The sequence below is a fragment of the Myxococcus sp. SDU36 genome (assembly GCF_030168875.1).
GTDB classification, from domain to species: domain Bacteria; phylum Myxococcota; class Myxococcia; order Myxococcales; family Myxococcaceae; genus Myxococcus; species Myxococcus vastator.
Genome location: NZ_CP077414.1, coordinates 627706 through 683759, shown reverse-complemented (window position 1 = coordinate 683759; position 56054 = coordinate 627706). Strand labels below are relative to the sequence as shown.

Below are 56054 nucleotides of genomic sequence, written 5' to 3'. Positions count from 1 at the left end.
CACGGCCCACATCGACGAGCAGAACCTCACGAAGTCGAAGGTGGAGGCGACCATCGACGCCACCACTGTCAACACGAACGACGCCAAGCGCGACGAGCACCTGCGCGCCCCGGACTTCTTCGACACCGCGAAGTACCCCACCATCACCTTCAAGTCGACGAAGGTGGAGAAGGCCCGGGCGGGGCTGAAGGTGACGGGCAACCTCACCCTCCACGGCGTGACGAAGCCCGTGGTGCTGGACGTGGAGGGCTTCAACACGGTGTCGAAGGACCCCTACGGCAACACCAAGCGGGGCGGGTCGGCCACCACGAAAATCAACCGCAAGGACTTCGGCCTGAGCTGGAACGACGTGCTGGAGACGGGCGGCGTGGCGGTGGGCGAGGAGGTCACCATCACCCTCGACATCCAACTGAACCAGAAGAAGCCCGCGCCGGCGGCCACGAACGGCGCGCCGTAGCCCCGCCGTCACCCCACCCTCCCCGCACGCGGTCCCACCGGCGCCCGTCCCTGACGGCGCTGCCTTCACGAGATGGTCAGCGCCATGGCCCGCACCACCGGACATCCCCCCGCGAGCAGACAGGTGACGCTTGAGAACCGGCGCAGGCACTGCGCCGCGTGTGGCGGCAAGGTGTCCGCGGACTACCGGGCACGCCGCAACGTGGTGACGCTGTCCGGCGTCGTCGCGCTCAAGGTGCAGGTGCGCGTCTGCCACAAAGAGGGCTGCGCGCTGCACCTGCGGGCCATCCGCGCCGAGGAAGAAGGCCTGTGGGTCCTGCCGGAGCAGGAGCTCGGCCTGGACGTCATGGCCCTCGTCGGGGCGCTGCGCCACCAGGAGCAGCGCAGCGTCCCCTTCATCCACGCCGCCCTGCGGGCGCGGGGCGTTCCCATCTCCGAGCGGAGCGTCACGAACCTCATCGACCGGTACGAGGACCTGCTGGCCCTGCGCGTCGCGGACAGCCCCCACATCCAGGCGGTGACCCACAAGCTGGGCCGGGTGGTGTTGGGCATCGGCGGCTTGTGCCCCGGCCTTGGGGACGACAGGCTCTGGGTCCTCCGCGACTGTCTTTCAGGTGAGGTCCTGGCGGCACGAAGTCTGCCGGAGGGCCGCGCGGCGGAGCTGGGGTCGCTCATCAAGGACGTGGCGCGCTCACTGAGCGTGCCCATCACCGGCGTCATCTCCTGTGGCCAGGGCGAGCTGCCGAGCGTGGTGGCCGCGGCGCTGCCGGGCCTCCCTCACGAATTCCGGCCAGCGCACGAGGGCGGCGGCAAGGAACCCGCCCTCCCCCCGGGTGCCCACCGGCATCCGGGGACCTCCGCTCCTGCGCAGTGCCCGCCGCCACGCGCGCCCGATACCCGCCTTCCCCCGCCGTCCCTCCGAATGAAAACGCTCTTCGTCACCCTCAGCACCGCCATGCTCCTGCTCGCGGCGCCCAGCGCCCGGAGCGCCGAGCCCCGGCGACCGCCGCTCGCCCTGGCCTACGAGACGTATGCCTACTCCGGGACGCTCGACGGGCAGGCCACCACGGTGCTCGCCCCCGCGCTCTTCGCCAGCGTCCCGCTCACCGAGCGATGGACGCTCAGCGCGGCCTGGCTGTTCGCCTATGCCCCCGCGCGCGCCGGAGGCCGCACCGCCTTCCAGGCCGGCAACCCCTCCGTCGGGCTGGGCACCGTCCTGTGGGACGACGACATCAAGGTGCGCACGGGGGCGGGGCTGGTGCTCCCCTTCACCCTCATCACCGACCCGGACGCCGCCGGCTCGGCCCTGCTCAGGCGCGCCGCCACGCTCCGGGGCAACAGCGCCTTCAGCCTGGTGGCGCCTGGCCTGCTGGGGCTCACGCCCTGGGCGGACGCGAGCTGGCGGACGGGCCGCCTGCGCCTGGGCCTGGACGGCCGCCTGCCCATGTCCGTGCAGCTCTCCGAGGCACGCGGCCGGCGCGCGGACGCCGTGGTGCAGCTCTCTGGCGCCGCGAACGTGGACGTCTCCTCGAACGTCATCGTCGGCGCCACGCTCCAGGCCATCTACATCGCGACGGCGACGCCGCAGATGGACCCCACCCACTTCGCGCTCATCCCCCACGTCCGCCTGACGGGCGCGGCGGGCTTCGCCGAGGCCCGGCTCGTCATCAACCTGGACGCGCCCCTGGGCTTCAGCTTCTCGCGCGGGGGCCTCTGGGCCGCGGCGCTCGCGCTGGGCACCACGCTTTGACGGCCCCCATGCAGCCCCCCACCGCCTCCGCGTCACGGCTCCGCCAACTGGGTGACGCGCCGCTCCTGCTGCTCATCGTCACGGGCATGCTGCTGGGAAGCATGCTGCCCATGTCACGCGTGGCCCGCGAGGAGGGCTGGTCCCCCCTGGCCTTCGCCTTCTGGCCCGCGCTGGGCAGCGGGCTGGCGCTGGTCGCCGCCGCGGGCCGCGCCGCCGGTACCGGGGCGGCCACGACGTGGCCGGTGCTTCGCTACAGCCTGATTGCGGGCGTGCTCAGCGTGGCCATCCCCAACACCGTGACGTTCATCGTCATGCAGCGCATGGGGACCAGCCTGACGTCGCTGGTGTACACCCTGCCGCCGCTCTTCACGTACACCTTCGCCTGGGGCCTGGGCATCGAGCGCTACCGGCCGCTCCGCCTGGCCGGAATCCTGGTCGGGCTGGTGGGCGCCGCCCTCCTGGTGCTGAGCCGCGAGGCCTCGGGCGGCTTGGGCGCCTCCGCGTGGCTGGCCCTGGCCCTCTGCACCCCCATCAGCATCGCCGCGGGGAACGTGTACCGGAAGCTCCACATGCCACAGGGCGTGGAGTCCACCCTCCTGGCCGGAGGCATGCTGCTGGGCGGCTCGCTCGCGCTGCTCCCGCTGCAACTGGCGAGCGGCGGCCCCCTGGCGGCCGGCCCCTCCGCGTGGCGGGTCATCCTGGCGCAGTGTGTCTTCACCAGCCTTGGCTACCGCGTCTACTTCCACTTCCAGCGCGTCGCCGACCCGGTGTACTTCAGCCAGTTCGGCTACGTGCTGTCGGCGACGGGCGTGCTCTCCGGCCTGCTCTTCTTCAACGAGCAACTGAGCCTGCCCACGCTGCTCGCCATCGGCGTCATCATGGTGGGCATCGCCCTGGTCAACCTGCGCGCGGGCGCGGCGCGCGCCTGAGCCGTCCGCCCGGGGCGCCCGCGCCAAGGCGGCGCGGTGCCTTGGGCGTCCTTCAGTCCGGGTAGCTGAACGTCAGCGGCAGCTTCACGTCCGGGTGGAGGCTGCGGGCCACCGGGCACTCGCGGCCCACCTTCTCCAGCGTGGCCCGGTGCTCGGCGGACAGGCCGGCCGGCATCTGGATGTCCAGCACCAGTTCGGCGATGCGGCGCGGCGGCGGCGTCATCCGCTTCTCCACGCGGGCGCTCACCTCGCCCAGGGCAATGCCTTCACGCGAGGCGAACAGGTGCATCGTCGTCACCGCGCATGACATCAGCGCCGCGCCCACCAGGTCCGTGGGCGAGAAGCTGCCACCGGTGCCCCCGTTGTCGCGCGGCGCCTCCGTCTGGTTCACCCTGCCCGACGGGCCATGGGTGAGCTGCGTCTTGAACTGGGGCTGGCTGACCAGCGTCATCACCACGCCCGTGGCGGGCGTCTGCGGCAGGCTCATGTCGGCGCTCCTCGAAGCAAAAGGGCGCAGCCGGCATACCACCCGAACGGCACCCGGGGCCGCTACTTGTTGCGCTTCCGGGCCGCGCCGCCGGAGACCTTTGAAGGCGCCTCCGGGACACGCTCGGGCGCGCCGAGCACCTGGGCCCGCACCTGCTCGGCGGGCAGATGCGAAGTGTCCGCCATCACACAGGACACGAAGGCCAGCTCCGCCAGGGCCCGGCGCGCGCGTTGCCGCACCGCGGGGTCCTCCGAGGACAAGACCTCGGTGGCGGACGCCACGTAGCTGCTCGCCAGTGACTCGAAGAGGTAGACCCGGTTCTCGATGGTCGTATCGGACTTCTTGCCCATAGGGCTCGGACAGTAGCCACACTCCGGGTGGCGGCGGCACCCCCCATGCCGCAAGTTTGGTGTGAAACCCGGCACAGGTCGCGTATGGGAAACATTCACCCCACACCCCGGAGCCCGCCGTGATTGACCTGCACTCGCACACCACCGCCAGCGACGGTCAATATGCGCCCACGGAGCTGCTGGCGCGGGCGGCCGCCGCTGGGGTGACGGTGTTGGCGATTACGGACCATGACACCGTCGCGGGCCTGGCCGAGGCCGAGGTGGCGGCGCGCGCCCACGGCGTGGAGCTGGTGCCGGGCATCGAAATCTCCGCGTTCATCCATGGACGCGAGTGCCACATCCTGGGGCACTTCCTGCGGCCAGACGACGAGGACATCGCCCGCTTCGCCGACCGGCTCCGCCTGGAGCGCGAGCAGCGCATGGAGGCCCTGCTGGAGCGCATGCGGCAATTGGGCTACCCGGTGCGCATGGAGCACGTCCGGGCGGTGGCCGGCGACGCGCAGCTGGGCCGCCCCCACCTGGCCCGCGTGCTGGTGGACCGGGGCTGGGTGGTGGACGTGAAGGAGGCCTTCGACCGCTTCCTGGGAACGCGCGGCGCCGCCTGGGTGGAGCGCGTCAAGCTGGCTGGCGAGGACGCCATCCGCCTCATCCGCAACGCGGGCGGCACGGCCACCCTCGCCCACCCGGGCTCGTCGCGCATGGAGCGGCTCGAAATCCGCGCGCTCGCCCAGATGGGCCTGGCCGGCCTCGAGGTGCTCCACGAGGACCACAACCCCAGCGTGCGCCAGAAGTACCTCGGCCTGGCCCGGGAGCTGGACCTGGTCCCCACCGCGGGCAGCGACTTCCACGGCGAGGCCATCTCCGCCGACCACAGGCTGGGCACCGCCTCCATGCCTCCCGAGCTCTTCGCCCGGCTCAAATCCCGCGCCCAGGCCTGAGCCGTCACAGGCGGGCAAAAGTGAAAATTCCCGGAATTTGATAGTCTCCAGGCCTCCATGGGGTGCCCGAGCGAGACGACACTGAGCGACTTCCTCGAAGGGGCGCTCCCGGACGCGCACCGCACGCGCGTCCTGGCCCACGTGGAAGGCTGTGAGCGCTGCCAGGAGCACCTGGCCCTGGGCGCGAGTGCGTCGGAGGCCGTGCCCCCGCCCGTCGCTGGGCCCCTGGTGATTCCGGGCACCCGGCTCTCACGCTACGTGGTGCAGGAGCGCATTGGCCGGGGCGCCATGGGCGAGGTGTACGCGGCCCATGACCCGGAGCTGGACCGAAGGGTCGCGCTGAAGCTGCTGCGCCCCGAGGGCCGGCACCTGGAGGAGCTGCGGCTGCGGCTGCTGCGCGAGGCCCAGGCCCTGGCCCGGCTGGCCCATCCGCACGTCGTCACCGTCCATGACGTGGGCGTCTGCGGCGACTGCGTCTTCCTGGCGCTGGAGCTGGTGGAGGGCGCGTCGCTGGCGGAGTGGCTGGAGTCGCCGCGTCCCTGGCAGGACGTGGTGCGCGTGTTCGTGGACGCGGGCCGGGGACTGGCGGCCGCCCACGCCGCCGGGCTGGTCCACCGCGACTTCAAGCCGGGCAACGTGCTCGTTGGAAAGGAGGGTCGCGTGCGGGTGACGGACTTCGGTCTGGCCCGCCCGTCCCACCGGCGAGTCCTCGGCCACGCCGCGCCTGTGAGCCTGGAGCTGGCGACGGCGCCGGCCTCGTGGGTGGACTCGCCGCTGACCCATTCGGGCGCGCTGCTGGGCACCCCCGCGTACATGGCGCCTGAGCAGCTTCAGGGCCACGGCGTGGACGCGCGCTCGGACCAGTTCAGCTTCTGCGTGGCGCTGTACGAAGCGCTCCACGGCGTGCGCCCCTTCGAGGGCCGGACGCTGGAAGCACTGGGTCAGGCCGCGCGGGAAGGACGCATCCGCGCGCCGGAGCGCGAAGCGAAAATCCCGGCCCGTGTGCGGCGCGCGGTGCTGCGGGGCCTGCGAGCCCAGCCGGAGGAACGCTTCCCGACGATGGAGGCGCTGCTGGCCGAGCTGGCCCCTCGCACCGGGAGGCGCCTGGCCTGGGTGGGCGCCGCCGCCGTGGCCTGTGCGCTGGGACTCACCGTGGGCTACGTGGCGGCGCACCGGAGGCAGGCCGGCTGCGAGCGGGAGGCGGAGCGCCTCACCACCATCTGGGGGCCGGAGCGCCGCGAGCGAATCCACGCGGCCTTCCTGGCCACGGGAAAGCCCTTCGCCGCCGCCGCGTGGGAAGCCGTCGCCAGCACGCTGGACGGACACGCGGACACGTGGCGCGCGCTGCGCACCGACGCGTGCACGGCCTCGCGAGATGACGCCAACGCCTCATGGCAGACGGCCGCGTGCCTGGACACGCGACTGTGGCACCTGGCCGCCGTCGTCGACGTGCTGGAGAAGGCGGACGCGCGGACGGTGCAGAACGCGCCGCAGCTGGTGGCGTCACTGGAGGGCGTCTCCGGCTGCCGGGACGCTCCGGAGCTGGCGAACCGGCCCCAGCCTCCGGATGCCCTGCGGCCTCGCGTGGACGCGGCGCGACGCAAGCTGGCCGAGGCGCGGGCCCACATGGACGCGGGCAACCACCCCGGCGCGTTGAAGGAGACGACGGCCCTGCTCCAGGACATCCAGGGGCTGGACTACCGCCCGCTGGAGGCAGAGGTCCTCACGTTGCACGGCTATGCCCATGGGCTCGCGGGCAAGCCCAAGGAAGCCGAGGAGCACCTCTACAAGGCGCTCTGGGCCGCCGAGGCGGGCCGCGACGACGAGACAGTGGCCCGCGTCTGGAACCTCCTCCTGTGGGTGGTGGGCGACCAGATGGCGCGCATGGACGAGGCGAACCGGCTGGTGCACCACGCCCGCGCCGCGGTGGAGCGCCTGGGCCGCGAGCGCTTCCCGCACATCGCCACCGACCTGCACCTGCGCATGGGCGGCCTGCTCCTGGTGCAGGGCAAGCTGGACGAAGCGGACGCGGAGTTCACCCAGGGCCTGGAGCTGGCGCGGCGGACCGCGGGCCCCTCGCGGCCTCGCGTGACGTACTTCCTCACCGGCCTGGGACGCGTCCGCTCCCGGCAGCTCCGCGCGGAGGAAGCCCTGGGGCTCTACCGGGAGGCCCAGGCCTACGCGTTCCAGGAGCGCCAGTGGAGCCCCGAGCACCCGGTGCTCGCGCTCAACCTCAACAACATCGCCACCGAGCTGCTCTCCCTGGGCCGCACGCAGGAAGCGCTCGAGACGTTCCAACGCTCGCTGAGGCTGCTGGAGGCGGCGCGCTCCAAGGAGCACGCGAGCCTGGCCGCGCCACTCAACAACCTGGCGGGCCTGCTGCGCCGCGAGGGACGCCTGGAGGAAGCCCGGAGCCACTACGCGCGGGCCCTGGCCATCTTCGAGCGCAGCAAGGGGCCGGACCATCCCAGCACCGTCACCGCGCTCGGCGGACTCGGCATGGTGGCCTATGACTCCGACCGGCTCGACGAGGCGCTCGCCCACAACCAGCAGGCGCTGGAGCGCATCCAACGCAGCGTGGGACAGGACTCGCCGCGCCTGGAGATGTCGCTGCGCAACCTGGGCCTCATCCACCTGCGCGCGGGCCGGCCAGCGGTGGCGCGGCGCAACCTGACGCAGGCGTTGAGCATCCTCCAGAAGGAGAACGGCACCGACAGTGTGGTGGCGTGCGGCGTGGAGCGGGACCTGGCCCGGGTGGACCTGGAGACGGGCGCGTTCAAAGCGGCGCTCACCCGCTGCCAGCGCGCCCTGGCCCTGGACGAAGCCGCGCAGGGTGACGACAGCCCGGACGCCGCGCTCGACCTCGCCTGCCTCGGCGAGGCGCACCTGGGCCTGCGCGCGCCGGAGCGGGCCGTCCCGCTGCTCGAGCGCGCACGGCGCATCCATGCGCGCGTGTGGCTGGACCGGAAGGAGGCCGCGCGAGTGTCCTTCCTCCTCGCGAGGGCCCTGTGGGAGCGGCCCGACCCGGACGGGCGCGAGCAGGCCACGGCCCTCATCCACGAGGCGAAAGCGTGGCTGGAAGCCCAGGGGCTGCGCGCGCGGCGCGAGCACGATGAGCTCGTGGCCTGGCAGGCGCGTCACCTGCCCCGCGTGAGCAAGGTCAACCGATGAGCCAGGCGCCGGAAACGCTGACGTCGCTGCTGCTCGCGGGGGCTCCCGAGTCACTGCACGACGCGCTGCGCTCCGCGCCCGCGCCCGCGCTGGAGGCCCTGCTCACGGAGCTGCTCGATACAGGCCGTGCGGCGTGGCCCACCGTGCCCCTGGCGCCCGCGGCCCTGTTTCGCCACGTGGGCCGGCACCTGCGCACGGAAGGCACGTCCCTGGACGCGCTCCACCAGCTCCACGCCGCGGACGTCTACCTGGCGTGTGCCTGCGCCCAGGGAGAGCCCCAGGCGTTGCAGCTCTTCGAGAAGCACGTCCTCCAGAAGGTCGCCGCGCGGCTGTCACGGCACCTCACGGCGATGGTGGACGAGGTGCTCCAGGTGACGCGCCAGCGGCTCCTGCTGGGCGTCCACGGCGGCGCGCCGAAAATCGCGGAGTACTCGGGGCGTGGCTCGCTGGGCGGCTGGGTGCGAATCGTCGCCTCGCGCGTCGGCGGCGAGCTGCTGGAGCAGGCCGGCCGCCACGAGCAGACCTCCACGCCCCCGGAGGCCTTGGAGCAACTGCTGTCCCGGGACGACCCCGAGCGCGACGTGCTCCAGGCCCACTCCCGGCAGGCCCTGTCCGAATCCCTCCAGGCCGCGCTGGCGACGCTGTCCGAACGGGAGCGCGCGCTCTTGCGCCTGCACCATCTCCACGGCCTCACCATGGACCGCATCGCCACGCTGTACGCGGAGCCCCGCTCCAGTGTGGCGCGCCACGTGGCCCAGGCCCGTGAGCGGCTCCTGAAAGGGACTCACCGAGAGCTGGCCACCCGGCTGAAGCTGGACGGGCGCGAGGTGGAGAGCCTCCTGGGGCTGGTCCAGAGCCGCCTGGACCTCAGCCTCCACCGGCTGATGGGCTGACGCGCGCCTCGAACGCGGCGCGGATTCGGGCTGCGCGCTCAACGCGGGCGATGCCATCATTCAGGGAAACCCTGGACGAAAGAGCCCTCAACGATGGCGCAGAAGAAGGCGAAGGAGAAGCGAGCGGACCGAGACCTGGAGAAGACGTACCCGCGCAAGGACTTCGTCGCGAAACTGCGGCGGCTGGCGGACGCCATCGAGGCGGGCAAGGCCTTCAGCATCCAGGTCGCTGGCGAGCGCCTGCGCATCCCCGCCGACGCGCTCTTCAACATCGAGCACGAGCGCGAGGATGGCGTGGACGAGGTGGAGTTCCAACTGCGCTGGCAGCGGGAGTGAGCCTCAGCTCCGCGTCGTCTTGAAGCGGCTGGTGACGGCGGTGAGCCCCTCGGCCACCGCCTGCAGGTCCTGGGCGATGCGCGTGGTGCGGCCCGTCGCGTCCACGCCCTGCTTCACCAGCTCCGCGACGTTGCGGGCGCCCTGCACGGCCTGCTCGCTGGACTGGCGCTGCTGCCGGGTGGCGATGGTGATTTGCCGCGCCGCCTCGCTGGTGCCGCGCGCCAGCTCGACGATGCGCTGGAACACGGAGGAGGCCTGCTCGGCCACCTCCACGCCCCGGTCGCTGGTGGCCATGCCCACGCGGGCCTTGGCCGCCGCCTCCTCGCCGGAGTCCTGCACCTTCTCCACGATGCGGGCGATGTCACGCGCGGAGGCGGACACGTTCTCCGCCAGCTTGCGCATCTCCGCGGCCACCAGCGAGAAGCCCCGCCCCACCTCGCCCGCCTTGGTGCCCTCCAGCGCCGCGTTCAGCGCCAGCAGGTCGGAGCGCTCCGCCACCTGGTTGATGACCTGGGCAATCTTCGACACCTGCTGCAGGTCCTGGTTGAGGCCGACAATCGCGTCCGCCACGCCCTTGGACTCGGTGCGGATGTCGTTGATGCCCGCCACCACCTGCGCCACCACCGCCATGGCCTCCGCCACGGCCTCGTGGGTGCGCCGCGCGCTCGACTCCACCACCTCCGTGGAGCTGGAGATCTGCTCGGCAGTGCGGCTCAGCTCCTCGAACGTGGCGGCGATCTGCTGCGCGTAGGCCGCCTGCTGGCTGATGACGTGCTCCTGGTCCGCGGACGCCCCCAGCAGGCCGCGCGACGCGCCGGAGAGCTGCTCCGTGCGCGACACCATCTCCATCACCGAGCTGCGCAGCGTGCCCAGCATCTTGTTGAAGGACTGCGCCATGAGGCGCACCTCGCCCGTGGCCGGCACGTCCAGCTCCCCGCGCGACATGTCGCCCCGGGCCACGTCCCGCACCACCTCCGTCACCCGCGCCACCGGTTCGGCGATGGCGCGGCTGATGAACAGCGACAAGGCCAGCCCCAGCACCAGCGCGCCCGCCAGTCCGGCGAGCACCGCGCCCCGCAAGTCATCCACCGAGCTGAGCGCCTCCTGGACGCCGAAGCTCGCCACGTAGAGGCGCTCACCACTGGCGCAGCGGACCGATACCTCTTCGCGTCGGGTGGACGTGATGCAGCCCTCCAGCCCCTCCACGCCGAGCGAGCGGACCGCCGCGGGAATGGAGCCGCGCTCATGGAGCACGGCGCCGTCCGCCAACACCAGCCCCTGGTAGCGCAGGGTGAAGCCGCTGCGCTCGTTCAGCGCCTCGGGGGCCTCCAGCATCGACAACACGTCCCGCACCCGGGCCATGGACTCCGGCGTGCCGTCCGCGGCCAGGAGCGCGGGGTGCTGTGACATCAGCCGCGCCACCACCCGCACCCGCTTCTGGAGCAACTCCAGGGTGACTTCCCGCTGGTGCATGGGGAAGTACACGACGCAGAAGCTCACCACCGCCAGGCAGGGCACGAGCACCGCGATGGCCACCTGCGTCCGCAAGCCGAGCCGGCCCCACATGCTTGCCATCTCCCCGGTGAGAAAGTTCCACGCCGGATGGAGGCCGGCGGTTCTCGGACGGTAGGCGTCCCTTCGCGGAGCGTCAAACCGGCCGATTGGACGGGGCCCATGCGGGCGGCTGATCCTCGCCGGGCGCGCCCTGGGGCGTCATGAACACCGCTTTTCGCCGTTATCTCAAGGGGTTGGCGCGCCGCCCCCTGGACTTTCCCTTTGACATGGCGAGCGCGGTGTCATTAGGTTCCGCGCGCGATGACTCCGACTCCCCTCACGCCATACCTGCCGCTGGCCGTCGTCCTGCTGCTGGCGGGTGGCATGGCGATGCTCATTCCCCAGATCACCACGCGGCTGGGTCCTCGCCGCCCGAGCGCCATCAAGGCGACCAGTTTCGAGGCTGGCTCCGAGTCGAGCGGCCCGGCGCGGCAGCGGTTCGCGGTGAAGTTCTACGTCGTGGCCCTGCTGTTCATCGTGTTCGACGTGGAAGCGGTGTTCCTGTACCCCTGGGCGGTGAACTTCCAGGCGCTCGGCTGGTTCGGGTACGTGGAGATGCTCGTTTTCGCGGCGACGCTGCTGGTCGGCCTTATCTACATCTGGAAGAAGGGCGCCCTGGACTGGGAGAGCTGAGACATCATGGCTGACGCAGACCTCGCAAACATCGTTACCACGCGCCGTGACGACTCCATGGGCTGGCTCCAGTCCATCGTCTCCAAGGGCCTGGGCTGGGCGCGCAAGTACTCGCTCTTCACCTATCCGTACGCCACGGCCTGCTGCGGCATGGAGTACATGTCCGTGGCCGCCAGCCGGCACGACATCTCCCGCTTCGGCGCGGAGTTCCCCCGCTTCTCGCCGCGCCAGGCGGACCTGCTGATGGTGGTGGGCACCATCAACCTGAAGCAGGCCCCCATCCTCAAGCGCGTCTACGAGCAGATGGCCGAGCCCAAGTGGGTCGTGGCCTTCGGCGTGTGCGCGTCCTCGGGCGGCTTCTACGACAACTACGCGGTGCTGCAGGGCATCGACCGCATCATCCCGGTGGACGTGTACATCCCCGGCTGCCCGCCGCGCCCGGAGCAGGTGCTCGACGGCCTGATGCTGCTGCAGGACAAGATTGGCAACCAGGTCCACCGCATCGCGGACCGCGAGGAGGCCAACCCCACGGCCGCGCGGCACAACCTGCTGCTGTCCATGAACAAGTAACGCGCCCCACGCGCGGTACCGCCAGGGCCCCGCCCGCTTCCCTCCTCAGTCAGTGGAAGCGCCGGGGCCCTGGTATTTCTGGCCGACGTCACCCGCCACGCGGTTGTGGATGCGCGGCCCCAGGGCGTTGGCCGGCCACCTTTCGCCAGCCTCCCGCCGCCGTCCGGCCCTGTACGCCGTCGAACCACGCCTCCAGCGCGTGGGCGTCCGGCCCTTCACAGTCGCCCTGGCAGGCGCGCAGCACCGTGCCGTTGGCCTGGGGCCGGTCCACCCACCAGCGCTGGCCGTCGAAGGCGCCCACGTCCTTCTCCTGGAGGATGCGGACGTGGGCCGCGGGCCCCATCTCCACCACGCCATCCGGACGGATGCGGTACGCGTCGAAGGAGCGAGGCGCCCCCGGCCAGTGCCCCGGGTCGAACACCTCCGGCAGCACGTGGGTGAAGCCCGTCTCCGCGTACAGCGCCAGCGGCGCCAGGTCCTCGCCGCGCAGCAGCGGCGCCAGTGACACGCCGTCCACGTCCGACAGGCGCGGCAGCCCGGACAGCTCCAGCAGCGTGGGCCCCACGTCCACCAGCCGCACCAGCGAGTCCACCAGGGCCGGCGCCGCGCCTCGTCCCTTGGGCGGCTTCACCGCCAGGAGGATGCGGTTCTCCTCCTCCGACAGCCGAGCGCCATGCACCGGCGTGGCGCCCGCGAGGTCGTCGCGGTCCGCGTGGAAGCTCTCGCCATGGTCCGACATCAGGAGGATGAGCGCGTCGTCGTAGCGCCCCGAGCGGCGCAGCGCGTCCAGCAGCGTCCCCACCTGCGCGTCCGCCTGGGCAATCAGCTCGTCGTAGAGCGCCTCCGCGCCCGCGCGGTTCCAGCCGCCCTTCGCGCCCGGGGACACCGGCGCGAAGTGCATGCGCAGCCGGCGCTCCAGCGGCTCCGAGGCCGGCACGAAGCGGCGGTAGAAGGGATGCACCGGGTCGCCCGGGAAGTGCGCCGCCGTCGCGTGGAAGGCGAACAGCGTGGGGCCCTGGCTCGACTCGTCCACCAGCCGCGCGGCCAGCCGCTCCGCGTAGCCCATGGGGTCATGGATGCCCGCCAGCGCGCGGTTGTCGATGAACTCGGGCAGCCAAGCGGCGCCGGGCGCGTGGTCGGCGAACATGCCCAGCGCGCGGTAGCGCAGCTTCTCCAGGAGGAAGTTCACCGCCCCGCGCGGCGGCTGCAGGCGCGTCTCGAAGCCGGACGCGGGCCCCTCCGCGTGGAAGCGCGAGCAGTCGGTGGCGAACACCGTGCGCCACCCCGCCTGGGCGAAGGACTCCGCGAAGGTGCGCTGGAGCTGCATCCGCGAGTCGGACGTCAGCGAGTAGCGCACGCCCGTCTCGTGCGGCCACCGCGCGGTGAGCAGCGAACGCCACGCGGGCTCCGTCTGGGCGATGGGCGTGTACGCGCGGGTGAAGAGCGTGCCGTCCTCCAGCAGGCGCTCCACATGGGGCGCCACCTCGCCCGACCCGCCCTGAGACTTCAATCGGTCCGGCCGGAACGCGTCGATGCCGATGACGACCACCAGCGGATGCCCAGGCGCGCCGCGTCCAGCCAGCCCCTTCCCCACCACCAGCAGCCCCGCCACGCCCGCCAGCGCCGCGCCGCCCCACAGCGCGCGCCGCCATTGCCCAGAGCGCCTCACCCACACCGCGGCGTGCGCCACCAGCCAGGCCGCCAACACCGCGCGCGGATGCCAGGGCTCGCCATGTTCCACCAGCCAGGCCAGCAGCGGCCGGAGCGCGGGCAGGTCATCAAAGAGGGCCGGACGCGCGATGGCCCGGTCCCACGCCAGCAGCGCGAACAGCAGCAGCCCCTGCCCCAGCGTCGCCCACGCCCCGCCTCGGCCCCAGGCACGCGCCAGCAGCGTCCCCGCGGCGGTCAGCACCATGCCGGCCACGGCGTAGACGGCCGCCACGCGCAACAGCAGGCCTGGGATGACGGGCCGCACGGCCGCCATCAACGCGGCGTAGGGGCCATCCACCGGGATGTCCATGCCCACGACACCCGAGCGCAGCAGCAACCACGACTCGGCGACGAACAGCAACACACCCAGCGCGGCCCCCACGAGGAGGCGCGGCCACCAGGAATGGAGAATGCCGGAAGGGGGGGATTCGGGCATGACCTCCTCTTCTATACCCGATTGAAACAGGCGTGTGCCGGCCGGACGACCGCCCCCGCCAAGGTGCGCTCCGCGCGAGGTCATTGCAGAATGGAGGGCCTTGACTCCGCCTCGAATGGCAGCCAGCGAGGGCCCTGCGTCACCGCACGGTGCCCATCCCGACGACAGCCAGGACCTGGTGAGCCAGGCGCTGGATGCCGAGCGCCATCACAACGCACGGCAGATGGCGCGGCTGCGACTGGTGGCAGTCCCCCTGCTGCTGGGCGTCGCGCTGTACCAAGGTGTCGCGCGGGGCATGGCGGACTGGGCGGTCTACGTCGCGCCCCTGGGCATCTACTGGCTGTGCACCGTGGCTGGACGGGTGGCGGTGTCACGCTGGCCGCGAAGCGCCTCGTGGGCCGGGCTGACGCTGGCCTTCGTGGACGCGCCCGTCATCTATTGGATGCAGCACCTGGCGATTCCAGTATCCCCCTCTCCAGGCGGCGTGGCCGGCTTCACGCTGGGCATCTACACCGTGCTGGTGCTGCTGGCGGCCCTGTCGCTGCGCCGCTCCGTCACCGTGGTGGCCATGACGGTCGCCGCCGTCGGCGTGGTCCGGCTCCAGGACGAGGCGGCCATCGGCGTGGGCGCCCAGGTGGCCGCGGTCGTCCTCCTGGGCATCATGGCGGCCGGCGCCCACCACCTGCTGGGCCGCATCCGCGCCCTCACCGCCGCCGTCTCCCGGGAGGAGTTGAAGCGCGCCCGCCCGGGCCGCTACTTCTCGCCCTCAGTAGCAGAGCGACTGCAGCGGCAGAACTCGCTGGCCCCGGAGCTCCGGGAAGTCACGGTGCTGTTCGCTGACCTCCGGGACTTCACCGCGCTGAGCGAGCGCATGCCGCCCGGACAGGTGGTGGAGGTCCTCAACGCGTACTACGGCCGCATGGTGGAGGTGGTGTTCCGCCATGGAGGAACGCTCGACAAGTTCATCGGGGACGCGCTCATGGTGTACTTCGGCGCGCCGCTGGACGACGCGGAGCACTCCCTCCGCGCGGTGCGCTGCGCGCTGGACATGGTGGTGGAGCTGGAGGGCGTCAACGCCGCCCGGACCGCCCGAGGCGACCCCGTCCTGCGCATGGGGGTGGGCGTCCGCACCGGCCCCGTCATTGTGGGACAAGCCCCGGCCGGGCTCGCGACCGGTTGATCCACCCCCTGTCCGGACCGCCGCCCACCCACCCGCCCGGTTTCGCGCAACGCCCGCTTCTGGGCCTCCTAAGTGGGCTACATGGTTGAGGGTTTACGTTGACGCACCCGCCGAGGGCTCCTTATAAAGCCGCGGATTCTTCTCCCTTAGTCATTGGGGCCCCCTTGAGCACTTTCGCGTTGGACAGGGTCTCCGCCCAGCTCCCAGAGGCGGTGGCGGATCGCTACGTGGACCGGACCGGAGGCGCCTGGGCCGTCATCCATGCAGACTCGCTCCCGAAGGTCGCCGCGTTCCTGAAGAACGACCCGGAGCTGGAGTTCAAGCTGTTCGGCTCCATCGACGCCGTGGATCGGCTGCACCTGGCGGAGAACGACCCGCGCTTCGAGGTCGTCTACTTCCTCTACTCCCTCAAGCGGCACGAGCACGTGCGGCTCAAGGTGCGGGTGAGCGAAGCCAACCCGGTGGTCCCCACCCTGGTGCCGCTCTTCCGCGGCGCCAACTGGTGGGAGCGGCTGACCTTCGACTTCTACGGCATCCGCTTCGACGGGCACCCGGACCTGCGCCGCATCCTCCTCTACGACGAGTTCGAGGGGCATCCGCTGCGCAAGGACTACGCGCTGAGAGACCGGCAGCCGCTCATCCCCGAGCGCCCCATCAAGGACATCTTCCGCGGCCCCGGCACCAGCGGGCTCTCCTGAGCGAGGACATCCATGGCTGACACCCTCAAGCCCGAAGCGCCGAACCCCGACACCGACGCGTACGCCCACGAGTCGGAGCTGGAAGCCCATCTGCAGACCAAGCGGATGGTCATCAACATGGGCCCCTCCCACCCGGCCACGCACGGCACCGTGCGGCTGAAGGTGGAGCTCGAGGGCGAGACGATCGTCAAGATCGACCCTGAGATCGGCTTCCTGCACCGCGGCTTCCAGAAGAGCTGCGAGAACGTCACGTGGACGCAGTGCCTGCCCTACACGGACCGGCTCAACTACCTGTCCGCGATGATGAACAACTTCGGGTTCCTCAACGCCGTGGAGAAGCTCATCGGCCTGGAGATTCCCGAGCGCGCCCAGTACATCCGCGTCATCGGCTCCGAGCTGCACCGGCTGACGGACCACCTGACGTGCGTGGGCGCCACCGGCCTGGAGATGGGCGGCTTCGCGCCGTTCCTCCTCGCCATGGAGTTCCGCGAGCTGCTCCATGACCGCACCGCCGAGCTGACGGGCGCGCGCCTCACCACCAGCTTCGGCCGCGTGGGCGGCAGCAACCGTGACCTGCCCGAGGGCTGGATTGCCCGCGTCCACAAGTCGCTGGACCAGGGCCAGGCGCTGCTCGACGAGATGGAAGGCCTGCTGACGAACAACCGCATCTTCGTGGACCGCACGAAGGGCACGGGGGTCATCAGCGCCGAGGACGCCATCGAGTTCGGCTACACCGGCCCCGCCCTGCGCGCGTGCGGCGTGGACTACGACATCCGCAAGACGAAGCCGTACTGGGTCTACGACCGGCTCGACTTCGACATCCCGCTGGGCGAGCACGGCGACAACTACGACCGCTACCTCGTCCGGCTCGAGGAGATGCGCCAGTCCATCCGCATCCTGCGCCAGGCAATGGACACCATCCCCGCGGGCCCCATCATCGTAGATGACTGGCGCATCGCGCTGCCGCCCAAGCCCGAGGTCTACGGCACCATCGAAGGCGTGATGTCGCACTTCAAGCTGGTGATGGAGGGCATCCAAGTGCCCCCCGGTGAAGTCTACGACGCCACCGAGGCCTCCAACGGCGAGCTGGGCTGGTACCTGGTGAGCGACGGCCGCGGCCGTCCGTACAAGGTCCACGTGCGCGCGCCGGGCTTCCCCGTGCTCGCGGCCGTCCCCCACATCATCGAAGGCAAGATGCTGGCGGACCTCATCCCCACGTTTGACACCATCAACATGATCGGCGGCGAGGTCGAGCAGTGAGCGACAACGACACGAAGAAGCCCACCGGTGATGCGCAGCCGCCTCCGAAGGGGGCGCCCACGGACACGCCCGCGGCCAAGATTGGCCCGGAGCCGTCCAACCCGCCCGCCGGCGCGAAGCTGGACACCCCGCCCGCCGCCGCCAGCGGCCCCACGGGGACGCCGCCGCCCAAGCCGCCTTCCGGCCCGCCGCCCAAGCCGGCGCCGAAGAACCCGGGGTTCATCACCGCCACCATCGACGGCAGGGAAGTCGTGGTGAAGCCGGGGACGAACATGATCGAGGCGGCCAAGGCGGTCGGCTCGGACATCCCCTACTACTGCTACCACCCGCGCCTCTCCATCGCGGCCAACTGCCGCATCTGCCTCATTGAAGCGTCCAACGCGCCCAAGATGGTGCCCGCGTGCCAGACGCCCATGGCCGAAGGCCAGGTCGTCAAGACGACCACGCCGAAGGTGAAGGAGCAGCAGCGCGCGGTGATGGAGTTCCTGCTGCTCAACCACCCTGTCGACTGCTCCATCTGCGACCAGGCCGGTGAGTGCAAGCTGCAGGACTACTACATGAAGTACGACTACCGGCCCTCGCGCCTGGAGGGCACCAAGGCCCTCAAGAACAAGCGCAAGGTGCTGGGGCCCCGCGTCGTGCTGGACCAGGAGCGCTGCATCATGTGCACCCGCTGCGTGCGCGTGATGAACGAGGTGGCCCAGGAGCCGCAGCTGGGCGTGTTCGGCCGCGGCAGCCACGAGCGCATCGACGTGTTCCCGGGCAGCGAGCTGGACAGCAACTACTCGCTCAACACCGTGGACGTGTGCCCGGTGGGCGCGCTGCTCAGCCGCGACTTCCGCTTCAAGGCGCGCGCGTGGTTCCTGTCCGCCACCCCGTCGGTGTGCACCGGCTGCTCGCGCGGCTGCACCACCTACGTGGACTGGATGTCGCAGGACTCGTACCGCTACCGCCCGCGGGAGAACGAGGCCATCAACAAGAGCTGGATGTGCGACGAAGGCCGGCTCACCTACAAGTACCTGAACCTGGGCCGCGTGCTGCAGGCGCAGGTGGGCCGCCGCGCCAGCCGCGCCGGTGAGGCGGTACCCGTCACCACGCGCAAGGAAGCGGTCCAGGCCGCGGCCAAGGCGCTGCGCTCGGTGCAGGGCGGCAGGCAGTTGGCGGTGCTGGCCTCGCCCCTGGCCTCCAACGAGGACCTGCTGGCCGGGCTGAGCTTCGCCAAGGGCACGCTGGGTGTGTCCACCGTGTACGTGGGCGGCCGTGCCTCGGGCCCCGCCGACCACTTCCTGATGACGGCGGACAAGAACCCCAACCGCAAGGGCCTGGAGCTCATCGCGAAGGGGCTGGGCCTCAAGCTGGAGACCTTCGACGCGCTCACCACCGCGCTGAAGGCGGGCACGGTGAAGGCGCTCTACGCCATCGGCACCGAGGTGCCGGGCAACGTGGACGCCTTCGCGGAGGCCGCCGGTCAGCTGGACGTGTTCGTGGCGCAGGCCTTCACCGAGTCCGCCATCACCGCGCAGGCCACGGTGCTGCTGCCGGCCTCCGTCCCCGTGGAGGACGAGGGCTCGTTCGTCCAGCAGGACGGCATCATCCAGCGCTTCCGCAAGGCGTACCCGCCCAAGGGCGACGTCGTCCCGGGCTGGGAGTGGGTCCGGGAGCTGACGCGTGAGCTGGGTGGCGAGTCCACCTGGAAGCGCGCGGTCGACGTGTGGCGCGAGCTGGCGGGCCAGGTGGCCGAGTTCGCGGAGTTCAACTGGGAGAAGGCGTCTCCGGCGGACCGGGAGAAGCCGGGCATCAATCCGCTGCCGGCAGGTGCCGACGGTCGCCCCGCGGGGTACCGTGAGTTCGGCACGCCTCGGGTGAGGGGTATCTAGTCATGAGCCGCGTACTGACGATTCTCGTCGCCATGTTCACCATCGTCTTCCTGATGGCGGGTGGCATGGCGTCGGCCTACCTGGTGGGTGGCCTGGTGGAGGAGCACTGGTTCACGGGCGCGAGCCGGCTGACCAACGTGCTGTTCCTCGTCCTCATCTTCGTGATGGTCATCGCCACGCTGCTGACCATGGCGGAGCGCAAGTGGAGCGCGTTCATCCAGGACCGCATGGGTCCCAACCGCGCCCGCATCGCCCTGCCCGGCCTGAAGAACCGCTCGCTGGGCGGCCTCCCGCACATCCTCACGGACGTGCTGAAGATGCTGACCAAGGAAGACCTGATTCCGGCCACCGCCAACCGGTTCATGTTCAACCTGGGCCCCATCCTGGCCTTCGCGCCCACCTTCGCCCTGTTCGCCGTGGTGCCCGCCGGTCCGTCGGTGCAGGTGTTCGGCCGCAACGTGGACATGGTGGTGGCCACGCCGGACTTCGGCGTCCTCTACGTGCTCGCCATCGCCTCGCTGGCCGTCTACGGCACCGCGCTGGCCGGCTGGGCCTCCAACAACAAGTTCGCGCTGCTGGGCGGCGTGCGCGCCACCTCGCAGATGATTTCCTACGAAGTCGCCCTCGGCCTGTCCCTGGTCGGCCTCTTCCTCACGTTCTCCTCGGTCCAGTTCCCCGCCATCATCGGTGACATCGGCAGCGCGCTCACCGGCGGCACGGGCCAGGCCCAGTACCTGTGGCGCACCGACGGCGCCTTCGACCTGGGGTTGCCCGCGTGGGGCATCTTCATCCAGCCGCTGGGCTTCCTGCTCTTCTTCGCCGCGTCCTTCGCGGAGACCAAGCGCGCCCCGTTCGACCTGCCGGAAGGCGAGTCCGAAATCATCGGCTACTTCGTCGAGTACTCCGGCATGAAGTTCGGCCTCTTCATGATCTCCGAGTTCGTGGAGGTCGTGGTGCTGGCCGGCGTGACGACGGCGCTCTTCTTCGGCGGCTACCACCTGCCCTTCGGCAACGAGTGGCTGGCCAACCTGCCCGTCATGCAGGAGCACGGCTGGCTGCTGGGGACCATCCTGGGCACGGTGTTCTGGCTCAAGGTGCTGTTCCTCATCTGGGTGCAGCTGCTCATCCGCTGGACGTTCCCCCGCTTCCGCTACGACCAGATTCAGTCCCTGGGCTGGAAGATCCTCCTCCCCATCGGCCTGGCGAACGTGTTCGTGACCGGCGCGCTGGTCCTCTGGGATCCGTCCCTGCGGGCGCTGGCCATCCTCGGCCTGGCGGAGATTGGCCTCCTGGTGGTGTTGACCACGACGACGAAGGTCCCCGAGGGCGGCGATGCACACGGCGGCGCCCATGGCCACGACCACGGACACGGCGGGCATGGTGCCCATGACGTGCCGGCGCACGCCCACGGCGCGGCCCCGGCGTCCACCCACTAGGCCGCACCTTTCGGCCCCAGCATCCGGGAATCGAGAACCATCATGGCCTACAAGGTAAGCAAGGACCCGCGCACGGACATCCGCGAGCGGACCTACGTGCCCAACCTGCTCCGCGGCCTGGGCATCACCGCGAAGCACTTCTTCCGCAACCTCTTCGGGACGCGTGACACCAACACGCAGGTGGTGGACCGCACCGGCGCCAGCCTGATGACGACGGTGGCGTACCCCGAGGAGAAGCCCATCTACCCCGAGGGCTACCGCGGCCTGCACCGGCTGGTTCCGCGCGAGGACGGCAAGCCGCGCTGCGTGGCTTGCTACATGTGCGCCACCATCTGCCCGGCGCAGTGCATCTACATCGAGGCGGGCGAGTACGAGGACGAAGCCTCGGACTCCGAGGACCGCGTCATCGAGAAGTACCCCACCCAGTTCGTCATCGACGAGCTGCGGTGCATCGTGTGCGGCCTCTGCGTGGATGCGTGCCCCAAGGACGCCATCCGCATGGACACCTACACGCACACCCCGCCCGAGTACACGCGGCAGAACTTCGTCTACGACATCCCGAAGCTGCTCAAGGGCCCGCCGGTGTCGCACCCGTCGGACCCGTGGAACAAGCGCGAGGGCTCCGAGGAGCCGCACCACGTCCACAAGGAAGCGCACACGCGCATCGGCGAGGGCCTGGTGGAGCTGAAGCTGCCGCACGGAGCGCACGACGGCCACGGCAAGGCGCTGCCCGCGGGGGCCCATGCGGGCCACCAGACGGTCGTCACGCAGCAAGGCCCCATCCAGGTGACGAAGTTCATCAAGTGAATCCAGATGCCCAGTGAGGCCGTACCGGCCTCACCAGGACTCCCGGCCCGCCCTCCCGCGTTGAAGCGGTAGGCGGGCCGGCGCTTTTTCAGGGGGCTGGTGGTGAAGCTGAACCTCTTCAATACGCTTGATGGCAGCCGCATGGAGACGCCACCGTGAAGCGCTACCGCGTGTCGGTGTGCAAGGGCTCCAGTTGCAAGGCGGGCGGCGCGGACGCCGTCCACGCCGAGGCCCGGGACACCCTCTCCGCCCAGGGGCTGGTGCCGCGCTGCGAGCTGTACCGCGGCGGCTGCTACGGCTTCTGCCACATGGGGCCGAACGTCGTCGTCCGCGAGGACACCGGCGGCAAGAGAGACCCGCTCTCCCCCGAGGACTACCAGCTCATGGGCTGGCCGGGCGAGGTGTACTACTCGGCGATGACGGCGGAGAAGATGCGCCGCGTGGTAGCGGAGCACATCGCGAAGGACTCGCCCGTGAAGGAGCTCTTCGGCCAGCCGGACTCGGACGACGGCGAGCAGTGACTCACGCCGCCGCCGCCGCGGTGGTGGGCGCGCCCTCCTCCATGCCGTGCACCCCGTCCCAGTCCGCGGGCGGCGGCGTGACGAGGAAGCGGGCGCAGCGGCCGGCGTAGAGCGCGGCGACGGTGTCCTGGTACTCGTGCGAGGCGCGCTCGAAGAGGGCGTGCGCCTCCGCGAAGCGGCGCTGGTGGTAGGCGGTGAGGGCCTGCTCGTGGAGCGCGAGCTGCTCCTGCATGCGAGGGGTGATTTCTCCGCGGCGCGCCACCAGCTCATGCACGCGCACCGGCTGGGGGCGGCCCTTGAAGCGCACCAGGTCCACCACGCGGAAGACGTAGCTGCCGCTGGCGAGCTGCGCGGTGGTGTCTCCGGCCAGCACATAGGTGCCGTACACCTTGTTGATGGACTCCAGCCGCGAGGCCAGCCCCACCGCGTCTCCGAGCACGGTGTAGTTGGACTTCAGCTCGCTGCCCAGGTCGCCCACCACCAGCTCCCCGGTGTCCACGGCCGCGCGGAAGCTGAGGCGGTGGCCGTACTTCTTCTCCCAGGCGGGCTGACGCTCGGTCAGCACCTCCCGCATCTTCAGCGCCGCCTCACAGGCCAGGTGCGCGTGGCGGTCCGTGCGCACCGGCGCGCCCCAGAAGGCCATCACCGAGTCGCCGATGTACTTGTCCACCTGCCCCGCCGTGGACCGCACCACCGCGGAAATCTCCGTGAGGTACGCGTTGAAGAGGCCCACGAGCTGCTCGGGCGGCAGGCCCTCCGACAGCCGCGTGAAGCCTTCGATGTCACAGACGTACACGGACATCTGCCGGCGCTCGGGGCGCATCAGGCTCAAGTCCCGCGCCACCAGGCGGGCCACGTCCGGGCTGACGTAGCGGCCGAGCGCGTTGTGCACGAAGTCACGAATCTGCCGCTCCGTGCCGTAGGCGTAGCGGATGGTCGCGACGAAGGCCCCCACCATGGCCAGCAGCGGCCCGGCCATGGCCACCCACAGCCGCTGCTCGACGAAGACGTACGCGGCGCCGAAGGTGTAGCCCGCGCCCGCCGCCACCAGGAAGCCCACGTAGAGCACGGCGCCGCGCACCGAGCGCAGCAGGAAGCTGAGCGACAGCGCCAGGAAGGCCCCGAGGAAGGCCAGCCCCAGCGTGAGGAGCAGGTCCAGATCTGGCGCCGCGCGGGTGATGCCCTCCGAGCGGAGGATGTTGGCCAGCGCCTGCCCCAGAATCGCGCCTCCGGGCGTCTGTGGCCCCAGGGGCGTGGGACGCAGGTGCGCGGACTCGCCGGAGGTCCGCGTGAGGACGACGGTGCGGCCCTCCAGGTCATTCTCGAAGCGCGCGGGGCGCTCGTCCGCCACGTCGAAGACGTTGAGGAGCACGTTCCACGCGCGGATGGAGCGCGCCAGCGAGCCGCGCGAGCCCCGGCCCGCGTTGGGCGCGTCCCAGCGCAGCAGGCTCAGGCCCGAGGCGCTCATGGGGAACGCGTACTGGTCCCCCACGTGCAGCTTGCCGTCCGCGTAGCGGAGCGTGCGCGTACCGGCCAGCCGCATGGCCGCGGCCAGGGGCAGCGACGGCAGGATGTGGCGCTTCCCGCGCACGGTGTAGCTCATGAGGTGCGCCACGGCGCGCACACGCCCGTCCCGCCCCGCCACGAGCGTGGACGCGCCGAACCCCGCGCTGCCGTTCAACAGCGGCACCACGGGGTGCTGAACCTGGCGCAGCTCAATGAGGCCCGCCGCGTCCAGTCCCTCCACCTGCACCTCCGCCAGCGCGACGAAGAGCTCCGTGGGCCCCACGCGGTAGCTGTCATCCGCGGCGCGGCGCTCCTCCAGGACGTGCGCGGTGGCCCCCAGACGCGAGCCCAGCGCCTTGCCGTCCGCTTCGTCCGTGGCGCCGCCCCAGACCTCCACCTGGCTGCCCGCGGGGATGATGAAGGCGGGGCGCTGCGCCGCGAGCACGGCCTGCGCGCGCAGGGAGGCCTCCTCGGGCGCGTCATAGACGCCCAGCTTCACGCGGTACGGCCAGAGGCGGTTGGCGGGGGGCAGCACCCGGGGGCCCTGCGCTTCCCAGGTGAACGACAGCAGCGCCCGGCCCGCGTCTTTCGCCAACTGGGCGGCGAAGGCCGCGTCGTCGCAGGAGAGCGACGGCGCGGGCGAGGCTTCGGCGCAGGCGTTGGGGCTCAGGTCCGTGAAGGGCAGGTCCACCAGCACCAGCAACGCCCCCTCCTGGACCAGCCGGTGCACCATGCGGCCCACGAGCTGGCGCGGCCAGGGCTGCGTGGCGACGCCGGGGCGTACATCCTGGCGGGCCTCGGCGAGCGTCTCGTCGTCGATGGCGATGACGACGGCCTCGTCGGGGCGCTCGGAGCGCTCCCCCAGCTCCCGCACGCGCCAGTCGTAGGTGACGCGCTCCCAGCCCTCCAGCCAGGCCTGCACGGCATTCACCGCCGCGGAGGGGACCCAGGCCGACGGTGGATCCTTGGGCGGCACGATGCTGGTGGGGCGCAGGTACACGAGCAGCCCCAGCACGCCTCCGAAGAGGAGGGCCATCAACAGCGAGACGCCAAGCCGCTTCAGGAAGCGCCGGCCTGCGGAGTGAACGCGGTGACCTTGCACGGGTGGTCCGGAGGATACCCCGAGACGGGCCCGCGCGCGGGCGTCGTTGCGGGGGCGCCTGCTATGCTCGTGCTCCCATGAAACACACCCTGGTGTCCGCGGCGCTTGCCGCCTCCTCCCTCGCCTTCCTGGCTTGCGACCTGGACCAGCTCACCGCCGAGCACGTCATGGTCGGCACGCTGCTCTCCACCCCGGAGGTCGAGGTCTCCGCCTCCGCGCTGGCCGGCCATGACGCGGGCACCTTCAGCCCGGATGGCGGCGACGTCATCGCCCTGCCCGCGCAGACGGCCGCCATCCTCTTCTTCGGCAGCCGGACGGGGGAGAACTCGCAGCCCTCCGGCCTGGCGGGGGCCGAAATCACGGTGCAGCCGGTGGGGGGCCAGGCCACGGCGCTCGCGGACGAGGGCTCCGGCAACTACCGCCGCACCAGCGTGGGCTCCTCCGACTTCACCTACCAGTCCGGCGCCACGTACCAGTTCATCGCGAACCGGGGTGGCACGCGCTACGTGGGCCAGGTGGACGACGCGCCGATGAAGGAGCCCATCGCCGCGCTGCACCCGCCCGAAGGCTTCCTGCGCATCGACGCGAGCACGCCGCTGTCCTTCGACCGGCCCGCGCCCCCGGCGAACGCCGAACGCACGCTCGGCTTCGTCACCGTCGTGCCCCTGAGCGCCGAGGGCGCGCAGGGCGAGCCGACGTACACCAACCTGCCCTCCACGCCGGTCCAGTTCCTCCAACTGGTGGGCCTGCCGGGCCCGTACCGCGAGGCCCGCGTGACGATTCCGGCCGCCGCGTTCCCCCAGCGCGAGCAGACCTACCTGGTCATCTTCCACGCCGTGCGCATGGGCGGCGCCGAGTCCGGCAACCTGTTCCTCGGCAGCGCGCTGCTGGCGGGCACCGCCGAAGTGGGCGTGGTGCGCACGCGCTAGGAAGCACCGCCCCGGCGGCGCGTCAGCCCACTTCGATGTCCAGCCCGATGCGCCCCTCCAGCTTGAGGCGCAGCAGGTGCCCCGCGAAGCGCTCGGACTCCTCGCGGGAGAGGACGTTGCGGAAGGCCGTCCCGTCCGAGACCTCCACCTCCAGCACCACGCCCCGCTGCAGCAACCGGAAGAAGTCCTCGCCCCCCGAAGGGCGCGGAACGAACAGGGGGAGGAAGCCCTTCAGCGGCGCCACCTCCCCTGCCCCCCTGACGCGCGCCTCCAGCCCCGCCGCGTCCGGGCGCACCTGCTCCGCGGCCACGCCCTCATCGGCGTAGAGCGGCGCGGGCGGCAGCGACACGTCCTCGGTGGAGTCGTCCAGCAGGAAGCCGTACCGGGACGGAATCCTGCCCGTCAGCAGGAAGCACAGCAGCACGGGCGTGTCTCCGGACACACGCTTCAGATGGAGAATCGCGCGCTCCGTCCCCACGCGGCGCAGCAGCAACGTCAGGGACGGGCGGCTCGCGCGCAGGTAGCGCTGGATGCGGTCCTTGAGCGTGGCGCGAATCTCCGCGAAGGCCTCGGCATGCTTCGCCTCGCTCTCCGCCTCGCGCAGGGCAAGCGCGTCGCGGGCCTGCGTCAGCTTGTCCTCCGCGTCCCGCAGGAAGTCCCCCGGAGCGGCCGGCGGAGTCACCAGCGCGGGCTCGGCGCCCGGCGGAGGCGTCAGCCCCGCTGCGCGCACCGCGCCCAGCAGGAACGAGCCCTGCTGCTCCAACCGCTCGCGCTCCTCGCTGAAGCGCAGCCGCGACGCCGCATGCTCCACCTGAAGCTCCAGCCACGCCTCGTAGCCGGACTCCAGCGTCTCCAGCGCGCGCAGCCGCGCCAGCGCCGCGTCCGGGCGCACGCCCTCGCTGGCCCCGGCGTGCTTCACCATCCCACCCTGCGTCGTCTCGCTCACGGCGGTGGACTCTAACCGGCTCCAAACGGGAAGGCCCCCACCCGCGGCCGTTGCCGGCGCGAATGGAGGCCCATGGCCCCGTCCAGGGCCGTGTGCGGCGGATGCCGCGAATCAGGAGGTGCGGGACACGGTGCCCTGCGGGCCCGTCTGCGTCGCGCCCTCGGGCGAGCGGCCGACCGCGTTGGTCAGATACTCCTGGCCGGTGTGCAGGCGCTGACGGAGGTCATCGCGCAGCTGGTTGCCCGGCTTGGGCGCCAGCAGCAGGCCCAGGCCCGCGCCCACGAGGATGCCCGCGGCGAAGGCGCCCACGACGGGCAGGATCGTGTCAACCGTGTCCCGGCGCGTCTCCAGGCCCACCAGGTGCAGCAGGTCGTCCTTGTCCAGCTTCTTGAGGTTGTTGAAATTCACCATTTGCGACTCCAGGGGTTGTGGGGTGGAGGAGAGCCCGGCCTCAGTACGTCGGCGGGCGAGGAGTTCCTGCGGAGCTGGCATTCGCCGACGCGGAGCCTTGCGGGCCCGGACCAGCCATACCACGTCCAGTCTGATAGCCCTGGAAGGCCGCTTCCGCCATGCCCATCAGCTCATCTTTGACAAGCGGCAGCGCCGCGAGGCGCACGCCCAGCCGGAGGATGCGCGCCGTCAGCGGCGTGAAGAGCCCGCCGCCCAGCAGATAGCCGACGCCCACGGCGGCCGCCATCATCCCGTAAGGGTTGCGCTCCACGCGTCCGCGCAGGTCCAGCGTCTGCCCCAAGTCCGTCACCGCGCTGCGCGCGTCGGACCAGAGCTGCTGCGCGTCGCTGCCAATGTGGTCCACCCGCTGCCCGAAGCCGCTCCCCTGCGGGTCCTGCGGCGTGCCATTGCTCGATGCACCCGGAAACGTCGTCATGCGTTCACCCTCTCGTGTGGTTCCAGCGCGCGGCTCAGCGGCGCGAGGCAATGCGTCCGACGAGGAAGCCCACGGCCACGGCGCCCAGCAGACACGTGCCCGGATTGGCGCGGATGAAGCTCACCACGCGGTTGTTCAGGTCCACGATGTTCTGACGGGCCTCGTCGATCTGCGGCACCACGCGGTCCTGCAACTCACGGGCCCTGTCGGCCATCTGCTGCGGATTCATCTCCATCGAAGTCAGCTCCTCATTGGGGGTACTACGGAAGTCGTCAGTCGCGCGAGCCCAGCCACAGCCCCACCACGAACGCGGCGCCCACGCAGGCGTAGGGATTGCGGTTCACCCACTGGCGCCAGTCGGCGGCCACGGCCACTTCCTCGCGAAGGGCGCTCACGGACGTGGCCAGCTCGGCGCGCGTGCGCTCGATTTCGGCACGCAGGTCCGCGCTGCTGCGGGGGCTGTAGGCCTTGGGCTGTCCATTGCTAGCGGCCATGTGGGGGCTCCTTGAAGATTTCCCTTTTCGTCCCCTCGAGCGCGTTCACGGCTGCGCTGGGGGCGGCGTTGGTGAGCGCGGCCACGCTGAGCGAGAGCTCCTGTGACGTATCGTCCATCATCCGGCGCGCCTTCAGCCGGTTCACTGCCCACATCGCGCCGCCCACGCCGCCCACCAGATTCAGCAGGCCGATTCCGACCAGCGCTCCGGGCCACCCCAACCACGTGGACAGCCACGCGGCCATCGCTGCGCACACGAAACCATAACCCACGAGGATGAAGGGCACGAAGGCCACGATCATCGCCACGTCCAGGCCCGTGGCCTTGACGTCCTCGGCCAGCTCCATGCGCGCCAGTTGCAGGTGCTGCGTCACCAGCCGGCTGAAGCCGTCGGCCATGCGCCCGACGAGCGCGGCGATTCCGCGCTCCGCCTGTTCACTTCCCACGTGCATGCGCTCTCCGGCCGACGCATACGGCCTCTCAGGTGCGGGCCAACCTAGGCATGCACCCGTTCCGCGACAACCACGTCACGGCGTTTTTGTCCGGCACACGCAAGCGTCGGCCAGTGAACGCGCGCGCCAGCCCATCCGCCCAGTCTACCCGATGAGCTGCACCGGGGGAGAGACGGAAGGCTCCACGGCGATGGGCGTCTCGAAGCGCAGCACGAGGGGCAGGTGGTCAGACGCAACCCGGCTCAACGCCGTGCGGTGAGGATGGATGGACAGCGGCCGAACGCCCGCGTCCACGAAGATGCGGTCCAGCCGCAGCAGGGGCAGGCGCGTGGGGTACGTGCGAGCGGGCGCGCCGAGCTCCAGCGCCGCGTCGTGGATGGCCTCGCGCACCATCGAGGGCACCGGGCCGTTGCCCCAATAGTTGAAATCTCCACACACCACCAACGGGTCCTTCCGCGCGGCATCGCGGAGGATGTCCGAGGACAGCAGCAGCGCCTCCTGCCTGCGCCGCTCGCCCAGGCGCAGGCCCAGGTGGAGGGAGAAGACGTGGAGCTGCTGCCCTTCCCCGATGTCCAGGTCACAGCGCAGCGCGCCCCGAGGCTCGCGGCGGCCCACGCTCAAGTCGTAGTTCTTCGACTTGAGGATGGGCAGCCGCGACAGGATGGCGTTGCCGTAGCGCCGGCCGTTGCGCACGACGTTGGGACCAAACGCCATGTGCAGCCCGAGCATGTCCGCCAGGTGCTCTGGCTGGTCCTCCCGAGGCGTCACCGCGCGGAAGTCGCCTACCTCCTGGAGCGCGACGATGTCCGCGTCCACTTCGTGGAGCACCGCGCCCACCCGGCCCAGGTCGAAGCGGCCGTCCGTCCCGATACCACTGTGGATGTTGTACGAAACGAGCCTCAGCTCCACGCGCGTCGCTCACCCAGGTCAGGACAGAGGAAGGAAGCGGCCCGCGGCCATGCGGACGACCGTGACGGGCAGCAGGAGGAGCCGGGACACGGCCTTGACGGCGTCGCCCAGTCCACCCCGCAGGGCCTGGAGCTGGTGCTCCGCCTCGTCGCGAAGCTCCGGCAGCCGCCCGCGCGGCGGCTGCTCGCGCGTGGGTGGCAGCGCGCCAATCGGCGCCGTTCCTCCCACGGCAGGCGCGGACGTCGGACGCGCCTTGCGCTTCGACGTGCCACCTGCCGCCTTGAACTCCGGGCCGTGGGAGAACTTGGCGTCCGGCTCCGGCCGCGCCAGCTCCTCCAACTGCGCCTCCATCTGATGCGCGATGTAGCGCTCTTCCGTCTCCGCGAAGCGCTTGCCGTAGTGAACGCCCTCGTGGCTGTCCATGGCCTCGGGATGCGCCTTGGAATGGGCCAGCCGCGCCTTGTCCTGCCGACGCAGGCTTCGCTTCGGCGCCGGCAGCGTCTTCGGAACCTGGTAGTGGTCAAAGCTATAGGGACGAGGCATCCGCGAATCTCCCAATCAACGAGTCCGTTCAGAAGCTAGGAAGCCCCCAGTCCCCCGGGTACGCCTTGACGGAATGTGCCCTGGTGGCCCGCCTGCCCTACGGTCAGGCAGGCGGCATGCGGACAGGATGCGTCGTCCAAGTACCGACAACCGCTGGTGTCGGCCTCGCTCAGAGGAGGCGTGCGGTCATCCTCCCACCCAGGCGACACGCCGAGCGCTTTCGAGGGGCGGAGCAAGCGTCCGGCGAATCAACACCACACCCCGGGAAGCGTTGCGCGCGACGTGGTGTAAAAACGGCCCATGCCTTCGCACGCACCCGGCCGGAAGTATTCCAAGTCCCCTTTCCTGCTCCTCGCCCTGCTCGCACTCGGAGCGGAGGCCGGTGCGACCGAAACCGCCTCGGTGCCCGCGGGCGCGTCCAGCGAGGACGCCCCCCCGGAGGCCCCGCCCCAGCTGACGCTGCAGCCCACCGCGGCCAAGCCGGGAGACCCGGTGCTGGTGAGGGTGAGCGGCGTGACGGCGCCTCCCACCGGCACGCTCGCCGGACGCGCGCTGCGCTTCTTCCCTTGGGGCGATGGCTATCTGGCCGTTTCCGGCCTGCCGGTGGAGCTGACGCCCGGCGCCGCGGAGGTGACGGCCATGGGCCCTGTCACCCCGGGCGCGCCGCGGGTGGAGCTGAAAGGCACGGTGGACATCGTGGAGCCCGGCTACCCGTCACGCGAGCTGCGCGTGGCCGGCAAGTACGTGAAGCCGCCCGCGTCGGTGCGCAGGCGCATGGCCGCGGACCGCCGCGCCTTCGCGGCGGCCTTCGCCCAGGACTTCAGCGCGCCGCACTTCTCGCGGAACTTCGCGTGGCCGCGGGAGGACCGCATCACCGCGCCCTTCGGCGACCGCCGCACCTTCAACGGCAAGCTGTCCAGCCAGCACTTCGGCGTGGACATCGACGGAGACCCGGGCACGCCGGTGCAGGCCGCCAACGACGGCACGGTGGTCATGGCGCGCGCCAACTACGCGGCGGGCAACACCGTGCTGGTGCACCACGGCGCGGGGCTCTACACGGCGTACTTCCACCTGTCCCGCATCGACGTGAAGACGGGCGCACGGGTGAAGCAGGGCCAGGTGCTGGGCAAGGTGGGCAGCACCGGCCGCGTCACCGGCCCGCACCTGCACTGGGGCGTGAAGGTGGACGGGCTGTGGGTGGACGGAGCGCGCCTGCTGAAGCTGGACTTCTTCCCGCACCTGCCGCCCAGCGTCGCCCGGGGCGGCAACGCCAGGCTGGGCACGCCGTAGCCGCCGTCAGCGGTCGTTCCACTTCGGGGGACGCTTCTCCAGGAACGCGGAGATGCCCTCCCCCGCGTCGTCCGCCAGCACGTTCAGCGACAGCTGCGAGGCCAGGTACTCCAGCGCGGCGGGCAGCGGCAGGTCCTCCGCGGTGAAGAAGGCACGGCGCCCCAGCGCCAGCACCGCCTGGCTCTTTCCCGCCAGCTTTCCCGCGAGCGCGCCCACCGCGGCGTCCAGCTCCGCGGCCGGCACCACCCGGTTGAGCAGCCCCAACGTCAGCGCCTCGCGCGCGGGCAGCCGGTCTCCGGTGAGCACCAGCTCCAGCGCGCGCTTGCGGCCCAGGTGACGCTGGAGCAGCGCCATCATCATCATCGGAAAGAGGCCCACGTCGATTTCGGGCGTGCCCAGGTCCGCGCCCTCCACGGCGACCGCCAGGTCACACGCGAGCACCAGCCCCAGGCCTCCCGCCAGCGCGTGCCCGTTGACGCGCGCCACGGTGGGCTTGCGCAGCTCCTGGAAGCGCGCCAGCAGCCGTCCGTAGGAACGGCGGCCTTCGTGCGTGGACAGGAAGCCCGCGTCACCAGCCATGGTGCCCAGGTCCCCGCCCGCGCAGAAGACCTTCTCACCGGCGCCCGTGAGCACCACCACGCGCACCGCGGCGTCGGACTCGGCTCGCTCCAGCGCGGCCATCAGCTCGCGCACCACCCCCGGGGACAAGGCGTTGCGGGCCTTGGGCCGGTCAATGGTCAGGAGCGCTTGGGGGCCTTGGACTTCGTAGCGGACTTCTCCGGCTTCCATTCGGACACCTCAGCGGCCTGGGCGCCCGTGAGGACGCCGTAAAGGAAGGAGTCGGCGATCTGCGACTTCGCCCGCTCCAGCGCGTCGGGGTCGCGCGCGTCGGCAAGCCCCACGACGAAGGCGGTGAGCGCCATTTCGATGTTGCCGAAGAGGAGCGCGGAGGCCAGGTGCGGGTCCAACCCCCGCCGCAATTCGCCCCGCTCCTGCGCGGCGTGGAAGAGCGCCGAGCTGAGCCGGATGGCGTCCACGAAGGCCGTCTGACGGTTGATGCGCGAGCCGGCCGGACTGCGCGCAATCTCCAGGATGAGCACCTTCACCGCGCGCGGGTCCACCCGGTAGGCCTCGAAGGCCACCTCGACGATGCCGTGGACCTTCTCCGCCAGCGAGCCTTCGCCCTCTACCACCGCGCGCACGCGCGTGACGAAGCCGCTCCAGCCGGTGTCGAACACCGTCTCGAGCAGCTCATCCTTGTTCTTGAAGTAGTGGTAGACGAGCCCGTACGCGACGCCGGCTTCCTTCGCCACGTCCGCGATGCGGCAGCCGTGGTAGCCCTTGCGCGCGAACACGTCGATGGCCGCGCGGAGGATGGTGCGGCGGCGCTCGCTTTCGCGCGTGCCACTGTCCGCCGCCGGCTTGCTCTGCTGACCCACGGTTGTCCTCCACCGGCGGGTGATTCGCCAGTCAACCAGTGGAGAACCTACGGAGGGCGGGCCCTGGGGTCAATGCCTTCCTGGACCCGCCCGGAGAAACGGCGGCGGCTACTCCACCGTGCCTCTGACGGTGGGGCCCTGGACGACGGCCTCGTGGCCCTCCAGCAGCGCCGCCGTGTACTTGCAGATGGGCGACACCGTCCACTCAGCCGGGGGGACGAAGAGCGGCGGCGGCGGGCCTTCGGCGGGCGGCTCGTGCGCGTCGCTGACCACGTACGTCTCGAAGTTGAAGGACGGGTAGGTCAGCGCGATGCCCGTGCCGGCCGGGGACACATTGACGGGGCCGGTGCCGCCGCCATCGCAACCATCATCTTCGCCGTTCTGGGCCATGCGGTTGTACCAGGGGTCGGAGACGATGAACGAAATCGCGAGGCCCCCGTAGTGGCTGATGAGCGGCGGCGGCGCGTTGGGCGGCGGGCTGATCTGCCGCTGCGTCTGGTCCTTGTCCAGCCCGTGCGGCATGCCCGTCCAGAGGATGCGCTCCTGCACCCAGATGAGCGTGCTGGCGTCGTGCTGGCCGTTCTTGCCCGTCCAGCGGCCGTCGCCGTTGGTGTCCACGTAGCGCTCGCCCGGGTCCCACGTGCCGTTGTCGTTGTTGTCGACGAAGGGCTCGGTCAGGTCCGTGAACGGCTCGCCCGTGTCCCAGACGCCGTTGTTGTTGAGGTCGTCGAAGGCCTCCTCACCGCTGGTGATGGCGATCAGCGAGACCAGGTTGTCACGCGGGTTGAGGACGATGCCGGGGCGGATGGGGTCCGGACGGCGCGGCTCCGGGCGGTCCTGCTGGGGCTGCGGGGCGTTGCCGTAGACGGCGATGGGGTTCTCGTCCCAGAGGAAGGGGTGCATCCACAGCGGCGCCAGGTACTCGCCCGTGTGGGTCGCATCCACCAGCGGGTTCCAGGTGAAGACGCCCGGCTCCACGTCCTGCGGCAGCGGCAGGGACGTCTTGTAGAGGACCTCCGCGTTGCCCACCACGTCCGTGACGGACACGGCGCTGGGACCGATGGTGCCCGCCTCCGTGAGGAAGGACACCTGCGCGCCCACCACGCCGTCACCGTTGCGATCTCCCACGTGGGCGATGCAGTTGACCTTCACGCCCGCGATGAGGCTGCGCGTCTCGTCCCAGGCGCCCACGGCGTGGTGCAGACCGGAGGCGTTGCCGGAGAACGAGCCGCACTGGAAGGTGAACTGGCGGGAGTTCGAGTTGGTGCCCGCGAAGCTGACCACGGGCGAGACGGCCCGCTTCATCTCGGAGCCCGTGCCAGCGGTGGCGATGACCACGGCGGAGGCCACCCGGCCACCGCGCGCCGTCACCTGCACGGACACGATGCCGTCACCCGTGTTGGTGACACCCTCGGTGGGCGACAGCTCGATGCCCGGAACGGGGGACTCCAGCGTGAAGGACACCGGCGTACCCGCCTGCGGCTGGCCTCGGGAGTCCACCGCGCGGAAGCGCAGCGTGGTGATTTCTCCCAGTCGCGGCTGAGCCGGTGACTGGTCCACGAATTCAAGTGTGGCGGGGGCCGACGGCGAGCATGCAACGAACAGCAGGCTCGCGAAGGCCACCCACGGGGCCAGACCCGGACGCATCAGGGGAAACTCCTTGAAGGCGATGAAGGAAGCGGGCTGTACGCGAGCAGCGCACAGCGCATCTTCCGCATCTTCCCGGGCCACCTACCGTCCAGTCAAGGACAGGACAGGTGGACCGGAGCCCTCTTGCGTCCAGGGCCTGGAATCCCTGGGCTCACGTCAGGCGGCGGTGCCGCTGAACATCACCCGGGCCACGCCCAGGAGACGGTCCACGTCCCGGGCGGTGAGGCCACGGGCGCGCGCGAAGTCAGACAGGGGCCGCAGGAGGTCCTCCGTCTGAGCAAGGGTCTGCTCCGTTCCCGTGAAGAGCTCGCCCAGGCTCACGCCCAGGGCGTTGGCGAGGGCCGCCAGCGTCTCCACATGGGGGACACGCTCGCCGCGCTCGATCATGGAAAGGAACGACACGCTGATCTGCGCCCGCTCCGCGAGCTCTTCCTGCGTCCATCGCTCCGGCCGCTGTGTCCGAAGCTCGCGGATGCGCTGCCCAATTCGTTTTCCGAGGTCCGACACGAAGTACTTCTCCTGGCTGTTTCGGGGTTGGAGGAACCACCACCCACTGCTGGTGATTCCTAGCCTCCGGAACCAAAGGATCCGAAATCCGCCACGATGAAGTTGATGCCGGAGAATTCCAGCCCCAGCTCCCGCCGCAGCGTCACCACCCCCTCTACCCGCCAGCAGTCGCATGCAGGCCCATACGAGAGGCCGAACGTCTGCTGAGCCAGAGGGCGGTTTTCTTGAGTTGTTGGATCCTGGTAAAGCGGTTGCACAATTGCTTCGTACCGCACTCCCAGCCCAAATCCGAGCTTCAAACGCGTACCCGCGATGAGGGCTTGAGCCCGTTCGGCCGGAGGGAAGCCGGGCTCTACTCGGGATAGTCCGCCTACCAGGGTATCCAGCGAGCGGCGAAGCACCTCAGGGCCCACGGAGCGGGGATCCACCCCCATGTCGAGCGCGGCGCCACCGGCCCACAGCAGGTCATCGAAGCGCGCATACACGGCGTGCCCCTTGCCGTTGTCGACATTCACCTCCGCGGAGAGCCCGGCGAAGCGACCCGCGTTGGGGTCATAGCGAACGGTGCCCGCGGCCGTGAGGATTCCAGCGGTGGCGCTGAGCCGGGCGAACGTGTCGCGCAGCACGGGCCCCGGGTCGTCCACCTTCCCCGCCGCGGGCACGTGCCGGGTGAGGTCGAAGCCTTGTCCGATGCGCAGGCGCAGCGGCTCGCGGATGTCGTTGCCGCGCTTGAAGCGCAGCGTCTGGTCCACGGCGAGCACCGCGTGGAGGAAGCCCTGGGTGCGGCCGTCGCCCTGGAACGGCACCGCGGCGTCCACTTCGTCATAGGGGCGGGCCAGGTCCTCCCCGGAGCCCCCGGCGGAAGGGAGCCGGCCCCACCCGCCCGGCACGTAGCGCAGCTCCAGCGAGGGGGTGATGGCATGACGGAAGCTCGTCTCACGGCCCTCGAAGACGCGCGCCACCTGGCTTTCGAGCAGCAGCCCGGCGATGGGATAGCCCCGCTGCCATGTCCGGCCCGACACCTCGCCCAGCCACACGTCCTGGCGCAGGCCCAGCGAAGGCGACACGCGCATCAGGCTGCCCAGCCCGAAGGACGTCGACAGGCGGGGGAAGAAGTCCATCCGGTTGCGGGCTTCACGGTCGTTGGAATTGAAGAGGCCGTCGGACTGCGTGATGTCCTCGGAGCGTCCCCCAGTGCCGAAAGGGACATAGTGCCCGTCGGGCTGGAAGATGCCGTCGATGCCCTCGTCGCCGTACCCGCCTCGCAGGGGCGCGAGCCGCAGGTACTGCACCGACAGGCCCCCCATGATTCCGCCCAGCACGGGCCGCTCCGGCAGGGCCAGGGTGATGGCCGGCAAGCGCTGGAACGTGGTGGGGCCCTTCAGGTCCGGGCGCGCCGGGTCCGTGGCCGCCGGGACGCGGTTGTCCTGGAAGAAGCGGTACCCCCACCGGATGTCCTGGCGCAGCGCCACGTCGAGCCCCGCGTAGCGGTCGTCCTGGCGCTGGAACACCGTGCCCGTGCTGCGCAGGTAGGTGAACTCGCGGGTGACGAGGTCGGCCGTGAGGTCGCGGGTGTAGTTGCCGTCCGAGACGAACGAGGCGTCGACCCGGTTGTGCCACCCTCCCCCCATGTCCTGCGTGTGCTGCCAGGACGCCTCGCCCCGGAGGCCTCGCCGCTCGTCGACAAACTCAGGCGTGGCAATACCGTCCACCGTCCGCCGGTAGAAGATGCCAAAGGGCGTGCTCGGATCCCGGATGGGCCGGAGGTCGTAGAGGAACCCCAGCGTGGCCCGTCCCCGGGTCCGCTCGCTGGGCGCATAGCGGAACTCGGTGAGCAGGCGCGGCCCCTTCACGCCCAGGTAGCGCGGCTCCCGAACCGGCCCGGGGGCGCCGGGCACGCCCTCGTGCACTTCATAGCCGCCGCTGAAGTACCCCGGCGTGAGCGTCAAATCGTAGCTCTGCCCCAGGGTGATGAAGAGGGGCTGCTCCAGGGAGAAGCCGTTGAGCGCGGAGAAGGTGGGCTTGGGGAGCAGCAGGCCGGTGCGCCGCTGTGACAGCGGCATGTAGAGCCACGGCAGCGCGAACACGGGCACGGACTTCACGTACACCACGGGCAGCGTCATCGTGGCGCGCTCGCCCAGGACGACGGTGGCCGACGAGGCCTCCATGCGCCAGCCGGGCTCACCCGGGCTGCAGTTGCACGGCGTGAAGGCCAGGTCCTCCACGAGGAAGGTGTTCTCCCCCGTCCGGCGGATGCGCGAGCCGCTCATGAGGAGGGGCGTCTCCCCCATGGCCCGCAGCGCCTGGGGCGTCGTCGCCGTGTACAGGGCCTCCTGGGTGACGCCCTGCTTCTGCATGAAGAGGCCGCCCTCGAGGTTCGCCTCGTAGGTGCGCACATCCATCTTCACGGTGTCGGCGACCGCGGCCAGGCCGCTGGGGCCCACGAACATGACGCCGCCCGAGGCGGTGACGCGCTGGTTCACCTCGTCGTAGGTCACCTCGTCGGCGCGAAGCTGCATCGTCTCCGTGCGCAGCACGGCGTTGCCGCGCGCGGTGACGACCTTCGTGTCCGCTTCGTAGACGACCAGGTCCGCCGCCAGCTGCGCCTTCTCACCGTTGGGCAGAGCCAACGGGGTGGCGAGCGGCACCTGCGACGTGGAGACCAGCAGCGCGGCGGCGAGCGGAACGAGGAAGCTCATTCAGGGGTGCAGGGTATGCCGCGCCCAGGCCGAGCGGCCCTCCCTTTTCACCGGCCTGTGCGCTGGAAGTCCAATGAAATGACGTTGCCCTCCTGGCGGGCCTGGAACGGCGCGGCCTGCCGGAGCTGGATGGTGATGCGCACATCCCGCCCGGACGCGCTCGGGTCCACCCGGCTCACCGGCGTCGCGAAGAAGGACGTGTCCAGCGGCAGCGTGTTGTTGCTGGCGTCCACGTGGGTGTTCTCCAGCTCCAGCACCACGGAGCGGCCCTGCTCCGACACGGAGTAGCTGACCGGCTCATTGGTGCGGATGAACACGCGCGAGGCGCCCGGCTGCTGCTGGAAGCCCACCAGCGTCAGCGTCTTGCGGCGCGAGGACACCGCGCCGGAGCTGCTCGGCCGGGACGGCTCCACCGCCTGCCGCGGGCGGCGCTCCCGGGACGCGCGCGCCTCGGCCTGGCGCTGACGGCGCTCCTCGGCGGCGGCCTCCTGCTGGGCCCGGCGCTCCTCCGCCGCGGCCCGCGCGGCGGCACGACGCGCCTCGGCGGCGGATTGCTGAGCGGCCTTCCGCTGCTCGGCCTCGGCCCGGGCCGCCGCCTTGCGACGCTCCAGCTCCTCGGCGGCGGCCTGCTGCTGGGCCCGGCGCTCGTCGGCGACAGAGCCCTGCGCGGACGCGCGCGCGGCCTCCTCCTGGCGCTTGCGCTCCGCCGCGGCGGCCTCTTCCTGGCGCCGCTGCTCGTCGGCGGCGGCCTGCGCGGAGGCACGCGAAGCCTCCTCCTGGCGCTTGCGGTCCGCCTCCGCCCGAGCCTGCTCCTCCTGCTGGCGCTGAGCGGCGGCCCGCGCTTCCGCCTGACGATTCGCCTCCGCCTCCGCGTCACGCTTCGCGGCGGCGGCGGCTTCGGCGGAAGCCTGCGCCTGGGCCTCACGCTCGGCGCGAGCCGCGGCGGCGGCCTCCGCGGCGGCCTGCTCCTGGGCCTGACGCTCCGCCGCGGCGGCAGCGGCGGCATCCGCGGCGCTGCTTCCCGCCTGGGGCTGCTCGGTGCCCGGCCCCTGCGCCACGGCCTGACCTCCGCCGCCCGCGACGCGGACGACGAGCTGGTTGCCATTGGCCTGGATGTCCGCCTCCACCTCGCGCTCGTAGCCGATGAGCACGCGCGCGATGGAGGACGCCTCGGAGCCATAGCTGGCGGTGCGGATGGCCGTCACCGTGCCATTGCCCACCTCAATCTCCTCGGCCACGTCGGAGAAGACGGCCTCGGAGATGTCGATGACGAGCCGCGGCGGGTCCGTCATGGTGAACGTGGTGAAGTTGGCCTTCTGCGAGCCGGAGATGGTCACCGTCCCACCATTCACCTGCACCCCGGTGATGGTGTTCAGGTTCGTGGCCGGAGCCTGCGCGAGCGCCAAGAAGGGCACGAGCACCACACCGAGCAGCCACGCGGCGAACAGCTTCATCGACCACACCCCTTCACGTTGACAAAAGAGCGTGGAGGCTATCACGCAGCAACGTGCCTCCAACTTTCCGTCCAGGCGCGTCTAGCGGAGCCGCGGAAGGCTCGGCGAGCGATACCGGTGGGTCCGCGCGTACTCGATGAGGTTCTTGATGTCGTAGCAGATCTGCCGGATGTCGTGCCCCATCGTCAGCTCGATGTGGCTGTTGCCCTTCACCGGGCGCCAGAGCAGGTACTCACTCTTCGCGGCGCGATACACGCTGCGCGTCGACTCCAGCGAGGCCAGCGGGTCCAGGTCCCCGAAGATGATGGCCATGGGAACCTCGATGCGACCGAAGCCCCGCTTGAAGTCGAAGCCGGTGCGGTAGCAGACCATCTCTCCCCGGCGAATCCACCGCGCGAACTGCTCCAGCACCCGGCGCGGCTCCCGCTCTCCGCCTTCGCGGAGCAACCAGCGGATGTCATCCGCGCTCACCCGCTCCGGATTGATGAGACGGTTCAACCGCGTGGTGAGCTGTTGATACAGCGGCGAGTTCTCCGCCTTCGCGAGCTGGCGCTCCAGCGACTTGAGGATGATGTCCACCGGCACCGCGTCGAAGCGCAGCGTCCGCCGCACCTTCGGCTTCAGCCGGCGGCCCAGGCCCTTGTTCAACACGCCCACGCCCCGCGCGAGCAGCGAGCGCCCCGCCCCCTCCACCTTGCCGCTCACGTTGAGGCTGGCGAGCGTCAGGTCGATCATCCCGACCAGCAGGGGCGCGCCGTGCGCCACCAGGCGCAGCAGCATGAAGCCGCGGCCCAGGTCCGCCGGAGAGCCAATGGTGATGAGGCCCTCGAAGTCATTGTGGATGCCGGCGTAGCCGTAGCCCAGCATCCCGCCCATGGAGTGGCCGCAGTAGAAGATGCGCTCGCGCCGGGTGATGCGCTTCACGCCGGAGACGGCCGCGGGAAGGTCGTAGAGGAAGTAGCTGTCGATGTCCCAGCCGTAGTCGATGTCCGGCGGCAGGGGGCGCTTGAAGCGGTCGGCCCGCTCCTTCTGGAACGCGATGGAGCTCTTGCCGTGCCCCCGCAGCTCCAGGATGTGGATGTCCACCCCGAAGAAGAGCAGGTTCTTGACGAACTGCCCGCTGGTCCAGGTGTGCCGGTTCTGTGAGAAACCGTGCACCAGCAGCAGGGGCTCACCAAACAACGGTTGCGCGAAAGGCTGCTTCACCGGACGGTAGCGGGTGATGACCAGCGACCAGCCGTCCGCCGTCTCCACGACGTACTTCGTCTTCGAGTAAAGCGCCCTGAAGTCGACTTCGTCGATGGAGGGGATGGGCGGCCCCGATGTCGCGGCGGCTCTCCAGTCCGGCAGGCGCATGCCTAGAATCTACGGCGGCTGATGCATCGCGCCAAGGTTTCGATACAGGCGGGCCTTCATCATCCCGACAAGGAACAGTGAACCTGTACAAAGGACGAGGTCGTCCGCGGCTGCCCGCTCGCGCGCCGCGGCAAGGGCCGCGTCCACGTCCGGCCAGGCAGTCACGTCCGCGCACAACGCGCGCGCCTCCGCCAGGTAGGCCTCGGGAGGCAGCGAGCGAGGCGTCTCCAGCGGCGTGAGCTGCACCGAGGCGCACGCCGGAAGCAGCGCTCGCAGCATCGGTCCCCGGTCCTTGTCCCCCACCACGCCGAAGACGAGGTGGATGCGACGCCCCGGGTAGAGGTCCCCCAGCGACGCGAGCAGCGCCTCCACGCCCGCTGGGTTGTGGGCGCCGTCCAGCAGGAGGACGGGCTGCTGCCCCACCTCCTCCAGTCGCCCCGGCCAGCACGCCGACGCCAGGCCCGCACGCGCGGCCTCGGGCGGCACGGTGACGCGGCGCTCCTGCAAGGCCTCCAGGCAGGCGAGCGCCACCGCCGCGTTCTGCCGCTGATGGGGCCCCCGCAGCGCGACGGACAGCCCCTCCAGGGACCAGGTCGCCCCGCGGTACGACAGGCCGCCGTCGTGCTGACGCTCGCCCGCGAAGTCACGCCCCTCCAGCCGCACCGGCGCTCCGATGTCCTCGGCCTTGCGGAGGATGGCCTCCAGGGCCTCCGGGGCCTGCCGCGCGACGACACACGGCACACCGGGCTTGAGGATGCCCGCCTTCTCGCCGGCGATGGCCGCCAGCGTGTCGCCCAGGTACTCCATGTGGTCGAAGGACACGGGCGTAATCGCCGTCACCACCGGGCTGGCGGCGGTGGTGGCGTCCAGCCGGCCGCCCAGGCCCGTCTCCAGCACGGCCACGTCCACGCGGACCTGGGCGAAGTGCCACAGGGCCACCACGGTGCCGAACTCGAAGTACGTCATGGGCGAGGACACGGCGCTGGGGTAGCGCTCCAACACCTCCAGGATGCGCAGACCGAAGTCCGCGTCGGAGATGTCCTCGCTGTCCACGCGGATGCGCTCGTTGACGCGCACCAGGTGCGGAGACGTATAGAGGCCCACGCGGTGCCCGGCGGCATGGAGCGACGCCGCCGTCATCGCACAGGTGCTGCCCTTCCCGTTCGTCCCGGCGACGTGGAGCGCCGGATACCGCCGCTCCGGATGTCCCAGGGCGGCCAGGGCCTCCTGCACGCGCTCCAGCCCCAGCTTGATGCCGGAGGGGTTGAGCTTCGTGAAGAAGGCCAGCGCCTCCTCCGGTGTCCGGGGCGGGCTCAGCCCAGCAGCCCCAGGATCTGCCCCAGCTTCGCCCGCAGGTCCTTGCGGTGGACGATGGCGTCAATCATCCCGTGGTCCAACAGGAACTCGGAGCGCTGGAAGCCCTCCGGCAGCTTCTGGCGGATGGTCTGCTCGATGACGCGCGGACCGGCGAACCCGATGAGGGCCTTGGGCTCGGCGAGGATGACGTCGCCCAGCCACGAGAAGGACGCGGCGACGCCGCCGGTGGTGGGGTTGAGCAGCACGGAGATGTACGGCCGCGTGCCGGTGCGGAAGCGGGCGATGGCCGCCGACGTCTTGGCCATCTGCATGAGGGAGAAGATGCCCTCCTGCATGCGCGCGCCGCCCGACGCGGAGAAGATGATGGCGGAGCACTTCAGCTCGTGCGCGCGCTCGAAGACGCGGGTCACCTTCTCACCCACCACCGAGCCCATGGAGCCGCCCATGAACTCGAAGACGAAGCAGCCCACCGACACCTGGTGGCCCTGGATGCGGCCCACGCCGGAGATGAAGGCATCCGGCTCGCCCAGGTTCTTCCGGGTGGACTTCAGCCGGTCCTTGTACTTCTTCGTGTCACTGAACCCGAGCGGGTCCAGCGGCTCCAGCTCCTTGTCGAACTCCTCGAAGCTGTCGGGATCCAACAGCGCCGCCAGACGCGCGCGCGCCGCCCAGTAGTGGTGGTGCTCGCAGTGCGGACACACCATCCAGTGCTTCTCCAGCTCCTGGCGGTAGATGATCTCGTCGCACGTCTCGCACTTCGCCCACAGGCCCTCCATGCGGGACGGGCGGGGCTCGGCTTGCGGTTCGGTGTCGACGGCGATGCGCGGCTTCTTCGAAAACCAGGCCATGAGGTGGGCGGGGTTAATCCGGTCGCTTTCGGCCGTCAACCCCTCCGTATGGCGCGACGCGTCTACAGCTCGAAGGTATCGCCCAGCTCCAGCACGTCCACCGGCAGCTCGGCCAGCTCCTTCTTGAGCTGCGCCACGAAGGCGGGCTTGAGGTGGTACAGCAGCACCGAGGCGCCGTTGCGCTCGAACTTCTGGAGTTCCAGGCCCAGCGTGTGCGGCGTGAGGTGGCCGGAGATGTCGGCCAGCGACTGGAGCTTGTTGGGGAAGGACGTCTCCAGCAGCAGCGCCTTGAGGTTCTTCGTCTCGTTCAGCGCCTTCCACAGCTTGTCCGTGGGGCCGGTGTCGCCGCTCATCGCCAGGGCGCTCTTGCCGTTGGAGATGATGAAGCCACACGACTCCACGGGGTGGCTCACCGGCACGCTGCGCACGGTGTAGGGGCCGACCTGGAAGGTGCTCCCGGCCCGGAACGTCTTGATCTGCAGCACGGGCTGGCGCTTCGTCGGGATGCGGGTGAAGTCCGGCCAGAGCGCGTTGTTGAACATGTTGTCGCGCAGGGCCCGGGCGCACTCGCGCGAGGCGTGGATGGTGACCGGGGTGTCGCGCCGGCCGATGACCAGGTCCGCCATCAGCGGCAGGTCCTTCACATGGTCGAAGTGGCTGTGCCCCACCAGGACGTGGTCCACGCGGCACAGCTCGTCCAGCGACAACGTCCCCGTGAGCGCCCCCGCATCGAGCGCCAGCACGTCATCGACGAGGAAGCAGGTGCTCTTGCAGGTGGGTAGCTCGCCGCCGTGGCAGCCGAGGACTCGCAGCTTCACGCTAGAGGTCTCCGAACTTCCACTTCATCTCCAGGTATTGGAGGAAGTCGTGCAGCTTGGCCGTGTCCGGCACGGTCATCCGGTCCCCGTCCCGCTCGACCAGGCCGGAACGCTCCAGCCGGTCCACCACGGCGCGGACCGCGGGCTCGCCCACGCCAATCTGGCGCGGCAGCTCCCGCACCGCGAAGTCGATCTCCACGCCCTCGTCCAGGGGCCGGCCCCGGTGCTGGCAGGCCTGGAGAATCTGGTGCACCACCCGGCTGGCCGGGTCGTTGTGCAGCAGGTTCTCGAGCTGGGCGTCCGCCTCGGAGAGGCGCTCTGCCAGCTTCTTGATCATCCGGACGGCGATCTCCGCATTTCCGCGGATCATCCCCTCGAACGTCTTGGGGTCGATGACCAGCAGCCTCGCGTCCTCGTTGACCGTGGCCGAGGCATTGCGCGGTTTGTTGGAGATGATGGCCATCTCCCCGAAGAATTCACCGGGGCCCAGGACGGCGAGCACCTTCTCGACGTCACGGACTCGCTTGGAGATGGCCACCCGTCCCGCTTGGATGACAAACATCTCCTTGCCGGCCTCTCCCTCGCGGAAGAGCTCGGTGCCCTGGGGGAACTCCTTGCCGAAACGTTGAAAGAGGGTTTCCTCGGCGCCCATCCTGCAAAGGAGTCAATCAGCCCACACTCGCCCGGTCAAATTCCCTTTTCTGTGCGCGACGGTGGGACACCCGCCACGCCACGCGAGACACCGGCGCGGGGGCCGGGTAGAAGGCCGCCCGTGGGAACGACCTACAAGCAGTCCGGAGTAGACATCGAGGCCGGCGACGCGTTCGTCGAGCGCATCAAGCCCCATGCCGCGCGCACCCTGCGTCCTGAAGTCATGGGCGGAGTCGGTGGATTCGGCGGTCTGTTCGCCCTGCCGCCAGGCAAGTACCAGCAGCCGGTGCTGGTGGCCGGCACGGACGGCGTGGGCACCAAGCTGAAGGTGGCCTTCGCCGCCGGACGCCATGGGACGGTGGGCATCGACCTGGTGGCCATGTCGGTGAACGACATCCTCACCTGCGGCGCCGAGCCCCTCTTCTTCCTCGACTACTTCGCCACCGGGCGCCTGGAGGTCGACGACGCCGCCGAGGTGGTCAAGGGCATCGCCCTGGGCTGTGAGCAGGCCGGCTGCGCCCTGCTGGGCGGCGAGACGGCGGAGATGCCGGGCTTCTACGCGCGTGGCGAATATGACCTCGCGGGCTTCTGCGTGGGCGTGGTGGAGCGCGCCGCCATCATTGATGGCAAGCGCGTGAAGCCGGGTGACGCGCTCATCGGGCTCCCCTCCTCCGGCCTGCACAGCAACGGCTATTCGCTGGCGCGCAAGGTGCTGCTGGACGACGGGAAGCTGGCCCTGGACGCGACGCCCGAGGGCCTGGACCGGCCGCTGGTGGACGCGCTGCTGGAGCCCACGCGCATCTACGTGAAGGACGTGCTGGCGCTGCTCCAGGCGGTGAAGGTGAAGGGCCTGGCGCACATCACCGGCAGCGGCATTCCAGGCAACCTGCCCCGCTGCCTGCCAGACGGCACGCGCGCGGTGCTGAGCGAGCAGACGTGGCCCAAGCCGCCCATCTTCGACCTCATCGCGAAGCTGGGGAGCGTCGCCCGCGACGAGATGTTCAGCACGTTCAACATGGGCCTGGGGCTCATCCTCGTCGTGGCGAAGGAAGACGTCGCCCAGGCGCTGAGCGTGCTGAGCGGCCGGGGCGCGCGGGCCTTCGAGGTCGGCCGCGTGGAGGCGGGCCAGGGCGAGGCCACGGCGGTCATCGACCCATGAGCGGCCAGCGGGTCCGCCTGGGCGTGCTCGTGTCCGGCAGCGGGAGCAACCTCCAGGCGCTGCTGGAGGCCTGCGCGCGCGCGGACTTCCCCGCCGAGGTGGCCTGCGTGGTGTCCAACGTCTCCACCGCCTTCGCCCTGGAGCGGGCGCGAAAGGCGGGGGTGACGGCCACGGTGGTGGACCACAAGGCCCACGCGACGAAGGCGGACTTCGAGAAGGCCCTGCTGGACGCGCTGCGCGGGGCGAACGTGGAGTGGGTGTGCCTGGCGGGGTTCATGCGCTTGTTGAGCGCGGACTTCCTGGGCCACTACGCGGGGCGGGTGCTGAACATCCACCCGTCGCTGCTGCCCGCCTTCCCGGGCCTGCATGCGCCGCGACAGGCGCTGGAGCGCGGCGTGAAGGTGGCCGGGTGCACGGTGCACTTCGTGGACGCGGGCACCGACACGGGGCCCATCATCGCGCAGGCGGCCGTGCCGGTGCTTCCGGATGACGACGAGAAGGCGCTGAGCTCGCGAATCCTCGAGGAGGAGCACCGGCTCTACCCGCTGGCCGTGCGGCTCGCGGTGACGGGCAAGGTGACGCTGGACGCGGCGCGCACGCGCGTGGAAGCGCGGGCCACGGTGGGTGAGCTGGCGCTGCGCAATCCCGGCGCGACGGTCGACCCGGCGTGAGCGAGCGCGCCCTGCCCTCACGCGACGAGCGCGTCACCGCGCTCCGGGAAGCCCGCGTGGTGCTGGTCAGCGCCTGTCTGCTGGGCGAGGCCTGCCGGTACGACGGCCGCTGCCAGCGCTCCGAGCGCGTCCTCGCGGCGCTGGCGGACAAGGACGTCGTCCCCGTGTGCCCGGAGGTGGCCTCGGGCCTGCCCGTGCCGCGCCCGCCCGTGGACCTGCGCGGAGGCACGGGCGTGGACGTCTGGGCCGGGCGGGCCACCGCTGTCGAGCGCGCCGCGGACATCGACCGGACGGAGCCCTTCCAACGGGGCGCCCGGCTCGCGCTCGACGCGGCCCGACGCTTCGGCGCGACGGTGGCGCTGCTGAAGGAGAAGAGCCCGTCGTGCGGAAGCCAGCGCGTCTACGAGTCCGGCCAGCTCCGCGCGGGCGAAGGCATCACCACGGCGCTGCTTCGCGCGGAGGGCATCACCGTCCTCGGCGACGAGGACCTCTAGCGACAGCCCCTACCCGCGACGCGCCGGCACCGTCCACGTGTCATGAGGCAGCGGCGCGAAGAGCGCCTCCACCATGTCTTCGGTGACCTCCGCCAGCGTGGTGGGCTGCCAGTGCGGCTTGTTGTCCTTGTCCACGAGCACCGCGCGGATGCCCTCACGGAAGTCCGGCCGCGCCGTCATCGCCTGGCTGAGCCGGTACTCCACGTTGGCCATCTCGACGTAGTCGCGGGTGCGCCCCATCCGGAGCTGGCGCAGCGTCACCTTCAGGCTGGCCGGGCACATGTGGAGCAACGTGGCCCACGTCTCCTGGGCCCACGGCGTGCCCTCCACCTCCAGCGCCTGCTGGATGTCGTCCACGCGCTCGGCCGCGAAGCACCGGTCGATGGCCGCGTGCTGCACGCCCAGCGGCGACGTGCCCGCGTCCGCGTGGAAGCCGGCCAGCACCGTGTCCACCACCGTGCTCGCCGCGCCGGTGCCCCAGGGCGCGCTCACCAGCGCGTCCAGCACCGCGTCCAGCCGCGCGGACTCCACGTGGTGCGTGGCGTAGCCCAGCCACATCGCGTCCGCCGCGTCGCACCGGGCGCCCGTGAGGCCCAGGTACGTGCCCGACTCACCCGGGAAGCGCGGCAGGAACCAGCCACCGCCCACGTCCGGGAAGAGGCCAATGGCCGTCTCCGGCATGGCCAGCACCAGCTTCTCGGTGACGACCCGGTGGGTGCCGTGAATCGACAGGCCGAGCCCGCCCCCCATGCAGACGCCGTCCACCAGCGCGATGAACGGCTTGCCGAAAGAGTGGATGCGGTGGTTCAGCCCGTACTCGGCGCGGAAGAACTCGCGAGACACCCGCTCCTTCTCTCCAACGGACGCGTCCCCCACCGACACCGCCACCGCGCGCACGTCTCCACCCGCGCAGAAGGCCCGGCCGCCAGCGCCCCGGATGACGACGGCCTGGATGGCCGGGTCCGCCGCCCAGGCGTCGAGCGCCGGGTGCAGCTTGCGGCACATGCCCAGGTTCAGCGCGTTCAGGGCCTTGGGCCGGTTCAGGGTCACCACGCCCACCGCGCCACGCGTCTCGAGCAGGAGGTCGTCCGTCATGGCGCCGGGGATATCAGGCGGGCAGCCCCTTGGGTGGATTCATTGGCCCACCTCGGGGACAGACGCGCTATGGGGAACGCATGACCTCCGCACTGGCGCCCCTGCGTGCCGTCGTCTTCGACATGGACGGCACCCTCGTCGACAACATGCAGTTCCACAACGAGGCCTGGGTCTCGTTCGCTCGGAAGCTGGGCTTGCCGCTGACCGCCGACAACTTCCAGAGCCGCTTCGCCGGCAGGAAGAACGAGGAGATCATCCCCGAGCTGCTCGGCCGCCCGGTGGCCCCGGATGAAGTGGAGCGCATCGCCGAGGAGAAGGAGCACCACTACCGCACCCTGTACCGGCCGCACCTGAAGCTGCACCAGGGCGCGGAGGCCTTCATCCATCGCCTGCGGGAGGCCCACGTCCCAGCGGCCATCGCCACCGCCGCGCCCCAAGGCAACCGCGAGCTGGTGCTGGACGGGCTCGGCATCCGGCCCTTCTTCGCGAGCATCGTCGGCGCCGAACAGGTGACGCGCGGCAAGCCCGCCCCGGACATCTTCCTGGCCGCCGCCAAGGCGCTGGGCGTGGCCCCCACCGAGTGCCTCGCCTTCGAGGACGCTGTCCTGGGCGTCATGTCCGCCCGCGAAGCCGGCATGACGGTGGTGGGCTTGACCACCGCCGCGCCGGAAGCCGACCTCCGCGAGGCCGGCGCGCACTGGGTGCTCCCGGACTTCACCCAGCTGCCGCCCGAGCTGGAGCAGCGCCTCTTCAGCGCCCAGGCCCGCTGACCCGCCCCCCGCGGGCGCGCCGTGGTGAAAAGGGCGCCAGCGGCGGGCACGTTGTGTAGTGTTGCCCGCCTCATGGCGACGTCCTCTGCCAAGCTCAAGCTTCCCGCCGGGCCGTCCCGGCATGTCTACGACGTCATCGTGCTCGGCAGTCAGCTGGGCGGTGCGCTCGCGGCGGCCCTCCTGGCGAAGCGCAACCACCGCGTCCTGCTGGTGGAGCACGACGGCATGGGGCCGGGTTACGAGCACGGCGGCTACGTGCTCCCCTACGCCCCCTTCGTCGCTCCGCCGCTCAAGGCCATGCCCGCGGTGGAGGAGGCCCTCACGGAGCTGGGCGTCAACGCCAGCGTCCAGCGCACGCTGCGGCCCCACGCGCCGGAGCTGCAGCTCCTCATGTCCCGCAGCCGCATGGACCTCCATGGTGACGCCGCCCGCCGCAAGGCCGAGGTGACGCGCGAGCTGGGCGAGGAGGGTGAAGCCCTGCTGGGCACCCTGGCCGGCGCCGCCGCGCAGCACGAAGCCAGTGATGCCTTCTTCAAGGCGGGCCCCGCCCTGCCGCCGGACGGCTTCTTCGAGGGCTGGGGCCTGAAGAAGCTCATCCGGGCGCATCCGGGCCTGGAGACGCCGCCCCGGCTCACGGGAGACACCGCGTCGGTGTCCCTGGTGCGGGGACTGCTGCCCTTCGTCACCCACCTGGACCGCCCGGAGGCGCCCCTGGCGCTGACGCGGGCCATGTCCCAGGTGCTGTCGACCCCCTCCTACTTCCCCGGCGGCCACGAGGGCCTGCGCGAGGTGCTCGCCCGCCGCGTGGCGGAGCTGGGCGGAGACGTGCTCGGGCGCGACAACCCGGCGGGCTTCATCGTGGAGGAGCTGGCCTTCGACGGCAGCAAGTTCGCGGGCATGAAGCTGATGCGCTCGGACACGATGTACCGCGCGTCCTGCCTGGTGGCGGCCACGGACGCGGGCGCGCTGCGGCGGCTGGTGACGGACAAGAAGCACCACCGCGGGCTGCTGGAGCACCTGGACCAGTCCAACACCAAGGCCCTGCTCTTCACCGTGAACTGGGTGGTGCCGGAGTCGGCGCTGCCTCGCGGCCTGGGGGAGCTGGCCCTGCTGGACACGGACGACGCGGAGCTGGGCCCCGTGCTGATCCAGGTCCACCCCGCGCGCGCGACACCGGCGCACGGCGGCAAGGAGGCCAAGGCGACGGAGGGGCTGCGCGTGGTGTGCGCCGGCGCCTTCGTCCCGGCCTCGGCGCGGGACCTGGGCGAGGAGCACCTCCAGGGCGTGGCGACGCGCATCGACGAGCACCTGGACGCGCTGATGCCCTTCACCGCCCAGCACCGCGTGCTGCGCTCTGCCCCCTACCTGGACGCCGGCGGGGTCCGCGGCAGCCGGCTGATGCCGCACCCCTTGTTCAGCTTCGAATCGGAAGCCTTCCTGGGCGTCACGGGCCTGGCCCAGCGCACGCCGGCCAAGAACATCCTGCTCGCCACCCGCGAGGTCCTCCCCGGTCTGGGGCTGGAAGGCGAGCTGCTCTCGGGCATCCGGGCCGCGCGGCTGGTGCAGGACATGTTGAAGAAGAAGGATCCGCTCAAGGGCTGATCCAGGATCTAAGGCTGGATTTCCAGGCCGTTCTCTGGCAGGTTCCGCCGCTCTTTTAATCGGCAGGCGTCCAACGCCCCAGTTTTCAAGGAGTTAGAGGTCATGGCGTGGAAGTGTGACTTGTGTGGCAAGCGTCCGCTGGTGGGTAACAACGTCAGCCACGCGAACAACAAGACGAAGAAGCGGACCCTGCCGAATCTCCAGAAGGTTCGGGCCAGCGTTCAGGGCAGCACCCAGCGCGTTCTCGCGTGCACCCGCTGCATCAAGGCGGGCAAGGTGACGAAGGCTGCGTGAGGTCCTCTCACTCGAAGGGGGGCATGACGCGCGTCTCACCACCGCGACTGCCCCCCACGAGCGAATTCATCCCGTTTCGTGCGGTTCGTGCCGTATTTCCTTTCCGGAAAGCGGCGTGAGCCGTCGCGGGGGCCTTGCGGGCGCGCATCCTGGCGAGCCTGCCTTGGGCCCCGTGGCATCACCTCCAGCGCTGAGCCTCGCGGACCTGGTGTGAATGTCTCGTCGTCAACTGGCGCGAGGTGTCAAGTCGGACTAGGTAAGCTGGCACCGTGAGCAGCGTCAATCTGATGGCCCGTGAAGTGGCCGCGAAAATCGTTTTCTACGGACCGGGCCTTTCCGGGAAGACGACCTCGCTGAGGAAGATCTACGAGACGGTCCGCCCCGCACACCGCGGCGAGATGATGTCCATCGCCACGGAGGGGGACCGGACGCTCTTCTTCGACTTCCTCCCCGTGAAGGTGGAGCGCGTGGGCGACTGCTCCGTGCGACTGGCGCTCTACACCGTGCCGGGGCAGGTCTTCTACAACGCCACCCGCAAGCTGGTGCTCCAGGGCGCCGACGGCGTGGTGTTCGTGGCGGACTCGCAGCCGGAGGCCATGGACGCCAACCGCGAGTCCCTGGCCAACCTGGAGGAGAACCTCTTCGAGCACGGCATCCGCCTGGACCGCTTCCCGCTGGTGATGCAGTGGAACAAGCGGGACCTGGACGGCGTGCTGCCCGTGGAGGAGCTCCGCAAGGAGCTCAACCCCCGGGGTGTCCCGGAGCTGGAGACGTCCGCCGCCAACGGCCGCGGGGTGCTCGACACGCTCAAGGCCATCACCCGGCTGGTCATCAAGGACCTGCGCGCCAAGCGCATCGTCCCGCCGCCCCGCCCCACCACCGGCGCACAGCCCGCGGGCCTGGAGGCCCAGCTCACCCAGCACCTGCAACACCGGCAGCAGCCCGGCGCCGGCGCGACCGCGCCCCAGCCGGTGCAGGGTGGCGGCCCGGTGCCTCGCGTGGCCCCGATGGCCGTGGTGCCGCCGCCGCGCGTGGAGCCGGCCCCCATCCCCGTGCCCCAGCCCGGCCCGACGCTGCTGGGCCCCGCCAGCGCCTTGGCGCCGGGCGACATGTTCGACCACGCCCGCGCCGCCGAGGCCGCGTTCATGACCGGGGACTACACCACCTGCGTCACCGCCTGCACGGACGCCATCCGGCGCGCGCTGGCCTTCGCGGGCGAAGGCTCCCTGGGGCAGCAGGCCTTCCTGCTCCGCGTGGACGGCGCCGACCTGCTCCGGCTCCAGGGCCTGGCCACGCAGCAGCACCTGCGCGTGGATGACGCCGCCTTCTCCCTCTACGTGATGATGCAGGTCTTCATCCGGCTCAACGCGGTGGGCCTGCCCAACGCGGAGTAGCCTCCGCCCCGCTCAGCGCGGGGAGACGAACTGCAGCAGCCCCATGCGCTGCAGCTTCGCCAGCGTCTTGAGCGTCTCCAGCTCCCGGGCCGGACTGGCCAGCACCAGCGTGGACACGTCCCAGGTGCCATTCACCAGCCCGGCGATCTGACGCTCCTCGGGCTTGAGCAGCGCCTGCCCCTGCGGGTCGTGAATCATGAGGGGCACCATCAGGGGCTGCATGTCCGCGTAGAGCGCCGCCACGTGCTCGCGCTGCACCAGCCGGGCGAACTCGCGCACGCGCCGGTCCGCCGGGTCGCTGGCCAGCAGGGACGCGCAGACGATGCCCGCGGCGTCGTACTGGCCCTCGCGCATCAGCACCGCGCCCTTCTCCAGCATCTCCGCCACCGGATCCGCCTCCACCTGCGGCGCCCCGTCCACCTCCACCAGCTTCGACCGCAGCAGCTCGTGCACCCGCCGCGTCACCGAGGAGCGGGACACGCCCATGGACAGGCGCAGCCGCCCCAGGTTCTGCGGCGACGTGCACAGCCCCAGGATGATTCGATGCATCAGCGGCTGGCTCGGGCTCGGCGGCGCCAGCGCGCGCACGCTGAGCGCGTCGATGGGCAGCGCCTTGTCCACGTCGGACTGCTCATCCACCCAGCGCAGGGACTCGAAGAGCAGCTCGCGGATGCCCATGTCGGACGGCACCCAGTCCTCGCCGGAGCGGTCCGCGTCTTCCGTCCAATGGAAGGTGCCCCGGCCCGCGATGGTCAGGTCCATCATCGCGGCGAACAGCTCCTCGCGGCCCAGGTCGCGAATCCACCGCGCCTGGATGCCGTGGATGTCGAACGCGGCGTCCACGTCCGGCGTGCGCGCCAGCTCGTCGAAGCCGGCCAGCACCTTCGTCCCCGACGCCAGCTTGGACAGCGTGAGCAGCCGCGCCACGCGTCCGCGCAGCCCCTCGGCCGCGGTGGCACCCACCTGGCCGGAGAGCAGGAAGAGCTTGCGCTCGCCCGCCTCCCACGAAAGCTGGAGCGTCCCCGTCTTGCGGGAGCTGTCCAACCATTGAAGGAACTCAGGGAGCGGATAACTGAAGAGGTCGCCGTGGAGGGCCATGCGTGTCGGATTCGAGGATACAGTCCCCAGCCGTGCGCGTCGCGCTCCTGTTCATCGATGGTGTGGGCATTGGCCGGAAGGACCCGGCCGTGAATCCGCTCGCCCACCGGGAACACCTGCTATCCCACTTCGAGGACGCCCCCAGCCCGCCCCTGCCCCACGCAGGCCGCTGCATCCCCACGGACACCACCTTCGGCGTCCCCGGCCGGCCCCAGTCCGCGTCCAATCAGACGGCCATCCTGACGGGAGAGCCGGCCCCCGTGCTGCTGGGCCGCCACGTCCTCGGCTACCCCAACGCGCCGCTGCGGGGGTTGATGGCGGACCGCTCCATCATCCGGCGGCTGGGCGCGGCGGGCCGCACCGCCACCTTCGCCAACGCCTATCCCGCCCCCTATCTGGACGCGCTGGGGGTTCCCCGCCGGCCCAGCACGTCCCCGCCGGAGTTCGTCCTGTCCCCGGAGTCGCTCCGCAAGGTGAAGCCCTCCGCCTCCAAGCTGGCCTTCGCCGCGGGGGGCATCCCCCTGCGGACACTTGATGACGCCCGCGCCGGGGACGGCCTCACCCACGACATCACCGGCGCCAGCGCCCGTGCCTACGGACTGCCCGCGCCGCGGCGCTCGCCCGAGCAAGCCGCCGCCGTGTTCTGGAACATCGCTTCAGGCGCGGACTTCACCTTCTTCGAGCACTACCTGGCGGACGAGGCCGGCCACGCCCAGGACTGGACGGCCGCCCTGGCCGCGCTGGACGCGTTCGACGCCTTCACCCGCGCGCTCGTGGCCACGCGCCCCGCCGAGGCCCGGGTGCTCGTCTGTAGCGACCACGGCAACGTGGAGGACCTCTCCACTCGGGGACACACGCTTCACCCCGTGCCCGTGCTCTACTTCGGCCCGCCCGCGCCCGAGGTGGAGTCCTTCTCCACCGTGGCCGATGTCGGACGCGCGGTGGTTCGCTGGTTGGGTGCGGAGTGAGTCAGGCGTCACCAGCAACAAGGTTGCGTCGCGGCAGTCCCGGCTGGGCAGCGGTGCTGCTCGTGCTGGGGCTGCTCACCGGCTGCGCCGCCTCCCAGAGCGCCCGCGTGCTCGTCGGCAGGGGCACCGGCATCGACGTCGAATACCAGCCGCGCGACACCGAAGCGGCCATGCAGGTGAGGCTCGCCGTCGAACGCGCCATTCCGCGTCTCCAGCGCTGGGGCACCTTCGACGACACCGTCACCATCGTCGTCCACCCCAACCACGCGGCCCTGGAGCGCGCCGCCAACCGGCCGGGCCATGACTTCCTCCGCGCCTGGGCGCGCTACGAGCAAATCGAGCTGCAGAGCCCTCGTACCTGGACGTCCCGGGGCGCCAGCCAGAGTCAGGTGGACGAGCTGCTGCTGCACGAGCTCACCCACAGCCTCATGTACCAGGTGGCCTCGGACCGGCTCGGCTGGACGCGCAAGCGGATTCCCCTCTGGTTCCGCGAAGGCATGGCCTCCTACACCGCCGAACAGGGCTACCGCGTCTCCAGCCTGGACGACCTGGAGCACTACTGGCGCCAGCACTCCAACGCCGACCCCCTGTCGCAAGCCGACGCGCTCTACCAGTCCGAGAGCGGCGTCGTGTATGGCGCCGCCCACCACGCCTTCACCTTCCTGGCGCGCCGCTATGGCGAGGACACCATCCGCAAGGTGCTGCGCGGCATGAGCCAGGGCCCGGACTTCGACAGCGCCTTCCAGCGCGCCGTGGGCGTCCCCCAGGAGCGCTTCCTCCAGGACTTCCGCCGGTACGTGCGCCTGCGCGGCTTCAAGGGCGCCAGACAGCTCCATCCGGCGCGTCCCCGGCCCGCGAGCCCCATCCCCATCGTACCCTTACCTACCCCTCAGTGAGGCGCTGCTGTGTCCCTGCATTTTTCAAAAGTGCACACTGGATGCAGTGTATAGAGGCACGGATATATTTCTCACTGAGTGCGAAACTGGTAGCCGCGGGGCGTCGTCGGCCTCGGTTCGAGGGGCACACCATGGAGCAGGAGGACACGCCGAAGCCTCGGTCCGGCGCGACGTCGGACGGACAAACGCTGCTGGAGCGCATGCGGGCCTCGCTCGCCGCGCTGGAGGAGTTGGCGCCGCCAGCGCGCGCGGACCTTCCCGCGGACGTCCGGGCGGCACTCCAGCGTGAGACGGCCACCCTTCAGCAGGTGCGGGGTGAACTGGAAGCACTGCTGTCGCGGGAAGCCCTGACGCGTGAGGAACGGTCCGCCCGGCTGAGCATGGAGCAGGGGCGCGAGCAGCGGACGAATCCGCTCAACCTCCTCGCCGCGGGGGTGGCGCACGAAATCAACAACCCGCTCGCGTACACGATGGGGAACATCGAGTACCTGCGGCAGCGGCTTCCCTGCCACACCCTGCCCGCCCCGCTGGCCGACGAGTGCCAGCAGGTCCTGGAGGAGGCGCTGGAAGGCGCGCGGCACATCCGGCGCATCGTGGCGGACCTCCGCGCCCTCTCCCAGGGTGACACCCGCGCCGACGAGCCCGTGGACCTCCCGGCCGTCCTGGAGCGCACGCTGCGCATGGCGGCGACGCACCTGCGCCACCGGGCGCGCGTGGTGCGGGACTATGGGCCGGACGTGTCTCCCGTCCTGGGCACGCCCACCAAGCTGGGCCAGGTCGTCCTCAACCTGGTGGTCAACGCGGCGCAGGCCTTTCCCGAAGGGCGCGTCTCTGAGAATCAGCTGACGCTCTCCTTGCGCGAGGAGGCCGACGCGGTGGTCCTGTCCGTCGCCGACACCGGCCGGGGCATCCCGCCGGAGATACTCCCCCACGTCTTCAACCCCTTCTTCACCACGCGCGGCGAGGGCATGGGCATGGGGCTGCCCATCTGCCGCGAAATCGTCACGTCGCTGGGCGGAGACCTCCGCGTGCACAGCGAGCCCGGCAAGGGCACCACCGTGGAGGTGACGCTGCGGCGCGCCGCGCGGCCCGAGCCGAAGGTGGCCTCACGCGAAGCCGCGCCCACGCACCGCACCCGGCGCATCCTGGTGGTGGACGACGAGCCCCGGGTGGTGGACCTGCTCCGCCGCCTCATGCGCGGCCATGAGCTGGTCTCCGCGGCCAACGGCCGGGAAGCCCTGGAGCGGCTGCGCGCCACCCCAGACTTCGACGTCATCCTCTGTGACTTGATGATGCCGGAGCTGACCGGCATGGACGTCTACGAGACGGTGCGCGCGACGTGGCCGGGCCTTCACGAGCGCATCGTCTTCATGTCCGGCGGCGTCTTCTCGGTGGAGATGCAGCGCTTCCTCAAGCAGGTGAAGAACCCGCTGCTCACCAAGCCCTTCGAGCCCCAGCGGCTTCAGGGTGTGCTGGCGACCGCCCACGAGCGGCTGGGGCACTGAAGGCGCGAGCGCTACGGCTTCGCCGCCGGGGACTCCAGCGCCGCCGGGCTGGTGAGAATCGGCGGGCGGTCCTTCCCCTCCATGGTGCGCTGGAGCTCCAGCTCCTGGAGCAGCATGGCCGGCGCCACGGTGGACACCGGGACGTTGCCGCTCTCCGCGCCGCAGAAGCCGTTGAAGATGCCGGGCTTCTGCCCCGAGGCGAGGATGCGGTTCACCGCCGACAGCGGCGTGCCCACGATTTCCACGCCGCGCACCAGCGTCTCCTTCCCCGTCTTCACGTCCACCCGGTACACCATGCGCGGCACGCCCTTGAAGGCCTGG

General features: G+C 70.9%; 55 protein-coding genes (2 of these 55 only partly in view). 28 read left to right on the top strand and 27 right to left on the bottom strand.

All coding sequences use genetic code 11. From position 1 onward, the window contains the following. From KGD87_RS02850 to KGD87_RS02840, 3 genes are all read left to right on the top strand, one after another. Positions 1-457, top strand: the 3' portion of a protein-coding gene (locus KGD87_RS02850; RefSeq protein WP_284666022.1) for a YceI family protein. It extends 164 nt beyond the left edge of the window; 457 of the gene's 621 nt are visible here — the last part of the coding sequence; its start codon lies off the left edge, out of view; its stop codon occupies positions 455-457. An 84-nt stretch (positions 458-541) separates the two neighbouring features. Next, positions 542-2206, top strand: coding sequence for a hypothetical protein (locus KGD87_RS02845; protein WP_284666021.1), 1665 nt, complete (start codon positions 542-544; stop codon positions 2204-2206). Between the two features lie 8 nt (positions 2207-2214). Further along, positions 2215-3135 carry a DMT family transporter gene (locus KGD87_RS02840; RefSeq protein WP_284666020.1) on the top strand — a complete coding sequence of 307 codons (921 nt, stop codon included), beginning with the start codon at positions 2215-2217 and terminating at the stop codon, positions 3133-3135. A 52-nt stretch (positions 3136-3187) separates the two neighbouring features. On the opposite strand, the gene KGD87_RS02835 is transcribed toward KGD87_RS02840, so the two are convergent. After that, on the bottom strand, positions 3188-3622 hold the full coding sequence (locus KGD87_RS02835; protein WP_284666019.1) for an OsmC family protein: 435 nt from the start codon (positions 3620-3622) through the stop codon (positions 3188-3190). Between the two features lie 62 nt (positions 3623-3684). After that, on the bottom strand, positions 3685-3972 hold the full coding sequence (locus tag KGD87_RS02830; protein WP_140790261.1) for a hypothetical protein: 288 nt from the start codon (positions 3970-3972) through the stop codon (positions 3685-3687). 119 nt (positions 3973-4091) lie between these two features. Here KGD87_RS02830 and KGD87_RS02825 point away from each other — a divergent pair, with 119 nt between their 5' ends. From KGD87_RS02825 to KGD87_RS02810, 4 genes are all read left to right on the top strand, one after another. Next, complete coding sequence (locus KGD87_RS02825) at positions 4092-4910, top strand: PHP domain-containing protein (protein WP_284666018.1); 819 nt, start codon at positions 4092-4094, stop codon at positions 4908-4910. A 57-nt stretch (positions 4911-4967) separates the two neighbouring features. Then, a complete protein-coding gene (locus KGD87_RS02820; RefSeq protein WP_284666017.1) occupies positions 4968-8081 on the top strand; it encodes a tetratricopeptide repeat protein in 3114 nt (1037 codons plus the stop codon). After that, positions 8078-8974, top strand: a complete 897-nt coding sequence (locus KGD87_RS02815; RefSeq protein ID WP_284666016.1) for a sigma-70 family RNA polymerase sigma factor — start codon at positions 8078-8080, stop codon at positions 8972-8974. The genes KGD87_RS02820 and KGD87_RS02815 overlap by 4 nt, the downstream gene beginning before the upstream one ends. A gap of 93 nt (positions 8975-9067) precedes the next feature. Beyond that, positions 9068-9310 (top strand): amphi-Trp domain-containing protein, encoded by a 243-nt coding sequence (locus KGD87_RS02810; RefSeq protein ID WP_284666015.1) that lies wholly within the window; start codon positions 9068-9070, stop codon positions 9308-9310. Between the two features lie 3 nt (positions 9311-9313). On the opposite strand, the gene KGD87_RS02805 is transcribed toward KGD87_RS02810, so the two are convergent. Beyond that, on the bottom strand, positions 9314-10885 hold the full coding sequence (locus tag KGD87_RS02805) for a methyl-accepting chemotaxis protein (protein ID WP_502887998.1): 1572 nt from the start codon (positions 10883-10885) through the stop codon (positions 9314-9316). A gap of 240 nt (positions 10886-11125) precedes the next feature. Here KGD87_RS02805 and KGD87_RS02800 point away from each other — a divergent pair, with 240 nt between their 5' ends. Beyond that, the gene (locus tag KGD87_RS02800; protein WP_284666013.1) at positions 11126-11497 is read left to right on the top strand and encodes an NADH-quinone oxidoreductase subunit A; all 372 of its coding nucleotides are present in this window, start codon (positions 11126-11128) and stop codon (positions 11495-11497) included. A gap of 6 nt (positions 11498-11503) precedes the next feature. Then, on the top strand, positions 11504-12067 hold the full coding sequence (locus tag KGD87_RS02795) for an NADH-quinone oxidoreductase subunit B (RefSeq protein ID WP_140790248.1): 564 nt from the start codon (positions 11504-11506) through the stop codon (positions 12065-12067). A gap of 88 nt (positions 12068-12155) precedes the next feature. On the opposite strand, the gene KGD87_RS02790 is transcribed toward KGD87_RS02795, so the two are convergent. After that, a complete protein-coding gene (locus tag KGD87_RS02790; RefSeq protein WP_284666012.1) occupies positions 12156-14213 on the bottom strand; it encodes a sulfatase-like hydrolase/transferase in 2058 nt (685 codons plus the stop codon). A 115-nt stretch (positions 14214-14328) separates the two neighbouring features. On the opposite strand from KGD87_RS02790, the gene KGD87_RS02785 reads away from it, so the two are divergent. The 7 genes from KGD87_RS02785 to KGD87_RS02755 all read left to right on the top strand — a co-directional run bounded on the left by KGD87_RS02785 (position 14329) and on the right by KGD87_RS02755 (position 21992). After that, complete coding sequence (locus KGD87_RS02785; protein ID WP_284666011.1) at positions 14329-15393, top strand: adenylate/guanylate cyclase domain-containing protein; 1065 nt, start codon at positions 14329-14331, stop codon at positions 15391-15393. Positions 15394-15572: 179 nt separating this feature from the next. Continuing rightward, complete coding sequence (locus tag KGD87_RS02780; RefSeq protein ID WP_020478794.1) at positions 15573-16091, top strand: NADH-quinone oxidoreductase subunit C; 519 nt, start codon at positions 15573-15575, stop codon at positions 16089-16091. A gap of 12 nt (positions 16092-16103) precedes the next feature. Continuing rightward, a complete protein-coding gene (gene nuoD, locus KGD87_RS02775; protein ID WP_284666010.1) occupies positions 16104-17351 on the top strand; it encodes an NADH dehydrogenase (quinone) subunit D in 1248 nt (415 codons plus the stop codon). Beyond that, on the top strand, positions 17348-19228 hold the full coding sequence (locus KGD87_RS02770; RefSeq protein ID WP_284666009.1) for an NADH-quinone oxidoreductase subunit G: 1881 nt from the start codon (positions 17348-17350) through the stop codon (positions 19226-19228). The genes nuoD and KGD87_RS02770 overlap by 4 nt, the downstream gene beginning before the upstream one ends. 2 nt (positions 19229-19230) lie before the next feature. Beyond that, a complete protein-coding gene (locus KGD87_RS02765) occupies positions 19231-20664 on the top strand; it encodes a complex I subunit 1/NuoH family protein (protein WP_284666008.1) in 1434 nt (477 codons plus the stop codon). Positions 20665-20706: 42 nt separating this feature from the next. Next, the gene (locus KGD87_RS02760) at positions 20707-21471 is read left to right on the top strand and encodes a NuoI/complex I 23 kDa subunit family protein (protein ID WP_284666007.1); all 765 of its coding nucleotides are present in this window, start codon (positions 20707-20709) and stop codon (positions 21469-21471) included. Positions 21472-21626: 155 nt separating this feature from the next. After that, positions 21627-21992 (top strand): (2Fe-2S) ferredoxin domain-containing protein, encoded by a 366-nt coding sequence (locus tag KGD87_RS02755; RefSeq protein ID WP_284666006.1) that lies wholly within the window; start codon positions 21627-21629, stop codon positions 21990-21992. Between the two features lies 1 nt (position 21993). Here KGD87_RS02755 and KGD87_RS02750 read toward each other — a convergent pair whose 3' ends face one another. Further along, positions 21994-24534: an adenylate/guanylate cyclase domain-containing protein gene (locus KGD87_RS02750; RefSeq protein WP_284666005.1), complete on the bottom strand. Its 2541-nt coding sequence runs from the start codon at positions 24532-24534 to the stop codon at positions 21994-21996. 143 nt (positions 24535-24677) lie between these two features. Between KGD87_RS02750 and KGD87_RS02745 the strand changes: the two genes are divergently transcribed. Then, entirely contained in the window at positions 24678-25529 is an 852-nt protein-coding gene (locus tag KGD87_RS02745) for a hypothetical protein (RefSeq protein ID WP_284666004.1), read from the top strand. 22 nt (positions 25530-25551) lie between these two features. On the opposite strand, the gene KGD87_RS02740 is transcribed toward KGD87_RS02745, so the two are convergent. The 8 genes from KGD87_RS02740 to KGD87_RS02705 form a co-directional block, all read right to left on the bottom strand. Then, positions 25552-26475 carry a hypothetical protein gene (locus tag KGD87_RS02740; RefSeq protein ID WP_284666003.1) on the bottom strand — a complete coding sequence of 308 codons (924 nt, stop codon included), beginning with the start codon at positions 26473-26475 and terminating at the stop codon, positions 25552-25554. Positions 26476-26586: 111 nt separating this feature from the next. Then, on the bottom strand, positions 26587-26886 hold the full coding sequence (locus KGD87_RS02735) for a YtxH domain-containing protein (protein ID WP_284666002.1): 300 nt from the start codon (positions 26884-26886) through the stop codon (positions 26587-26589). A gap of 40 nt (positions 26887-26926) precedes the next feature. After that, on the bottom strand, positions 26927-27361 hold the full coding sequence (locus tag KGD87_RS02730; RefSeq protein ID WP_284666001.1) for a hypothetical protein: 435 nt from the start codon (positions 27359-27361) through the stop codon (positions 26927-26929). A gap of 34 nt (positions 27362-27395) precedes the next feature. Next, positions 27396-27596: a hypothetical protein gene (locus KGD87_RS02725; RefSeq protein ID WP_026113958.1), complete on the bottom strand. Its 201-nt coding sequence runs from the start codon at positions 27594-27596 to the stop codon at positions 27396-27398. 37 nt (positions 27597-27633) lie between these two features. After that, on the bottom strand, positions 27634-27855 hold the full coding sequence (locus KGD87_RS02720; protein ID WP_284666000.1) for a DUF3618 domain-containing protein: 222 nt from the start codon (positions 27853-27855) through the stop codon (positions 27634-27636). After that, a complete protein-coding gene (locus KGD87_RS02715) occupies positions 27845-28306 on the bottom strand; it encodes a phage holin family protein (RefSeq protein ID WP_284665999.1) in 462 nt (153 codons plus the stop codon). The genes KGD87_RS02720 and KGD87_RS02715 overlap by 11 nt, the downstream gene beginning before the upstream one ends. A gap of 144 nt (positions 28307-28450) precedes the next feature. Continuing rightward, positions 28451-29215: an endonuclease/exonuclease/phosphatase family protein gene (locus KGD87_RS02710; protein WP_284665998.1), complete on the bottom strand. Its 765-nt coding sequence runs from the start codon at positions 29213-29215 to the stop codon at positions 28451-28453. 18 nt (positions 29216-29233) lie between these two features. Then, positions 29234-29758 carry a hypothetical protein gene (locus KGD87_RS02705; RefSeq protein ID WP_284665997.1) on the bottom strand — a complete coding sequence of 175 codons (525 nt, stop codon included), beginning with the start codon at positions 29756-29758 and terminating at the stop codon, positions 29234-29236. A 300-nt stretch (positions 29759-30058) separates the two neighbouring features. On the opposite strand from KGD87_RS02705, the gene KGD87_RS02700 reads away from it, so the two are divergent. After that, the gene (locus tag KGD87_RS02700; RefSeq protein WP_284665996.1) at positions 30059-31048 is read left to right on the top strand and encodes a M23 family metallopeptidase; all 990 of its coding nucleotides are present in this window, start codon (positions 30059-30061) and stop codon (positions 31046-31048) included. 6 nt (positions 31049-31054) lie between these two features. Here KGD87_RS02700 and KGD87_RS02695 read toward each other — a convergent pair whose 3' ends face one another. From KGD87_RS02695 to KGD87_RS02645, 11 genes are all read right to left on the bottom strand, one after another. Beyond that, complete coding sequence (locus KGD87_RS02695) at positions 31055-31837, bottom strand: enoyl-CoA hydratase/isomerase family protein (protein WP_163783009.1); 783 nt, start codon at positions 31835-31837, stop codon at positions 31055-31057. Then, complete coding sequence (locus KGD87_RS02690) at positions 31786-32487, bottom strand: TetR/AcrR family transcriptional regulator (RefSeq protein ID WP_176412045.1); 702 nt, start codon at positions 32485-32487, stop codon at positions 31786-31788. Before KGD87_RS02690 ends, KGD87_RS02695 begins: the two co-directional genes overlap by 52 nt. A 108-nt stretch (positions 32488-32595) precedes the next feature. Next, entirely contained in the window at positions 32596-34134 is a 1539-nt protein-coding gene (locus KGD87_RS02685; protein WP_284665995.1) for an Ig-like domain-containing protein, read from the bottom strand. A 159-nt stretch (positions 34135-34293) separates the two neighbouring features. Further along, a complete protein-coding gene (locus KGD87_RS02680) occupies positions 34294-34644 on the bottom strand; it encodes a helix-turn-helix domain-containing protein (protein WP_002634858.1) in 351 nt (116 codons plus the stop codon). Between the two features lie 59 nt (positions 34645-34703). Then, positions 34704-37343 (bottom strand): LPS-assembly protein LptD, encoded by a 2640-nt coding sequence (locus KGD87_RS02675; RefSeq protein ID WP_284665994.1) that lies wholly within the window; start codon positions 37341-37343, stop codon positions 34704-34706. 47 nt (positions 37344-37390) lie between these two features. Next, the gene (locus KGD87_RS02670) at positions 37391-38860 is read right to left on the bottom strand and encodes an AMIN domain-containing protein (RefSeq protein WP_284665993.1); all 1470 of its coding nucleotides are present in this window, start codon (positions 38858-38860) and stop codon (positions 37391-37393) included. An 18-nt stretch (positions 38861-38878) separates the two neighbouring features. Continuing rightward, complete coding sequence (locus tag KGD87_RS02665; protein ID WP_284665992.1) at positions 38879-40153, bottom strand: alpha/beta hydrolase; 1275 nt, start codon at positions 40151-40153, stop codon at positions 38879-38881. Positions 40154-40162: 9 nt separating this feature from the next. Beyond that, entirely contained in the window at positions 40163-41395 is a 1233-nt protein-coding gene (locus KGD87_RS02660; RefSeq protein ID WP_284668758.1) for a bifunctional folylpolyglutamate synthase/dihydrofolate synthase, read from the bottom strand. A 71-nt stretch (positions 41396-41466) separates the two neighbouring features. Further along, the gene (gene accD / locus KGD87_RS02655; RefSeq protein ID WP_284665991.1) at positions 41467-42318 is read right to left on the bottom strand and encodes an acetyl-CoA carboxylase, carboxyltransferase subunit beta; all 852 of its coding nucleotides are present in this window, start codon (positions 42316-42318) and stop codon (positions 41467-41469) included. Positions 42319-42380: 62 nt separating this feature from the next. Beyond that, complete coding sequence (locus KGD87_RS02650) at positions 42381-43136, bottom strand: MBL fold metallo-hydrolase (protein WP_284665990.1); 756 nt, start codon at positions 43134-43136, stop codon at positions 42381-42383. 1 nt (position 43137) lies between these two features. Continuing rightward, a complete protein-coding gene (locus KGD87_RS02645) occupies positions 43138-43788 on the bottom strand; it encodes a Crp/Fnr family transcriptional regulator (RefSeq protein WP_284665989.1) in 651 nt (216 codons plus the stop codon). 120 nt (positions 43789-43908) lie between these two features. Here KGD87_RS02645 and purM point away from each other — a divergent pair, with 120 nt between their 5' ends. From purM to KGD87_RS02630, 3 genes are read left to right on the top strand one after another with little or no spacing between them, the layout of a single operon-like run. After that, a complete protein-coding gene (gene purM / locus KGD87_RS02640; RefSeq protein WP_284665988.1) occupies positions 43909-44946 on the top strand; it encodes a phosphoribosylformylglycinamidine cyclo-ligase in 1038 nt (345 codons plus the stop codon). Further along, entirely contained in the window at positions 44943-45617 is a 675-nt protein-coding gene (gene purN / locus KGD87_RS02635) for a phosphoribosylglycinamide formyltransferase (RefSeq protein ID WP_284665987.1), read from the top strand. The genes purM and purN overlap by 4 nt, the downstream gene beginning before the upstream one ends. Further along, positions 45614-46111 (top strand): 2-thiouracil desulfurase family protein, encoded by a 498-nt coding sequence (locus tag KGD87_RS02630; RefSeq protein ID WP_284665986.1) that lies wholly within the window; start codon positions 45614-45616, stop codon positions 46109-46111. Before purN ends, KGD87_RS02630 begins: the two co-directional genes overlap by 4 nt. Before the next feature lie 9 nt (positions 46112-46120). Here the strand turns inward: KGD87_RS02630 and KGD87_RS02625 are convergent, their stop codons facing one another. Continuing rightward, positions 46121-47206 (bottom strand): enoyl-CoA hydratase/isomerase family protein, encoded by a 1086-nt coding sequence (locus KGD87_RS02625; protein ID WP_284665985.1) that lies wholly within the window; start codon positions 47204-47206, stop codon positions 46121-46123. 80 nt (positions 47207-47286) lie between these two features. Between KGD87_RS02625 and KGD87_RS02620 the strand changes: the two genes are divergently transcribed. The 4 genes from KGD87_RS02620 to KGD87_RS02605 all read left to right on the top strand — a co-directional run bounded on the left by KGD87_RS02620 (position 47287) and on the right by KGD87_RS02605 (position 51266). Continuing rightward, positions 47287-47976 (top strand): HAD family hydrolase, encoded by a 690-nt coding sequence (locus KGD87_RS02620; RefSeq protein ID WP_284665984.1) that lies wholly within the window; start codon positions 47287-47289, stop codon positions 47974-47976. A 72-nt stretch (positions 47977-48048) separates the two neighbouring features. Further along, a complete protein-coding gene (locus tag KGD87_RS02615; protein WP_284665983.1) occupies positions 48049-49578 on the top strand; it encodes an NAD(P)-binding protein in 1530 nt (509 codons plus the stop codon). Positions 49579-49680: 102 nt separating this feature from the next. Then, positions 49681-49872 carry a 50S ribosomal protein L28 gene (rpmB, locus tag KGD87_RS02610; protein ID WP_163784574.1) on the top strand — a complete coding sequence of 64 codons (192 nt, stop codon included), beginning with the start codon at positions 49681-49683 and terminating at the stop codon, positions 49870-49872. Between the two features lie 269 nt (positions 49873-50141). Next, positions 50142-51266 carry a GTP-binding protein gene (locus tag KGD87_RS02605; RefSeq protein WP_284665982.1) on the top strand — a complete coding sequence of 375 codons (1125 nt, stop codon included), beginning with the start codon at positions 50142-50144 and terminating at the stop codon, positions 51264-51266. A gap of 12 nt (positions 51267-51278) precedes the next feature. On the opposite strand, the gene KGD87_RS02600 is transcribed toward KGD87_RS02605, so the two are convergent. Further along, positions 51279-52364, bottom strand: a complete 1086-nt coding sequence (locus KGD87_RS02600) for a DUF4388 domain-containing protein (RefSeq protein WP_284665981.1) — start codon at positions 52362-52364, stop codon at positions 51279-51281. A 32-nt stretch (positions 52365-52396) separates the two neighbouring features. Between KGD87_RS02600 and KGD87_RS02595 the strand changes: the two genes are divergently transcribed. The 3 genes from KGD87_RS02595 to KGD87_RS02585 all read left to right on the top strand — a co-directional run bounded on the left by KGD87_RS02595 (position 52397) and on the right by KGD87_RS02585 (position 55733). Next, a complete protein-coding gene (locus KGD87_RS02595) occupies positions 52397-53332 on the top strand; it encodes a metalloenzyme (protein ID WP_284665980.1) in 936 nt (311 codons plus the stop codon). Continuing rightward, positions 53329-54228: a gluzincin family metallopeptidase gene (locus KGD87_RS02590; RefSeq protein WP_284665979.1), complete on the top strand. Its 900-nt coding sequence runs from the start codon at positions 53329-53331 to the stop codon at positions 54226-54228. The genes KGD87_RS02595 and KGD87_RS02590 overlap by 4 nt, the downstream gene beginning before the upstream one ends. Positions 54229-54359: 131 nt before the next feature. Beyond that, the gene (locus KGD87_RS02585) at positions 54360-55733 is read left to right on the top strand and encodes a hybrid sensor histidine kinase/response regulator (RefSeq protein WP_284665978.1); all 1374 of its coding nucleotides are present in this window, start codon (positions 54360-54362) and stop codon (positions 55731-55733) included. An 11-nt stretch (positions 55734-55744) separates the two neighbouring features. Here the strand turns inward: KGD87_RS02585 and KGD87_RS02580 are convergent, their stop codons facing one another. Then, on the bottom strand, positions 55745-56054 hold the 3' portion of the coding sequence (locus KGD87_RS02580; protein WP_284665977.1) for a TldD/PmbA family protein. Its footprint extends 1415 nt past the window's final position; the window shows 310 of its 1725 coding nt (coding positions 1416-1725); the start codon falls outside the window, past its right edge; it ends in the stop codon at positions 55745-55747.

Coding starts and splice junctions, on each gene's coding strand:
- KGD87_RS02845 (WP_284666021.1), top strand. CDS start 542: ATGGCCCGCACCACCGGACATCCCCCCGCGAGCAGACAGGTGACGCTT.
- KGD87_RS02840 (WP_284666020.1), top strand. CDS start 2,215: ATGCAGCCCCCCACCGCCTCCGCGTCACGGCTCCGCCAACTGGGTGAC.
- KGD87_RS02835 (WP_284666019.1), bottom strand. CDS start 3,622: ATGAGCCTGCCGCAGACGCCCGCCACGGGCGTGGTGATGACGCTGGTC.
- KGD87_RS02830 (WP_140790261.1), bottom strand. CDS start 3,972: ATGGGCAAGAAGTCCGATACGACCATCGAGAACCGGGTCTACCTCTTC.
- KGD87_RS02820 (WP_284666017.1), top strand. CDS start 4,968: ATGGGGTGCCCGAGCGAGACGACACTGAGCGACTTCCTCGAAGGGGCG.
- KGD87_RS02815 (WP_284666016.1), top strand. CDS start 8,078: ATGAGCCAGGCGCCGGAAACGCTGACGTCGCTGCTGCTCGCGGGGGCT.
- KGD87_RS02810 (WP_284666015.1), top strand. CDS start 9,068: ATGGCGCAGAAGAAGGCGAAGGAGAAGCGAGCGGACCGAGACCTGGAG.
- KGD87_RS02805 (WP_502887998.1), bottom strand. CDS start 10,885: ATGGCAAGCATGTGGGGCCGGCTCGGCTTGCGGACGCAGGTGGCCATC.
- KGD87_RS02800 (WP_284666013.1), top strand. CDS start 11,126: ATGACTCCGACTCCCCTCACGCCATACCTGCCGCTGGCCGTCGTCCTG.
- KGD87_RS02795 (WP_140790248.1), top strand. CDS start 11,504: ATGGCTGACGCAGACCTCGCAAACATCGTTACCACGCGCCGTGACGAC.
- KGD87_RS02790 (WP_284666012.1), bottom strand. CDS start 14,213: ATGCCCGAATCCCCCCCTTCCGGCATTCTCCATTCCTGGTGGCCGCGC.
- KGD87_RS02785 (WP_284666011.1), top strand. CDS start 14,329: ATGGCAGCCAGCGAGGGCCCTGCGTCACCGCACGGTGCCCATCCCGAC.
- nuoD (WP_284666010.1), top strand. CDS start 16,104: ATGGCTGACACCCTCAAGCCCGAAGCGCCGAACCCCGACACCGACGCG.
- KGD87_RS02765 (WP_284666008.1), top strand. CDS start 19,231: ATGAGCCGCGTACTGACGATTCTCGTCGCCATGTTCACCATCGTCTTC.
- KGD87_RS02760 (WP_284666007.1), top strand. CDS start 20,707: ATGGCCTACAAGGTAAGCAAGGACCCGCGCACGGACATCCGCGAGCGG.
- KGD87_RS02750 (WP_284666005.1), bottom strand. CDS start 24,534: ATGGCCCTCCTCTTCGGAGGCGTGCTGGGGCTGCTCGTGTACCTGCGC.
- KGD87_RS02745 (WP_284666004.1), top strand. CDS start 24,678: ATGAAACACACCCTGGTGTCCGCGGCGCTTGCCGCCTCCTCCCTCGCC.
- KGD87_RS02735 (WP_284666002.1), bottom strand. CDS start 26,886: ATGGTGAATTTCAACAACCTCAAGAAGCTGGACAAGGACGACCTGCTG.
- KGD87_RS02730 (WP_284666001.1), bottom strand. CDS start 27,361: ATGACGACGTTTCCGGGTGCATCGAGCAATGGCACGCCGCAGGACCCG.
- KGD87_RS02725 (WP_026113958.1), bottom strand. CDS start 27,596: ATGGAGATGAATCCGCAGCAGATGGCCGACAGGGCCCGTGAGTTGCAG.
- KGD87_RS02720 (WP_284666000.1), bottom strand. CDS start 27,855: ATGGCCGCTAGCAATGGACAGCCCAAGGCCTACAGCCCCCGCAGCAGC.
- KGD87_RS02715 (WP_284665999.1), bottom strand. CDS start 28,306: ATGCACGTGGGAAGTGAACAGGCGGAGCGCGGAATCGCCGCGCTCGTC.
- KGD87_RS02705 (WP_284665997.1), bottom strand. CDS start 29,758: ATGCCTCGTCCCTATAGCTTTGACCACTACCAGGTTCCGAAGACGCTG.
- KGD87_RS02700 (WP_284665996.1), top strand. CDS start 30,059: ATGCCTTCGCACGCACCCGGCCGGAAGTATTCCAAGTCCCCTTTCCTG.
- KGD87_RS02695 (WP_163783009.1), bottom strand. CDS start 31,837: ATGGAAGCCGGAGAAGTCCGCTACGAAGTCCAAGGCCCCCAAGCGCTC.
- KGD87_RS02685 (WP_284665995.1), bottom strand. CDS start 34,134: ATGCGTCCGGGTCTGGCCCCGTGGGTGGCCTTCGCGAGCCTGCTGTTC.
- KGD87_RS02675 (WP_284665994.1), bottom strand. CDS start 37,343: ATGAGCTTCCTCGTTCCGCTCGCCGCCGCGCTGCTGGTCTCCACGTCG.
- KGD87_RS02665 (WP_284665992.1), bottom strand. CDS start 40,153: ATGCGCCTGCCGGACTGGAGAGCCGCCGCGACATCGGGGCCGCCCATC.
- accD (WP_284665991.1), bottom strand. CDS start 42,318: ATGGCCTGGTTTTCGAAGAAGCCGCGCATCGCCGTCGACACCGAACCG.
- KGD87_RS02645 (WP_284665989.1), bottom strand. CDS start 43,788: ATGGGCGCCGAGGAAACCCTCTTTCAACGTTTCGGCAAGGAGTTCCCC.
- purN (WP_284665987.1), top strand. CDS start 44,943: ATGAGCGGCCAGCGGGTCCGCCTGGGCGTGCTCGTGTCCGGCAGCGGG.
- KGD87_RS02625 (WP_284665985.1), bottom strand. CDS start 47,206: ATGACGGACGACCTCCTGCTCGAGACGCGTGGCGCGGTGGGCGTGGTG.
- KGD87_RS02620 (WP_284665984.1), top strand. CDS start 47,287: ATGACCTCCGCACTGGCGCCCCTGCGTGCCGTCGTCTTCGACATGGAC.
- KGD87_RS02615 (WP_284665983.1), top strand. CDS start 48,049: ATGGCGACGTCCTCTGCCAAGCTCAAGCTTCCCGCCGGGCCGTCCCGG.
- rpmB (WP_163784574.1), top strand. CDS start 49,681: ATGGCGTGGAAGTGTGACTTGTGTGGCAAGCGTCCGCTGGTGGGTAAC.
- KGD87_RS02600 (WP_284665981.1), bottom strand. CDS start 52,364: ATGGCCCTCCACGGCGACCTCTTCAGTTATCCGCTCCCTGAGTTCCTT.
- KGD87_RS02585 (WP_284665978.1), top strand. CDS start 54,360: ATGGAGCAGGAGGACACGCCGAAGCCTCGGTCCGGCGCGACGTCGGAC.